Here is a 54,277-nt window from a genome sequence, read left to right on the forward strand (position 1 = left end):
GTTAGCTGCGCGCACTCACCCGAATCACTTACTAATGTAAGCTCATCGGGACTCGTTTGCTGGCTGCCTACCTACAACGCCAATGACTTTGGGGGCTTTCGGCCTTGACACTGTAGGGGTGTTAGCTGCGCGCACTCAGGGGTTTTAGCTATAAATAAAGGAATAAAAAATGACTATCGCACTCTCAGAACAACTGACAAACCGCTTTTTCCGTTATCTGGCGGTTAGCAGCCAAAGCGATGCTGCCTCTCCAACACTGCCCAGCACCGAAGGGCAGCACAAAATGGCGCAGATGTTAGCTGAAGAACTGCGTCAGTTGGGGTTGGAAGATATCCTGATTGATGAACATGCCACGGTGACCGCCCGTAAACCCGGAAATCAGCCTACCGCACCACGCATTGGTTTTATTACACATATTGATACTGTCGATGTTGGCCTATCACCTGATATTCATCCACAGCGCTTACGCTTTACCGGTAGCGATCTTTGCCTAAACCCAGAACAGGGTATCTATCTGCGTACCGCAGAACACCCGGAAATTCTGCGTTATCAGGGCGAGGAGATTATTTTCAGCGATGGCACCAGTGTACTAGGCGCAGATAATAAAGCGGCAGTGACCGTAGTCATGACGTTGTTGGAAAACCTGACGGCTGACGATTGCCATGGCGATATCGTGGTGGCGTTTGTCCCCGATGAAGAAATTGGGCTACGCGGTGCTAAAGCGCTGGATCTGGCGCGTTTTGATGTTGATTTCGCTTACACCATTGACTGCTGCGAACTGGGCGAAGTGGTATATGAAAACTTTAATGCCGCTTCGGCAGAGATCGACATCATCGGGGTGACGGCTCACCCGATGTCAGCTAAAAATGTGCTGATTAACCCTATTCGTGTCGCCTATGACATTATCAGTGAGTTCTCGCCACAAGAGACGCCAGAACACACTGAAGGGCGGGAAGGCTATGTCTGGTTTACCGATATGACCGCCAACCCTAATAGCGCGAAACTGAAAATAGCAATCCGTGATTTTGATAATGTGTCATTCGCCGCGCGTAAAGCCTATATCGGTGAAGTGGTTGCAAAAGTTTCAGCACAATATCCACGAGCGAAGATCAGCTATTCAGTGACCGATGTGTACAGCAATATCAGTAACTCAATTGGCGAAGATAAGCGGGCTATTGACTTGATCTTCTCTTCCATGGCGGAACTGAATATCGAACCTAAAGTGATCCCTATGCGTGGCGGCACCGATGGTGCGGCGTTATCAACCCAAGGATTGCTGACCCCAAATTATTTTACCGGGGCGCATAACTTTCACTCACCTTTCGAATTTTTACCGATCAGTTCCTTTGTAAAATCATATCAATTAACCCGGACTATCTGTTTGTCTGCGGCCAAAGCGTAAAGCTGGAAATGCATTGATATTTAATGCCTTATCTCGATGCAGGGTGCTGGCGTATTAACTTGCCAGTATCCTATTAATGCTGTGACTTCTCTATACGCCTGTCACTGGCGAGTGACTGGTTGAATCGGTACCAATATCCTTCTTACTGAATGCAGGTAAGGCAATAGGATTGTATAAAATGTGATCTAACCCACTTGAAAATGACAATCGTTTACAACTAGTATGATAAATGAAAAGTAACAGCATAAGATAAAGACAATATAGTTAGTGCCAAAATAATATTTTTGATAAAACCTTCTTATCAATTTATATAAATGTGAGTAAATATCATCTAATTAACAGGGTTGTTGAATCTTGTTATCACACTTCATTATGGAAAATTAATGATGGTATTTTATCGGAAATTTTTTAGTGTAACGGTTTTAATTTTACTGCCATGCATGGCATGGTCACAAAGTCATAATAACAGTAAGGATGAATTAGACACTATTACGGTAGTTGCACAAAAAATTAATCAACAGCAGCAAAAAACACCCATAAGTATAAGTGTATTAACAGGCTTTGATTTAGAAAGAGAAAATATAGAGAATATATACGAATCAATAATGCGCATCCCTAATGTCTATATGGTAAAAGCGGGCAATCCATCTGATGCAGGTTTTTTTACCATGCGAGGTACAACCCCTGGAATGGAAGGGATTCAATCAGTAGGTTTCTTTATTGATGGCGTTCATACTAATACTTTTGATACGGAATTATTGGATGTTGATAGAATAGAAGTATTAAGAGGCCCTCAAGCGACGCTATATGGTCGCAATACTGAATCTGGGGTAATCAATGTCATTACTAAAGATCCTGAATTTTCACCTGAGTATAAAATAGGTCTATCTTATGGAAATTATAATCGTACACAGGTAAACACGGTTTTAGGTGGAAGTATTAATGACAGTGAACAGTTTTCTTACCGTGCAGCATTGAAATATCTTTATGGGAATGGCTATTTTAAGCGTGATTATGACGGTAAAAATAATGTAGATAATCTTAATGATTTTAGTGGTCGGTTTAAACTACGTTGGCAACCTATGGATGATGGTTGGGATGTAATTACAACCTTTGATATCCAAAATAGGCGTAACGGAAACACTTCTTTTACCGCATTAGATAAAATAAAATCGGGTCAAAAATATGTTGACTCAAATTATATTGGCAAATCTGATGTTGATGCTTATAAAGGTCAAGTAAAAGCAGTTTATGCCTTTGATGATATCGATTTCACCTCGGTTAGTGCTTATGCCGACGAAAGAAAAGTTGATAATCAAGATCTCGATTTTACTCGTTTATCGATTAGTGAACTATTGATGAATCGAAAAACAAAGCAATTTTCACAAGAATTTCGGTTGAACTCTAAATACAGCGGGCCATTTAATTGGTTGATAGGAAGCTATTACTTTTATCAAGATGATGATAATAAAATTGATTTCCGCTATCTGCCCTATAACTTAGCACAAATCCGGAAATCCAATATCAAGACCAATAACTACGCAGTATTCGGCAATGTCAGTTATTACCTACTGAATGATGTCGAACTTGTGGCGGGTACAAGGTATGACTATGAGAAAAAGAAACTTAACTTTTTAATGGATAATGGGTTTAACCCAGCTCAGCCGTATTTTCATGATAATAACAGTAATTCATTTGGGGCTTTTTTGCCTAAAGTGGGTTTAAATTATTATATTACGGGTGACGCCATGCTATATACCAGCATAGCACGGGGGTATAAAAGTGGTGGGTTTAACACTTTAGGGCCTCAATCTAGTCGTGCTTATAATGCAGAATATACAACGACCTATGAAGCTGGTTTTAAAACCGAATGGTTTGATAGAACGGTTCGTTGGAATACGTCTCTATTCTGGAATGATATGAAAGATCAGCAAGTGGAAGTAGCGTATTATCCTATTTCTTATTCGGTTAACAGCGGTAAGTCATTAAGCCGTGGGTTGGAGTCTGAATTTGCGTGGCGTATTACGCGTGGCCTGACTGTATCTGCAAATGTAGGCTATACTGATGCGTATTTTAAAAACTTCCCAACAGAAATTAAAGTAGATAATAACTATATTCCTGTTAACTATAAAGGTAATCGACCGGCTAATTCACCAGGGTACACTTATAGTATCGGTGCCGATTATAACTTCCTTAATGGTTATTTTGTTAATACCACTTATAATGTTAAAGGAAGTACCTATCTTGATAATGCGAATAGTAAAAAACAACCAGCTTATGGGCTATTAGATCTTACTGCTGGTTATGAGAATAAAGATTATGGTGTCAATATTTGGATAAAAAACATCCTTGATAAAACTTATGTGACTCGTGCTTTCAAAATGGATGATGGGGTATGGTATGGGCGCGCGGGTGAACCTATTAACTTTGGGGTTAATTTTAATGTTAAATTTTAATAAATATTAACAATACATATGGCTGTGACTATTAGATACAGCCATATATTAATTTGGGTATAAAAGAGCTATGTCCTGTGGGTACTTTATGTTTACGCATAGAGTAATTTATTTATCAAAAGTGATATATATGCAACTGCAGGTAATGGTATGAATTTATTAAATAATGAAACTCGTTGGGTGAGGGAGGCGTTATTTGAACAGGCAACAAAGTCCAAACATGATGTCGCGTTACGTTATTGTGATAACGATGATGTAGAGCATTACTCTTATAGCCAACTGATATCATTGGGCTATTCGTTAGCTACACGGATTGAAATAGAAAACAATCCGCCTGGGCCTGCTATTCTGCTCATGCCAGGCGGTTCACTTTTTGTCATAAGCTTTATTGCTTGTATTATTAGGGGGGTGTCGGCTGTCCCTGTGCATCTAACTAATCATTTTAAATTGGGTCGCAGTATTGATACCTTGTCCCATATTTTGGCTGATAGCCAAGGTGAATATATCTTCACATTAAGTTCGTTATCCGACGAAGTTAAAAAACAAGGTTGGCATCATACACATCAGATTATTTTTGTTGATCAACCACTCACCAATAGCAGTAGCTATTTCCCCACGAAAAAAAATTATGATGCACTTTATTACCCCAGTCATTCACCTGTGTATCTGCAATATTCTTCTGGTTCCACAGCAAAGCCAAAAGCGGTATGTAATTACGATCATAATATGAGGGTGCAACATCATATCTTGCTTGAATTACATCTACATTGTCAGCCGAAAATCATCACGGCGAACTGGTTACCCTTTTATCATGATTTAGGCATGTTCAGCGGTTTGTTATTGCCAATATTATCAGGCGGTTGCTGTAATTTTATGCCTTCTGTGCACTTTATTGCAGAGCCATTTCGTTGGCTGAAAATGATTAATGATTATCAGGCTAACTCCGGGGCTGCACCAGATTTTGCGTGGGATTTGTGTACCACAATGGTGACGGATGAACAAATTCGCCAGTTGGATCTCTCCTCCATCAAGATGGCAATGAATGGGGCTGAACCCATTCGCTCAGAGACAATGGCAAATTTTGCTGCCCGTTTTGCATCCACAGGTTTTGATTCCCGCAGTTTCACGCCCGGTTATGGTATGGCCGAAGCAACTCTAACCGTAAGTCATAAGCCTATCGACACTGATTACTGCTGTTTGGCATTTAACCAAATGGCATTAGCGGAAGGTAAAGCCATTTTGGATCCGCAAGGGTGTCGGTTGATAAGCTCTGGGCATGTGGTTAGAGCATGGCAATTGCAGATTGTTGATCCCCAGACATGTCAGCCCTTGCCTGAGGCGAGCATTGGGGAGGTCTGGATTCGAGGCGATTCTGTTGCGGGGGGGTATTGGCAGCAGCCCGAACTCACAAAAGCAACGTTCCACAACACACTAGCAGGCAACTCTCACCATGATTATTTACGTACGGGGGACCTTGCCTTTGTGTATCAAGGGGAACTCTTTATTTGTGGGCGATTAAAAGATCTTATTATTGTGGCTGGGCAAAATTATATGCCCAAGGATATTGAAACAGCAATTGAGTACGCCTGCGATGATATCCACACAGGGGGAGTGTGTGTGTGCCAGCATTTTGACAGCGGCGAATTTATTGTGATGGCCGAGGTGTATCGTCATTTAACATCAACGGCACGTCAGCGTATTGCTCAGCAGATTGTGGCGACGGTAGCCCACCATTTTCAACTGAAATCTGACAAGATCATCTTATTAGCCCGTGGAAAGCTCTTAAAAACATCGAGTGGCAAGATCCGCCGCAGTCATATGCTTTCTCTCTATTTAACGCAACAATTGAGCGTGCTTTATGTACTGGCGTCGCAGGGAGAGACTCAAGATGAAATGTTATTTGATCAAGAAAGAGTGTTATTTGAGCAGGAGGCCATACTGTTTGATTGGCTCCATAAAACAGGGTGTGAATTACTCGGTTGTGAGGCGATCAATCCTGATAGTGGGCTACATCAGGCAGGGCTAACCAGTTTGCTGGCGATACAATTTTGTCAGCGTATTAATCATTTTCTGGGCTGCCATCTCAATGTTGCAGATCTCTTTGCCTATCCTACATTACGGCAACTGACCTTATTTTTATCTCAGTACCAAGAAGATATCGCCTCCTCAAATTCAACGGAAGCAGGAGATGATCGGGATGTCGCGATGGTGGCTATCAGTTGTCGCTTTCCGGGGCAGGTGGGGGTGAGCTGGGCGGACTATTGTACAGAATTATCCGCAGGTAACAGCGCAGTACGTCATGAAAACAATCGACTGCGACACTGTGTTTTACCGATAGGCGCATTAGAAGACATTGATCAGTTCGACGCTTCTTTCTTTAATATCAGCGAACGAGAAGCCATCTTACTCGATCCGCAACAGCGTCATATTTTAGAGCTGAGTTGGCACCTGTTTGAGCAGGCAGGCTGGCAACCTGAGCAGTTGCAACAAAGCGATATTGGTTTTTACATAGGTCAAAGTGGCAGCGAATATGGGCAAATGCTGTTACAGAAAAATGACCCCGATTATGCCAAAAGTTATCTGGCGACGGGGATTTGTAGCAGTGCGACATCAGGGCGGCTGGCGAAATTTTATGGCACTCGTGGCCCGGCATTAACCATTGACACGGCTTGTTCTTCTTCGCTGGTCGCACTGGATAGCGCGATGTTGTCACTGCAGCAAAAACAGTGCAGCGCGGCTGTCGTGGGGGGGGTGAATTTACTCCTATCGGCACAAATTGAACAAACTCTTATCAATGCGGGCATGTTATCACCCAAGGGGCGCTGTGCTACGTTCAGTGATGATGCTGATGGCTATGCCCGAGGGGAAGGGGCGGTATTATTCCTGTTAAAACCTTATCGTCAGGCCGTGATAGATGGCGATCCTATCTTAGCGGTTATTGAGGGCAGTGTCGTTGCGCAGGATGGTGAGAGCAGCAGCCTGACGGCACCGAATCCACACGCTCAAGCGGCTATGATGTCGCGGCTTTTACAGCGAGCATCATTGGCTTCCGATGATATCTCGTTACTGGAAACCCATGGAACAGGTACTTCGTTAGGGGATCCCGTTGAGCTAAGCGCCATTGATCGTGTATATGGTCAACGAAAAACGCCATTACGCTTAGGGGCGAGTAAAAGTCAGGTCGGGCACTTAGAGGCCGCTGCGGGGGGATTTGCATTAGCCAGGGCTGTCGCGCAGATACAACAACAGAAAGCCTTTGGCCACCCCACGCTAAACATCTATAACCCACTGATAAAAGAAATGTTATTGCGTTATCACTTCGATAAAGATACCTGCCCTTGGGGAATCGAACGTGTCGCTATCAATGCTTTTAGCTTTACCGGAACGATGGCTGCGGCAGTGTTGAGAAAGCCTACGGCAGTTGCTACATCAATAAAATCAAGTACATCAATAAAACCAAGTACATCAATAACATTGTTATCCGATGATAAGGTGGCTGGTTGGTTGCCCATTAGCGCTAAAACTGAAGCCGCGTTATTGGCGACGGCTCGCCAACTTGCTGAGGTATTGTCACAGCATACGGCGCTTGCTCGGGCGGTTGTTGCTGCGTGGCGTACTAAACGTAGCCATCATTTTCCCATCCGTGCCTTGATTCAATATCACTCATTAGATGATTTGATCGCACAGTTACATCAAGTAACCGGCGATAAAAGTAATCACCCCCCTCGCCTTGTAAAGGCGCAATCTCCCAAACAATGGTTGGAAGGCGATGCTTTTGACTGGGCGTCAGTCACCCCTTCTGAAGGGGCCGTCAGTGCTGAGGTATTGGCGCTTTTGCCTCTTTATCCTTTTACTCGCCAGCGCTATTGGGCTGAAGGCCTGCTGGCAGAGAGTCCCCCCTCATCCCCCCCTTCGGTTATTGCCGACACCATCGATTTTTCATTTGTGCGCACTTGGGTGGCAGAGACACTCGCTATGGTGTCTGGAGCGTTATCTGATGAGGATGATTTGTTGAATTTAGGCTTAGATTCTTTGCAGATGTTGGATCTGGTGGATGAGTGTAAAAAACGCCATGTCACTTTGACGTTGGCAAAGTTGTTTGAAAAAACAACCCTTGGAGCATGGGAACAGTATTGGAACAGTACTTGTAGAGACCGTGTCTGCGGGGAAAGTATCGGTGAGGTTACCCAACTCACAGAAGAACAAACCGCTGGTGAGTACTGGCAGGGAGAGCCTTTTGTGCTTACCCCTGTACAGCAAGCGTATTGGCAAGGGCGTCAGAAGGGGCAGACGTTGGGGCAGGTTGCCTGTCAGGTTTATCTGGAATTGGATTGCCCGTTGTTAACGGATGAACGCCTTCATCAGGCGGTGACGCAATTATTCCATCGCCATGAGCTTTTGCGTATGCGCATTAACGAGCAAGGGATGGGGGTGATCCAGGAAATCAAGCCCGTTACGGTAACGCAATATCACTGGGATCAGCTCTCCGCAAGTGCTGGTGCAAAGGAGCGCTACGCGCTACGGGCGCGCTTATCCCATCGTATGGCTGATTTGACTTACGAAAGTGGGTTCCAATTGATTGCCAGCCATGATGGGCAAAATACCCGTTTGCACATTAATGTGGACATGGTGATTGCTGACGCTATGAGTCTGCAAATTCTGTTGGAGGAGCTAGGGCTGCTCCTTTCGTCGCAGAATACGGCATTTGCACCGTTGGATTACCACTTCCCGCAATATCTGTTGGAGCAAAAACAAACACCATCAACGGGTGATAGCGAAGCTTACTGGCAACAACGGTTAATCGCAGGCTTACCGCTAGCACCCCAACTGCCGTTGGCAATAAAACCAGAGCAGATAGATAAACCTATTTTCCAACATCGTGAATGGCGTTTAGCCGCAGTTCAATGGGCTAAATTACAGCAAATAGCCCGCCGACATGGGTTAACGCCCTCCATGTTATTGGCGGGTTGCTTTGCCGAGACATTACGGGGTTGGGCGAAATTGCCTGATTTTTCGCTGAACTTGACGATTTTTAACCGCCGTGGCGCACATCCACAATTGGCAAAATTGGTCGCTGATTTTACGTCATTGCTAATACTGGCATGTGAAGTTAAAGAAAACGAAAGTTTACTTGATCATTTCCACAGGCTGAATCAGCAATTTATGGTTGATCTGGATCATGGGGATTACAGCGCAGTGCACGTGTTGCGTCAGTGGTCTCAACAGCGGGGCGAACAGGTTACTCTGCCGGTTGTCTTCACCAGTAATCTTGGGCGTGAATTGCTTGGGGAAAACGCACCAGGGGCACTGCACTATCTGGTTTCTCAGACACCCCAAGTGTGGCTAGACTGCCAGGTCATGGAGTATCAGAAAACACTCTTGATCAGTTGGGATACGGTGGACGCACTATTCCCTGAAGGGATGCTTGATCAGATGTTTGCTTTTATGCAGCAGCTTCTTCAATCCATTGTCGAAAATGAGCAAGTCTTACAGTCACCTGTTCAGGCGTATGTGGATGACAAAGTGCTGTCTCATCGCCAGCAGCCGTTATCGGGTGTCAATAGTGTGCCTTTTGAGGCAAAAACCCTACATCAGGGCTTTTGGCAGCAGGTCGCATCTGCCCCGGATAACATTGCTGTCATCAATGCCTCCGGCTCCTTGACGTATAGGGCAATAGCAATACAAGTCGGTGATTTGGCTGGGCATTTACAGCAGTGTATTGCCCGGCAGGGCCATGTGGGGATCTGTTTACCTAAAGGGGTTGATCAAGTGATTGCGGTGCTGGCGGTATTGTCCATCGGGGCGGTGTATGTGCCGTTGGATATCACCGCGCCCTCCGAACGCTTACAGCAACTGATCGTGCAGGCAGATATTGGCGTATTGATTAGCGACCGCGTGATCTCCGCTAACTGCGATACGTTGAATATCAACATAAAAGGCGGTTGTCCATCACCTTTTACTCTGCCTATTTTTACATCACCTGCTTTTACGCCACCTATTTTTGTACAACCTGATGAGCCAGCCTATCTGATTTTTACCTCAGGCTCGACGGGAGTGCCCAAAGGGGTGGTGGTGACACATCAGGCCGCAATGAACACCATTGATGAGATTAATCGCCGTTATGTTGATGATGGGAAGATCACTTTGTTCGCACTATCGGCATTAAATTTCGATCTCTCGGTTTATGATATTTTTGGTCCTTTGTCTGTTGGTGGCTCTCTTGTGTTGCCCAATGCGGGCGATGAAAAAGAAGCTAAACAGTGGCTGTCAGCACTGCATCAACATCAAGTGACACATTGGAACAGTGTTCCGGCCTTATTTGAAATGCTACTGATCGCCGCAGAGCAAGGTACACAAGCTTTGCCTCGTTCGTTACAGCAGGTGCTGTTATCGGGGGATTGGATTGGGCTAGATCTACTCCCCAGGCTGAGAGCACTTGGTAGTCAGGCGCGTTTCACGGCGCTGGGCGGCGCAACAGAAGCGGCTATTTGGTCTAATGCGCTAGATGTCTCTGTGATCCCTGAAGAGTGGGGGTCCATACCTTATGGTTACCCACTGGCCCATCAATATTATCGTGTCGTTGATCATGCTGACAGAGATTGCCCTGATTGGGTGACAGGGGAACTGTGGATTGGCGGTAGGGGGGTGGCATTAGGTTATTACCGGGAGCCAGAAAAAACGGCGGCGCAATTTGTCTCTGTTCATCGTGAGTGTTTTTATCGAACCGGCGATTATGGTCGCTTCTGGTCCAATGGATGTCTGGAGTTTTTAGGGCGACAGGATAGGCAAATAAAACTGCATGGCTATCGCATTGAATTAGCCGAAATTGAAGCCGTTACAGGGCACCTGGCAACGATTAAACGTGCTGTGGTTTTATATTTAGATCAGCCACAAAAGCATTTACATCTGTTTGTTGAGCCTCAGAACCAGGTATCCACACTTTTCCCCACAGTAGCTGATGATGTATTACCTGAAGCCATACCTGTAACGGATATTCGTGAGCAAGAAAACGCGATAGTTGCTTTTCTGTTATGTCATGTACTCAACGATATTCTCAAGCTTGATCTGGCGGAGTATCAGTCTACGCAGGTATTGCAGGAAAAGGGGGAGGTTAGCGAAGCCTACCAACCGCTATTTTTAGCATGGCTTCATTGGTTGGTTGAACAAGGGGTTTTACTTTCTCGCGATGACCAGTTTAAAACCACAGGAATTCAGCCAGTACGCCCTGAGGTGACTGAACCACACCTATTACCGCTCTTGATGACGTTAGAGCAAAAAGCCTCATGGATTGGCGAGGTGGTTACTGGGCGGGGAAATCCACTGTTATTGTTAGACGACACTCTCCTGTCGCCAGAAGTTTTAGTCGCCAATACACATGATACCCAAGTGGTTATTGACGTGCTATGTCAGCGCATTGCTCGTTTATCTCGGCAATTACAACGGCCTGTTAATGTAACCGAATTGAATGGGCGTACGGGGCTTTTTGCCAGTCAGGTATTGAGTCGGTTGGGAACTGATGTCCTGAGTTACTGTTTGTTGGAATCTGCGAATTCATTGCGTCAACACGCAGAATATCGTTTGTCTGGTTATTCCCATGAAACACGCGTGATTGCGACACCAGATGCACAGCAACAATTTGCCGATATTCTGATCGTCAATAATTCACTACACCGATTTGATGCCCTGCCTGAGGGGATTGCCATGCTGCAATCCCTTTGCCACGGAGGGACGGAAATTGTCTTATTTGAAAGCCTGGCACTAAGCCCACTTTCACTATTAACAGTGTTGTTGTTACGAAACCCCCGTGGTTTTAGGGATCAACGGCAAGGGGCGCTTTCACCGCTGTTGGATTTGCCAGCCTGGCAGTCGTTGTTAACCGATTCTGGTATTGCCATCCAGCAACTAAGCGTTATTGAACCGTATTCTGCACTCTTTGTATGTCAACCATATACAGTAAAAGCGCCCATTTCGCATGAACAGGTGAAGCAGCACTTACAGCAATATTTACCTGCGTATATGGTGCCATCGTCTATCACTGTATTGGATACGTTGCCACTGACACCGAATGGCAAAATTGACCGTACATCATTATACAAACAGGCCGTTAAGCATGGGCAGTTCAGCCATTATGGTGAAACATCTCGTTCTTTATCTGATGGGTTGGAACAGTTTGATGAGCGGGAACAGCTTGATGAACGGGAACAATGCGTCGCTCGTCTTTGGCAGCAAGTATTAGGGGTTACGCCGCAATCAGACAGCAACTTTTTCCTGTGTGGTGGTGATAGCCTTCATGCCACGCGCATCGTGGCATTGTTGGAAAAAGAGGGGGCGGTTGGCGTGCCACTGTCTCAGGTGTTTTTACTGCCGGTGTTAAGGGATTTTGCTCACACTCTGGAATTCCACCATGTGCCTGTACAGGATGCGCAATTAGTCCATTGTGCCGCCCAACGTTATTCGCCTTTTGAGCTAACAGATGTACAGCAGGCGTATTTAATGGGGCGGCAATCGGGCTTCCCACTTGGTGGCGTGGCAACTCACTATTATCAAGAGTATGACGGCTATCAAGAGTATGACGGCTATCAAGAATATGACGGCTATCAGGAGCATGAAGATTATCTGGAATATGGAGGCACACCGTTTGACCAGCAACGGTTAGAGCGAGCATTAAATCTGTTGGTGGCTCGTCATGATGCGTTACGTATTGTGTTTGATGAACAGGGCACACAGCGCGTGTTACCCAATCAACCGTTCTCAGTGCTTCAGGTCATGCATTGCGGTGCTGCGGCGTGGGAGACCGTGACGGCGACTCAACGGGATGTATTATCGCATCATGTCTCTGAACCGACTCAATGGCCGTTGTTCCACGCGACGTTAATTCAATCTGATGACGGTAGAAATCGTTTTTGTCTTGGGCTGGATAATTTAGTGTTAGACGGCTTGAGTATGCGGATTTTCTTTAAAGAGTTGGCCGTATTGTATGAGGACCCCACCGCCACGCTACCTTCAGTGGATATCGGTTTCCGCGATTATCTGCTCGCTGAGTCGTCGTCACCTCATCGCCAAGAGTCTGAGAGGTATTGGCGAGAAAGCCTCCCAATGCTACCGGATGCACCGCGCTTGCCATTGGTGTGTGATCCCGCCTTAGTTGGCACACCTAAATTTAAGCGTTGGCAATCCGTCTTGTCGGTCTCCCATTGGCAGATTTTATTGAATAAAGCCAAACAATATCAAATAACACCATCTTGTTTGCTCCTGACTTGCTATGCCCAAGTCTTGGCGAAATGGTCTGAATCAGCATCACTAACCATCAATGTTACCTTGTTTGATCGCAAACCTTGCCATCCAGATATTAACCATATTATGGGCGATTTTACTTCTCTGCTCTTATTAGGTTGTCGACAAGAGAAAGGTGAAGGGTGGTTGGCAACGGCTCAGCGTATTCAGCAACAGTTGTGGCGAGATCTGGAGCACCGTGAAGTTTCCGCAGTATGGGTACTCAGGGAGTTAAATCGTCAGCGAGGAACAACCCATATTCACATGCCGGTGGTATTTACCAGTGCCTTGGGCGCACAAATGGATGGTTACCCTGATAGCGCATTCCAAGCCCCTCTTTGGGGGATTTCTCAGACACCGCAATTGTGGATTGACCATCAGGTTTTCGAACATGATGGTGAGTTGTACTTTAACTGGGATGTCGTTGAGGCCTTATTTCCAGTTGGCGTGATTGACGCCATGTTTGCCGCTTACTGTCAGTTGCTGGAAAAACTTTGTGTCACAGAGCACTGGCATGACACCGTTGAGATTACGTTACCTGTACCGCAGCAGCAGAGTCGCCAGAGGGTGAACGCAACCCATCAAGCGATGATATTTTCGCCTATGCACTGTCGGGTCGCACACGCTATGGCGGCATATGCCCAGCAGACCGCGTTAATTTGGGGCAGCAGCAGCCTTAGCTATCAACAACTTGGACACGGTGTACAACGGCTTGCACGGTATTTACACGAGCAAGGGGTGAGGGGAAGTACCCATGTCGGAGTGGCATTACCACGGGGTTGTGATCAGATCATTGCGGTACTGGCTATTCAGTGGCTCGGCGCGGCTTATGTTCCTATCAGTGTGGACTGGCCTGCTTGTCGCCGATCACAGGTTATCACCTTAGCTGATATCCATTTCCTTGTTGGTGATAGTACGTTGGGCTGGCCGAAAGAGGTTCATGTGCTTTCGGTGGATAGCGAACCAGTTTCTGACGAGCGCCTCGCCCCACGGGTAGTGAGCGCAGATAGCCTGGCTTATCTTATTTTCACGTCCGGCAGTACGGGGGTTCCTAAAGGCGTGGCGGTTAGCCATGGCGCGGCGGTTAATACCATTGAGTCCATCAATCGTCAGCATCAAATCAATCCACAAGATACGGCATTGGCGTTATCAGCGCTGTATTTTGACCTCTCTGTTTGGGATGTTTTTGGTGTGTTGTCTGCGGGGGCGAGGTTAGTCCTTATTCCACAGCAGGCACAGCGAGAGGCGGGAATATGGTTATCTCTGGTCCAACAACACCAAGTGACGGTGTGGAACAGTGTGCCAGCATTATTAGAGATGATGCTGTTATTTAATGAACAGATATTTAATGAACAGATATTTAATGAACAGGATGAACAACCGCAAGCGTTGGCCTCGCTGCGAGTGGTGATGCTCTCAGGGGATTGGATAGTACCGGAATTGCCTCAACGCTTGCGACGATGTGCGCCAAATGCTCACTGTGTCGCCATGGGGGGGGCCACGGAAGCGGCTATCTGGTCCAATTATTGGGTAGCTGATACACCGCTGATCGGGTGGTGCTCGGTGCCTTACGGCGTGCCATTGCCTAATCAGCAATTCCGAATTGTGAATGAGCAAGAAGAGGATTGCCCTGACTGGGTGGCGGGTGAGTTGTGGATTGGAGGGCAAGGGGTCGCACAGGGCTATTATGGCGATAGCATCGGTACTGAACAGCAATTTATCCTACGCGATGGGCAACGGTGGTACCGCACAGGGGATACTGGCCGCTATCGCCCTGGCGCTATCATCGAGTTTCTGGGGCGCAAGGACCAGCAAGTTAAAATCTCGGGTTACCGCTTAGAACTAGACGAAATTACGTTAGCCCTGAAAAGCTATCCTTCGATCGAGGATGCGGTCGCTTTTGTTATTCAACACAATGACCGCCCTGTTTTAGCGGCTGTTGCTGTTACGCCAATCCCCCTGGATTGGCAGGCGGTGACCGCATTTCTTCGAGAGCGGTTACCGGAGTATGCCATTCCCTCCCGGTTAGGGCATTGTTGCACATGGCCACTGACGGATAACGGTAAACGTGACCAACATGCCCTCCGTACATTAGTTACACCTTATATCGAAACACCTCAGGTAACCCAGCCCATGACCGCTATGGAGCAATTACTGTGCGAGCAGCTCCAATTGTTGCTGAATGTGACGTCTATTCAATGCCATGACAACTTTTTTGCCCTTGGTGGCGACTCCTTTATTGCCATTCGCCTGACATCCGTATTGCGCCGGAACTATGGGGTTGAACTCTCTCTTTGGAAAATTTTCAGCGTACAAACAATCGCACAAATTGCTTTAGTTATGGTGCCTGCACACCAGAGTGAAGGGAATATTAAATTCGTGGAAGATTCAATTTGAGGAGGAATCATTATGGATGTGAATATAAATATGGATTCATCTTCAGCAACACGGGCCATCGATCTACTCGTGAACCTTGAACAACAGGAGGTTCGTTTCTGGTTAGAGGGCGAAAGCATCAAATTTCGTGCGCCAGAAGGGGTCATGACGGGGGCAGTGATTGCGTCTTTAAAAGCGCTAAAACCTCAATTGGTGGCAATTTTAGCCGTGAGGGAGCAGCAAGAAACCCTGCATATCGATATAGAAAACCGCTTTGTGGCTTTTCCGCTTAGCCATGTACAGGCTGCTTATTTTGTTGGGCGGCAGAGCGTGTTTGAATATGGCGGGGTTGGATGTCATGGCTATTTTGAGATCCTCGCACCCTGTTGGGATACAGCGAAGCTGGAATGTGTCTGGGAACAGATGATTATTCGCCATGATATGTTGCGAGCCATTATCACGCCAAATGGTGAGCAGCGTATCCTGCCTTCTGTCGCGCCTTTCGTGATTGATCAGGTTGATGCTTCATCAGAAACCGTGCGTCAGGCTATGTCTCATCGTGTTTACCAAACCGATAAATGGCCATTGTTTGATCTCAAAATCAGTCATCAGAACGGTAAAGATTGTTTGCATTTCAGTATTGATTTGCTGATTGCTGATTTCCTTAGCGTACAGATTTTATTGGCGGAATTATTCAAAGGGTATCTCGGGCAAACTTTCCCCGCAGCCCCACTGACCGCGAGTTTCCGAGATGTGATTTACTATGAACGCCAACAACAGAGTGGGCGTGCCTATGGTGATGCGCGCCAATATTGGTTTTCTCGACTCCCTACGTTACCGGCATGCCCACAATTACCGGTGATGCAAACAAACGCGTCAGAAATACCGCGATTTGTCCGTTATAGTCATCAACTCCCCCCTTCATATTGGCAGCGCTTACAGCAAGGTTGCCAGCAACAAGGTGTTTCACCGTCAGCATTTTTACTCACTGTTTTTAGTGAAGTGATTGGTCGATGGTCGGAGAACCGCCATTTTACCTTGAATCTCACGATAATGAATCGTCCCACTATTCATAAAGATATCGACAAATTGGTGGGTGATTTTACCTCAGTCAGCTTATTGGAAGTCGATTTACGCTCACCAAAGACGGTGTGTGAGCGAGTTAAACAGATCCAGCGACAGCTTTGGCAAGATCTGGAGCACCGAACATTTTCTGGCATTGAAGTTATGCGTGAATGGGGGCGGCAACAAGGCGTGGGGCACGCCAGAATGCCCATCGTTTTTACCAGTGCTTTAGTCGGAGAGGGCAAAAATCAGGTACAAGAAGCGATCAGCGAGACCCAACTGGATCTGGTTTTCGACTATGGTATTAGCCAAACGCCGCAGGTCTGGATTGATTGTCAAATCATGGTGTTACAAGGGAGGTTACAGCTAAATTGGGATGTGATGGTCGATATTTTCCCCAAAGGCGTCGTCGCCGCCATGTTTTCTACGTTTATTGACAGTGTTGAGCGTATTGACCGTGTTGAGTGTATTGATCGTGTTAAGTGCCTCTGTATGGAGGAGGTCGGCACGGGAGAGGCACTTTGTGACTCGCCCTTGTTTTGGCATTCAGCATTATCGTTGCCCTTGCCCGAGAGCCAACAGCAACGGCGCAAGCAGGTCAATGCTACGGAAAAAACACTGACACCCCGTTGCCTTCATGATGGGATATTAGCCCGCGCAGCACAGCAACCACAGGCCATTGCGCTGGTGGATCCACAACACTGCCTTACTTACGCGGCCTTAATCACCCGTGCGCAGGCGTTGGCCGCTAAGCTTAATAGTCACCAGCGCTATGCCGTATTGATGGAAAAACGCCATGAGCAAGTGGTGGCGGTGTTGGGGATTTTCATCGCGGGAAGTGCCTATGTGCCGGTGGATATCCACCAACCGCCCATGAGGATTTTAAAAATATTATCCGATGCGGCGGTCAGTGGGGTGGTGACGGCATCGCCACAAGCCTGTTTGGCTGATGCCCATTTTAGGGAGATCAATCTGTCGCTATTAGCACAGATACCTGATGCCACTGAGACAAAAACAATGGCCTTGCCTCATGATCTGGCTTATGTCATTTACACCTCCGGGAGTACAGGCCAACCGAAAGGTGTGATGATCAGCCATGATGCGGCCTATAACACCCTTGCCGATCTGCAACAGAGGATAGCCCTCACCCCTGATGATCGCGTGCTGGCATTGGCACGTTTAAGTTTTGACCTTTCCGTTTTTGATATTTTTGGTGTGTTGGGGGCCGGAGGGGCATTGATTTTCCCTGATGAGGGTGACCTACAGAATCCGGCCCGTTGGGCGCATGACATTGCCCATCACCAGATAACCCTGTGGAACTCGGTTCCTGCACAAATGAAGATGTTAACGGACTATCTGCTGGCCGAGCAGATAACGCTACCATCGCTGCGTTATATCTTGCTTTCCGGGGATTGGATCCCCGTTAACTTACCTAAAGAGATTGCACAGGTTGCGCCACATTGTACTCAATTGGCATTGGGCGGTGCGACCGAAGCGGCGATTTGGTCGAACTACTGGCGGATGGATCCTCAAGTAACCTACCCCGTCAGTATTCCTTATGGTGTTCCGTTAACCAACCAACAATTTAGAGTGGTAACCCCTTGGGGAGAGGATTGCCCGGATTGGGGGGCGGGGGAGTTGTTGATCGGGGGACGAGGGGTAGCTCAAGGCTATTGGCAGGATGAGGCTAAAACACAAGCGCATTTCTTCATTGATACACAAGGTCTGCGTTGGTATCGAACCGGAGATTTAGGGCGTTATACCTCAGAAGGTGTCATTGAATTTTTAGGGCGTCTTGACCACCAAATTAAAGTACGTGGCTATCGTGTTGAGACGGGCGAAATTGAATCACAGTTATTGAAATTACCTCAGGTGGCGCAGGCTGTCGTCATGCTGGCTACACAAACGACACATACAGAATTGCAGGCTTATATTGAGGCGGCACAGGTTTCTGCTACTTCAGCCTATACCCAGGCACTTCGTGAACAGGGGCGAATTGCACTGGCACATATTCAGTCTGTTGCCCAACAAGCGGGGGATGCACTGGATAGAGCGCGCATAGACACGTTATTCAGCTTACTGGATAAAGTGGCATTAATGCAGATGGTTAAAGCTCTATCAGATATGCAAACGGTGAATACACATCATGCTGTGACACTGGATGCCATTATGGAAAAAGGCCAAGTCGCATCGGTAAATCGTCAATTATTACGTCGTTGGTTACGGGCGCTGACACAGCACCAATACCTTCAACAAGTTAATGATACTTATCGCTTAATCAGTGTGGTCGCGGAGCAGGATATTGGGATTTGCTGGCAGCAATGTGAGCAACTCATTACACAGCTTGATGATAATAGGGGGTTGCTCACTTATCTGGAGCGTAGCAGCCAATGTTTACCTGAACTCTTACAGGGCAAAGAAGATCCCCTAAATCTTCTTTTCCCCGATGGCCGCCTTGACGTCGCGACACAGGCTTATCAAAACAACCTCATCAGCCAGTTTATGAACCGCCTGTTACTCAATGCCGCGGAGCAGAAGGTAAAGAATCAGGCTCAAGGGCGGGCCTTAAAGGTGCTAGAGATAGGGGCTGGCGTAGGTGGAACCAGTAATGTGTTGATCCCTCTATTAGCCGAGGGGGTCACGGAATATACCTTCACCGATATCTCGCCTTTTTTCTTAAATGAAGCCCAAAAGCGCTATCAACATTATGACTTTATCCATTATCAACTGTTTGACTTTAACCAGTCACCGATACAGCAAGGGTTAAATTGCGGACAGTATGATTTGGTAGTCGCAGCCAATGTTTTGCATAACGCGATTATTGCCCGCCATGGATTGAATAACTTACGTCAGTTGCTAGCTCCTGGTGGATGGTTACTAATCATTGAAGCCACGCGGGACAATTATCAGCTTATGACATCCATGGAATTTAAACAGGGATTAACGGCATTTGAAGATGAGCGCCTTGCGTTGGACTCTCCCTTTTTACCACAACAAAGCTGGATGCATGCACTACAGGATGTGGGGGCAGAAATGCTATGGGCCTATCCACCCACGGATGATGTTTTACATAAAATGGGGCAAAGTTTTATATTTGCACAATTTAATAGCCAGCGAATGTCTTGCGAACCTCATACATTATTGGCGTATTTACAGCAACAATTACCGGGCTATATGGTGCCAGCTAAACTGGCCATATTGGATAAACTGCCGGTTTCTGCCAATGGGAAAATAGATCGCAAACAGTTACCACGGTTACCTGAGTGTCAACAACGGCAAGCCCCTGCCAGGCAGGACACGGATGATCCACTGGAGAATACGTTGCTTTCTCTTTGTCGTACCCTCATAGGCAATAATGCCATGGGGGTCGATGATGATTTTTTCACCAGCGGCGGTGATTCACTGCTGATTACTCAGTGGATTAACCAAGTGCGAGAAGTCTTGGGTGAAGATAAGGTGCCATGGGAGGGGTGCCTACGGCAGGTTTTACAGCAACCTACCGCGCGGGCATTGGCGGCTTATCTACGCAATATCAGGGATGAAGAACCCGAGAGTCAGCGCCCCCAAATGGCGGTGACGTGCCTGAAAGAAAGATCGGGTTTGAAAGAAAGAGCAGAGGAACCGGTGGTCATCCTCCACGAAGGGAGCGGTACCTTATTACCGTATCTATCCTTAGTCGATAAATTATCTGGCCCTGTTTATGGGGTCAACGTTACCGACAGCGCCTCTTTCCTCTCGATTCCTTCAGAGAGATTAATCTGTCAGTTAGCCAGTACCTATCTACCTGAAATCCAGAAGGTGGGTGATCAGTGCCATTTAGTGGGGTATTGCATGGGGGGGCTACTGGCTTTTGAAATTGCCCGGCAGGCATTGGAAAAGGGAAGGCCGGTAAGTTCGTTGACCATTATCAGTAGCTATCAAATTCCATATCACATCAACGATCCTTTGATGATTGATTTGGTGATGAGCTGGACATTAGGTGTTGAACCCCCTTGGAATTTGCTGAAGGCTGATTTGGATGATGTTTATCAAGCCATTTTGGCCGATAAACCGGCTGTGATTACCGTGAATGCCGTCGTTGAACGCGCAAAGGCGAATGGGTTAACAGCACTGGCAAATGAGTACACCTGTATTCAACAACAATCTAATGAGGTGCGTTTATCACAATTGCTAACGGCGATTGAACAGCACTCAGTAGCATCGTCCCACGTTTCTCGCCAGCAGTTTGATGTGTTCCGCCACAGTATCCAAGGCGTGTGCCAATACCAGCCAAACTACTTTGCCGGGGATATGACTTTTGTTTGCCAACAGGGGGAGACCTACCTTCTGCCCGCTTTACAACAAGATATGACGGCATTTTGGCAAACTTACTGTATTGGGCAGATAAGCAGCCTCACCTTACCAGGGGATCACTTTACTTGCCTGTCAGCAGATAATGTCTCACCACTCATTCAGCATCTTGAACTGTGTAGAGGAGCGCGGGGATGAGCCAGCCAAAAACTATATTGGTGGTTGGTGGGCAGGGGGCCGTAGGGCAAGCGGCTGTCGCGCAATTATCTAAGCGAGGCTATCGGGTGCTCACCGCAGGGAGGCGGGAGCATCCTAATCATCCCCATCATATTGTATTAGACCTATTTGATCATAAAGCCCTTGCTGATAGCTGCCGTCAGGTGGATTTAGTGTTAAACGCAGCGGGCCCTGCCTCTGATATCGAAGCACATATTGCCCTGACTGCATTAGCCAAGGGGAAACATTATGTGGATGTGGCAGGAGATCCTGTTATCGAGCGAACATTATTAGTGCCTATGGCGGCGGCCTCCTCGGCCTGTGTCTTGGGGGCTGGGTTTATTCCTGGATTGGCCGCCATGTTACCGCGGTATGCCGTTGAATGTTTATCGCCTGTGACTCAGCTAACGGTCTACAGCGGAGGTATTGAGGCCTTTACGCCTACTTCTGCCCAAGATTTTCTGTCCAGCCAATACACGGACCGAGCACAGGGTAAAAGCGGTTATGTGTGGTATGACGGAGGGTTATATAAAGAGAGTCTGAAAAAAGCGGTATCGATACCAACAGCACAACGTCTATTTGATGCTCTGCCTTATTTCAGTTTTGAACATGAGCGGCTGGTAACCGTGCACTCGTTATCCCATCTTGCTGCTTATAACCTGATCGCAGATCAACGCCTACTCGTTGGGCTTGGCGGGGAAGGAGGGGCGGCTGCTCAAACACTGATAGAATTTAGCCAACAGTTGACGAGGCAAGAGGGGGAGCAGCAGCATCTCTTTATGGTAGCGAAGGGGTTATTAGCTGGGCAGCCTGCCGTATTGCAACTTCAAATCCGCTTTACTAACAGCTATCAATTGACGGGCACCATTGCCGCCTTAGTCACCCACCAAGTGTTATGTACCCACCGTGTGGGATTGTATTGGTTAGCGGGCATACTGCCCATCAAGGTGTTGTTGTCACAACTTAATGAATTGGCTTTATTCAGCCATTTCCATATCCACTGTCAACTCGATAATAACGCGGTGGATTTTCAGGAGGGGGAACTATGATCCAACCTCAGAAAATCGTGGTCTGCGGCACATTATTTGGGCAGGTTTATCTCTCAGCCTTTAAGACGGCCTTTGAGGGAGGAGAGTTAACGGGTATTCTCGCCCAAGGAAGTGAGCGTTCAAGGCAATCAGCAGATACCTATGGTGTCCCGCTATATCATCATGTTGATGAATTACCTGATGATATAAATATGGCTTGTGTGGTGATCCGCTCCACCATCGTGGGGGGGAAAGGCAGTGAAATCACGAAGGCGTTATTAAAACGGGGCATTTCAGTATTGCAAGAGCACCCCGTTTGTCTTGAGGATGTGGTGGAGTGCCTAAAGTTAGCTCGTCAACAGAGCTGCCATTATCAGGTGAATACGCATTATCCCCATGTGCCCGCAGTACGCCAATTTATCGCCTATTTGCACGAGGCCATGCAAACCCAAAAGCCGTGTTTTATTGAGGCAACTTGCGGGGTTCAAGTCATTTGTGGGTTGCTGGATATCATCGGGCGTGTATTGGGGGGGCGTTTTTCACCTTATGGTTTTAACGTGGCAGGCGGTGACGAGTTACTGTGTTCACTGCTGGAAAACCCAGCGCCATATACCCAGATACAGGGCGTGATTGCTGGTATCCCCCTTACCTTAAACTTGCAAAATCAGTTAGACCCAGCCGATCCTGATAACCATTTTCATATCATGCACCGCCTGTGTGTGGGGTTGCCTAGTGGCAATCTACTCTTGGTCAATACACATGGGCCGGTTATCTGGAACCCCTATTTTTATATTCCGAGGGTGAGAACCTCTTTTGGCTGTCGTGAGATTATCGACCCCGATGACGCTCCGCACTATTTTCTTCCCCCTCTGAGCCAACTTTTTTCACAGGAAAGTGACAATCTGTTAGGCGTATTGCACCACCAGTGGCCCTCGGCGATACGTCATGCTCTGCAAGAATTTATCGAGCAACAGCAGCATTCGTCACCTGCTTATGCGCAATCCCTGCTCTCGCTGACACAGGTATGGAAAACACTTATGGAAAAAGTCGGTAATCCAGAAAGTGTGCATTTTGACGATCCTGTGATGGCGTCACCCAAGGTGGCGACATTTTTATCTCAATGGCAGGGAGAGCATGATGATTGAACGCCTTTTTCGATTGATAAAACCGGGAACTCGTCAGCAAATGGTGTGTTTTCATCATGCAGGTGGTTCAGCGGAGTATTTCCTGCCGTGGAAAACGGATCTTCCACCGGACACCGCCTTGTATGCCATTCAACTTCCAGGGCATGGGGGGCGGATTAATGAGTCGCTATTGCACAATTTGCATCAAATGGCTGATGTCATTGCTCAGAACTACGTTTACCTGCCTATGCGCGACACGTTTTTCTTCGGCCACAGCATGGGGGCCGCTTTGGCTTTTGAGGTGGCATTGCGTTTACAAAAGGTGGGGAGAGGCATTACAACGCTGTACGTCTCCGGGCGATTATCTCCGCATAAAAATACTGATACAGATTTTTACCGCCAGAGTGATGTGAGTATCTTGAACAAAATCACCCAATTGGGTGGCAGCGCATTGGATTACCAACAGCCAGAACTGAAAGACCTGCTATTACCTATTTTTAGGGCTGATTTCGCAGCGATAGAAACCTACCAGCGCCAATGTACCGAACTGTTGAATTGTTCGGTTATTGCCTGCGTGGGAGAGCAGGATACCGAAGTGTCGGTAAAGCAAATGAGTGAGTGGTGTCAGGTGACGAAGGGGGCTTTCCGGCTACAGGTGTTCCCCGGTGGGCACTTTTATCTTAATCATGCCCCAAAAAAATTATTGGCATTCATCAACCAGTCTGTTGCCGCGCAGCAATCAAGCAAGGAAGGCAAGGAGTATCACGATGAAATATAACGCAAATATTACCAGTTTATTTGGGTTGTCCAGTTTATTTGGATTGTTCAGTCTATTTGGATTGTATTGTGCGCAAGGTGTCCCTCTCGGGTTGGCTATCTTTGCCCTGCCGGGCATTTTACGATCCTTGGGGGCCGATATGAGGCTGATTGGTTTGGTGGGGCTGAGTATGCTGCCTTGGGCGTTTAAAATTCTATGGGCGTCATTTATTGAAAACCATAAACCTTGGTTTTTTAGGTGCTTACCCACCGGTTTGGCATGGATTCAACTCTGTAAAGTGTGCTCTTTGATTGCCATGACGCTGCTATGGTTTTTTGCACCAGACACACAAGTATTGGCGCTGTTATTACTGGTTACGGTGATTAATTTTTTCTATGCCAGCCAGGATGTTGCTGTGGATGCACTGGCCGTGAGGGTGTTTGCTGGGAGTCGCCACGTTCGTGTGAATGTCAGCCAAATCGCTGGGTTTAGTTTGGGCATGTTATTAGGCGGTGTCGTTAGCTTGTATGTTTTCAGTGTTTGGGGGTGGTCCGTCACCGTGTGGTGGTTTTTGTTGTTACAGGTACTTTGTCATCTTCCTTTTATGTTTCATCTAGGGCGGTTTACAGCAGAAAATAAATTGCCGGTGATACCCGGCAGTGCATCGCTGTGGAAGATATTTCGCCGTAAAGGTTGGGGGCCAATCGTTGTTATGGCGGTCTCCTTCAAATTTGCCAGCACCATGGGTGCCGCTTTGGTTTCCCCATTATTAGTGGATATGGGCGTAAGTCTGGATCAAATAGCACTGCTGGCGGGAGGGGTCTTGATTATCAGCTATATCGTGGGCGCGATCTTATCAGGCGTACTACATCGCTGGTTTTCCAGCCCACAGCTTACGATCTTTGGCTTGTTGGGGAGCATGTTGTGTTGGTTGGGGATGACATTATCACTCTATTTTTCCGCTCACAATTCATTGCCTGTTTTTGTCTTTTTCATTCTGGAAGGTTTCTTTTTTAATCTTTGTTGTGTATCGATCTTTGCGTGGTTTATGTGCTGGAGCGAAGGTGACAAGGAGCAAGGTATCGTTCAGCCGGGTACTGATTTTACCTTGCTGCAATGTTGTGAAGTCCTCGGTGGCAGTGTTGCAATGGTTCTCAGTGGCACATTAGCCTATTACTTGGGGTTCACGTATGCCTTTGGGCTTGCCGCTGTCTGTGCTTTCTTCGTGGTTTTATTGACCCTCTATTGTTTCCGTCGTAGTCAATCGGCTTATGCGGGGTTCCAAAAGGATCGCCACACCGTGGAGATAGGGTAATGGACACGCAAGCAAGTGCGTTTCGGTGGTTGATACGGCTGCTGAGCACGCAACATAAACGGCTCGCGCTCTCTATGATACTGGCGGTCGGTTACTCTCTGCTATCATTGGTACCTTATGTTTTAGTCTATCAATTAATTGCGAATTTTCTCTACCCCCCCTTGGCTGCTACTTCTCAGCTCTGGTGGCTGGTGGGGATGGCGGTACTCGCGCTGGCTGGCAAGGTTACTTTGCAATTAGCTTCAGGGTTGTTATCCCATCAGGCTGCTTTTCAGTTGTTATTTGAATTGCGTAGACAGGTTGTTAAACGGGTAGGGCGTTTGCCGTTGAGCGCCAGCCACCAGCACACTACCGCGAAATTAAAAAAAATCATTTCTGATGATATTGGGCGTATTGAAACCTTTGTGGCTCACCATTTACCCGATATGGCGGCGGCAATTGTCACGCCTATTGCCGCCGCAATTTTACTGTTTTTCTTTGATTGGCGTTTGGCGCTGGTGGCGCTGATCCCACTACCTATTGCTTGCCTGCTGCAATGTTGGATGTTTCAAGGATTTAATCAGCGTATTAGCGCTTATTATCAGGTGATTGCTGACTTGCACACCAGCATCGTGGATTTCGTCAAAAGCATGCCATTGGTGAAAGCATTCAATATGACGGTCAATTCCCATCAACGTTATACCAAGGCCGTGAATGCACATAATCAACTGGTCAGGGAGTGGTTAACAGAGACCCGCACGGCAACCGCGCTGTTTAAGCTCTCTTTAGATCTTGGTTTATTGTGCATTATGCCTGTTGGCATCATGCTCTTTTCCCAAGGGGAAGTGACATTAGCCGTGATTTTTATGTTTATGTTGCTGGGTATTGGCCTGATGGAGCCACTGTATAACTTGTTACGTTTTGGTAACTTGTTCAGTGCATTACTCAAAGGGGTGGAGAATATTCGTGAGTTTGCTAACGCGAAGCCTCAACGGGAAGGGCAAACTCCACAGCTGATTAAACACTATGATGTCCGTTTCAATCAGGTCAGTTTTCACCACCCAGGCACTAAAGATAATACCCTTGAGCAGTTATCTTTTGTGGCAAAACAGGGGGAGATAACCGCACTGGTGGGGCCTTCTGGTGCAGGGAAAACCACAGCGGTACAGTTGATTCCTCGTCTCTATGAGTATCAATGCGGTGATATCTGTATTGGTGATATCCCTATCGAGATACTACCACTCGAACAGCTCATGTCTCTGACCGCTTTTGTATTTCAAGACACCTTTATTTTCAATGATACGGTCATAAATAACATCCGGATGGGGAATGATTCACTGACTGACGCGGAAATCATCAATGCCGCAAAAGCGGCCTGTGCGGATGACTTTATCGAACAACTCCCCGAATGCTACCAAACGGTCATTGGCCCCGAGACATTGAGTGGTGGGCAGGCACAACGTATCGCTATTGCCCGCGCTATTGCGAAAAATGCCCCTATCGTACTCTTGGATGAAGCAACCGCTTATGCGGATGCCCGTAACGAGGCTCGTATTCAACAAGCACTTTCTGATCTCATTAAAGACAAAACGGTCATTGTGATTGCGCATCGCCTCAATACGCTAATACACGTTAATCATATTGTCGTGATGGCCGAGGGGAGAAAAGTCGCCGAGGGAACTCATCAAACTTTACTGGCAACCAATTCCCTTTATCAAAACATGTGGGCTGCGCATCAGGCCGCAAAAATATGGCATTTCTCAACGGATGCCAAGAATGGATGCCAAGGTGGTCTCTTATGATTAAGTTATCAGGTTTAAGCACGTTAACCGGAGGCCGCTTAAAGGGACTGAAAGGCATGGTCGGTATTGCCATAATTGATGCTTTTCTGGCATCGCTACCCTATGCTTTTCTCTATTATATTGTTTTGGATATGTTGTCCTCTCATCCTGATGCCATCTATCAACTTAAGCTGACCGGATTTTGTGGGTTATTGATGTTGGTCCGGGTGGTATTAGCCAGGGTGCTGTATTTCCATGTCGCCCTTATTGGGTTCGATGCAGGGGCTAAAATTAGAATACGTCTTGGTGAGCACCTACGACGCTTGCCGATGGGTTTTTTCTATCGTTCGGATATGAGCAGTGTCAATAATACGCTGCTAAAAGACATTGATATGATCGAAAATATTTTCACTCATCTCTATGCGCCCATTATTGCGACCGCTTCGGTGCTCTGCTTCTTTTCCTTAGGACTATTGCTAAAAGATTGGCGCATGGCGTTAGCCATGCTTTCAACGTTACCCTTGGCGGTATGTGCATATGTTTTGACTCGCCGTTATGCCCGTCGCTGGCAGGAATATATGCAGCTATTAATGTTTAAACTTAATGATGCCCTGATGGAATACATTGATGGTTTAAAGGAGTTAAAAGCTTACCGTATGACAGGGAGCGCTTTTCAGCGGTTATCACAGGTATTAACGACCACCTATCAGCAATCGCTAACGGCAGAAAAAGCCGGTGTATGGCCGATCTACAGTTTTAATTTGCTGATTGAGTGCGGCTTTATTGTTTTGTTGGTTGCTCTCACCTGGGGCTGGGTAGGGGAGAGGCTCCCCTTGGCTGAAGTGTTAATTTTTTTAATTGCAGCAGTGCGGTTTTTTCGTCCTTTACTCAACATGTCGATGTTTTTGGCAGAGTTAAATTACTTTGGTTTAGCTGTAGAACGAGTCGAAAAGGTTTTTGCTATTCCTGAACTTGTTCATGGTAATTTACGCCCCAACATTACTGATATGCGGATTCGGTTGGATAATATTTCTTTTTCATATCCAGATAAACCATTGCTATTTAATCATCTCAATCTCACGATAGAGAAAAATAAGATTACCGCATTGGTCGGGCCTTCTGGTTCGGGGAAATCAACACTGGCATCATTAATTGCACGTTTTTGGGATATTGAACAAGGTCATATATTTGTTGGTGATAAGGCTAATGAAATGAGTCTTGCAGAGATAGATGTGGACTATTGGCAGTGCTATTTAAGCGTAGTATTCCAGAAAAGCTATGTGTTGAATGAGACAATCGCCAATAATTTAAGGGTTGCCTGCCCTGATGCTACGAATGAACAGTTGCTGTCGGTTTGCCGTGCAGCACAACTCTTGCCATTGCTTGATAAGCTCCCCGAAGGGTTAGACACCGAGGTCGGGGCGGGTGGTGTGCATCTATCTGGTGGGGAGTTACAACGGCTGGCTATTGCCAGAGCCTTATTAAAAGATGCGCCCTTGATTATTTTAGACGAGGCAACCGCATCACTCGATCCAGAAAATGAACAAGATATTCAGTTGGCAATGCAAGCCTTAATCCGAGGGAAAACTGTGCTGGTGATCGCGCATAAATTGTCTTCTATTCAGTATGTTGATCACATTATTGTTATGGATAGCGGGCAGATTGTTGAAGAAGGGGACCATTCGGCACTTATTCAGCATCAAGGGCTTTACGCTGAATTATGGTCACTACAACAGCAATCACAAGCCTGGCAACCGGGAAAAGCGGGCGAATAGAGGCCATGCGGTGGGTATCTACGGTATCAGAGTTGATTCATTCTGGCTGATAATGGTTGGCTGGAGAGTGATAACATTGTTGTTCGCTAGACTGAATGGTCACTGGCTCAGATTGCTGACCAAGTGTCAGCAGTGGAGAGAGTCGGCAGATGGTAAAGATGCCGTGAACCCTTCCCTGGGGGGTGAACCACGCTATTCCTGGCGTGGATGCTTTACTCTTCTGCCTACCCATTACTCAAGGTTGTCTCATGGGGGAGCAGTTTGAGGCGAGAAAACCTGCCTGTATTAGTAATAATCGAGTACGACAGGAGATTAGTTGTAATCCACCGTCAGCTGGAAGCCCTGCATACCATCGGCAGAACCGGTCAGTTGTGTACCGTCCGCTGCGGTATTCATCGGGACACTAAAGTCAGCATTAGCCACACTGGTCACAAAGCCCGTTGTTGGTGCCGCAACACTGTCGGTCGCACTGACTCCCAGTAAGCGCCAGTTGTAGTGGACCGTATTGGTTAGATCGATCACGCCAACGGCTTCGCTGTCCCACAGTTTGAATACATAAACGTTGCTTGCGGACAGACTTGTTTCTGCGCCAAGTAGGTTGTTGGTAAACAGGGTATCGGTGTCCAGGTAAATCCCTGGCGTCACGTTCGAGCCTGGTGCTATAGGGCCTGGTCGTGTGGTAGTACCTCCACCACCGATACTAGTCTCAGCAACGGAAATGGTCTGACCGCTTATCGGATCACCAGATGCTGAGAATTCTTGTATCACCACCTTGATCGCATCCGCACCAATTGCAGTAGCAGGAATGATCAGTACACTCCTTCCTTCGCCACCGTTAGTTTTAGCCACGCGGTTAGTGATACTGGTTGTGGCAATCTGGGTATCAACATCACCCTTGGTGTAATACCAGTTCACATAGTCTGTGGAATTATCCAGATCTTCGTCAGCGTCGTTGTAGGTATAGGTCAGAATGATGGTGTCACCACTGGCCAGTGTCGCTCCTGCTGCATTGCTGCTCAGGTCCACGGCATGCAGCGCACTATTTGATGGGGCACTCAAGGTTGGTGCGCTTCCCTGGATGGCACCAGCCACTGGAATGAGCACTGCATAGGCGTTGCTTATAGTGCAACTTGCTAGCATCAATGCCAGGGCCAATTTTTTTAATGTATATATGCTATTGCTGTGCATTATTATCTTTCCCTTAGTCAGAATATCTTTATAAAATAAAATACAGCTCCATTTTTAGGGGATGCTTTTAGTTTTTATATGATGTGAAAACGAGAATTATCCTACCGTAATTAGTGAAAAATAAAAGTATGTTTGATCACTGACTTTTATTTTTTTACTTTTTATTTTTATATAAAATAACTGTTTATATTGAGTTGTGTTTAATAATTAAGCAGATTTAACAATATTTATATATAATATAGGAAGGGGGGTAGGCGAGATATTTTATTTTAACTAATTGAAATTTATGATTTATACTGGGTGTTGTTTTTTTGTGTTTCTGTATTGTTATTCATGTGGTTAATATGTTAACTATTGAAGGGAAATCCTTGGGTCTAACATAATTAGTATATTATTAAAGCAATAATTTATTGGTTTTTCTAACGTGTCAGTATGTAGAGAAGGTTATTCACACGGTGGGGTCAATGGTGTTTTTTCGACCAAGAGCATTTTTTAAAACCACCCCAATCTTGCTTTTAATATCGGCTTGCTCATCACTTTTATAGAGGATATGGGCCGAGGTGTTGTAAGACATGTTCAGTGGTAAAAGTGCACCCTTTGACCTAAGAATAATGAAAATGCCAGGAGTGCCACTTTGTTCATTCTTGTAAGCCTGATAGGTTTGTTCCAGCGTACGATGGGAATGGGACGAATCGGCATCGATAAATACCATTTTGGTATGCCAATCAGCATCATCGGCGAGAGTTGCATCATCGGTGACATGACAATCCATCAGGGCTTCTTTGAGTAAAATAAACAAGCCGTGTCGAAAATAATTGTCTGTTGTCTTTATTATGCAACTGAACATAGTGCCTCACAGAAATAAAAACTAATATACTCGTCATACTTCAAGCTGTATGTGCGCTGGCTGCTCTCGTGACTCGGCCCGTCCAATTTGTCTCTCCCTGCTGCCTTCCTGCAACTCGAATTATTTAGAGTATAAGTAATATGAAATTAATTATTGCCATATAAGCGGTCGGTAAATCAAATTATTAACCGCTATAACCTTGGAGAGGTGAATGTGCCTTTTAATCTCTCCTGTTAAATATCGTACACGCGAAATCAATTTTAACAAAACATTAAATCCTGCAATGCCAGAACGTAAAATATAATGTCAATATGCGGCACTATTGATGTGTTTGTTGCGATAAAAAACTGTGCAATTTAATTTGTTCGATTTAAAAGATCTTTAAATAACGATATGGCAGTTTTTAACGCTAATTAATTGGTTTGTGTTGCTTTTTAAGAAATTTATGTTACTAAAATTAATTTATTAATGCTTTTTATAATTATTACGTTTGATGATCAAATGTATCCATTTGTTATTTAAGTAGTTATTTTTTGTTTGTTATGGGGTTTAAGGTGCGGTGGTTGCGGTTTGATAAGGTTATGTTATGTGGTTATGCATTATTCAATATAGTGTAAATCTGAATTGTCTTACAATTCTGTAGGCATGGGGATATATATTATGCTTTGTGTCACTTTGCAAAAATGATTCTTTACATCTTGCGTCAGACTCAATGTAGGATAAAAAAATCTCATTCAGTGTCTGGTTTGAATTTAATAAGAATAGATGAAAAGAGAAAAATTGACGAGGGTAGGTAATGGTGAAAAAGGGTGTTTTGTGAAAAAAAGATCTAACGCATGAAAACGCTTCTGTAGCGAATAAAATCGCCATATTGTGGTTCAGTAATATCAATAACTTTGTAGGCCCTCTTAACATGCGGTATCTATACCCGTCGCCCTTCAAGATGCAGGGGGTTAGCTGCCCTTGCTCACCCCAGTCACTTACTTGTTGTTGACCTTAAAATAAGTAAGCCCCTGGGGGAATTAATGAGCCTCATCCCTGAAGCTCACCCTGTGGGCAGCATAAATGCTGTTCAAATGGGCTCCCGACCATTTGTCTCTTTCTTATCGCCTTTCTACAACCCGAATTATTTAGGGTATAAATCTTAATTTTGCGATCTGTCCGACAACTTGGTTAACCAATACTTCATTTGGTTATCCACTTGGTGATATTTGTAATACCAAAGCGTAGGCCTCTATAGGCTGAGTAGCTTAGGTGACAATACATCTTAGACCGTGTTACCAGTCTGAAGGTGAATTTGAATCCATAAAAACAATCAAATTTGGTCCGACCAATATTGCGGCGGATACAAAAGTAAGAATACTGAGATTCAACTACTGGGGAAAACAAGAGATGGAATGGATTAATATCCTGTGGGTTATGTTGGGTATTGGCTTAATGCTCGTGCTCAATATCCGCTACCAGATTAACTCAATGGTCGCATTGCTGCTGGCAGCTCTGCTAGTGGGGACTCTCGCGGGCATGGACCTGCTTAAGCTGCTGCATACCATTAAGGCTGGGTTTGGTGGCACGCTAGGTGAACTGGCGATCATCGTCGTATTTGGTGCGGTGATCGGCAAACTGATGGTGGACTCTGGCGCTGCTCATCAGATAGCCCAGACGCTATTGCGCCGGTTCGGGCTTAAATATGTTGAAGCCGCGGTGATTATCATCGGTCTGATCTTTGGTCTGGCGATGTTTTATGAGGTTGCCTTTATTATTTTGGCACCACTGGTCATTGCTATTGCGGTCGAAGCCAAGATACCGTTCCTCAAACTGGCGATCCCGGCGGTTGCCGCAGCGACGACAGCTCACTCCCTGTTCCCACCACAGCCGGGGCCGGTTGCGCTGGTTGCCGCTTATGGCGCAGATATGGGGATGGTCTACATCTATGGGGTTCTGGTTGCTATTCCTTCAGTGATCTGTGCCGGGCTTATTTTGCCAAAGTTCTTGGGCAATCTGGAACGGCCAATTCCGACGTTCTTGAAGTCTGACAACCCTATTGATGAAAATAATCTGCCGTCGTTCAGTACCTCGATTTTGGTACCGTTAATTCCCGCTTTCATCATGATTTTTACCACCATAGCCAATATCTGGTTGGTTAAAGGGACTACGTCGTACACCATTCTCAATTTCATTGGCTCATCACCTATTGCCATGTTTATCGCCATGTTGGTTGCCTTCGTGCTTTTCGGCACCGGACGAGGTCATAAAATGGAATGGGTCATGCACTCATTTGAAGGGGCGGTAAAAGGTGTTGCTATGGTCATCCTGATCATCGGTGCGGGCGGTGCATTGAAGCAGGTGATCATTGATACCGGGATTGGCGATACAATTGGCATGCTGATGTCTGCTGGTGGTGTATCACCTTATATTATGGCTTGGCTGATTACGGTGTTGATTCGTCTGACAACGGGCCAAGGCGTGGTTTCGGCGATGACTGCTGCAGGGATTATCGGTGCGGCGGTAATGGACCCGGTCACAGGAACCATTACCTCGGTCGATCCGGCACTGTTAGTGCTGGCGACAGCGGCAGGTTCTAACACCTTTACTCATATCAACGACGCCTCATTCTGGCTGTTTAAGGGGTATTTTGAGCTGTCGATTAAAGATACGCTGAAGACCTGGGGCCTGCTCGAATTGACCAACTCGGTGGTTGGTTTGGCGGTAGTACTGCTGATCAGCATGTTTATCTAGTATCGGGTGAACTAACTGCCATTGTTGGCGTGTAAGCGAATTTGTAAGTTAATCGTATGCAACTTATAATTCACAACTTACAACCGGTTACGGCGTTGGTTGTTTTATCAGTGGCTTAGTGTTCCTACGGGGCGCTAAGCCATTAAACGTGTGGGATAACTCGCGCTATTTATCCACTAATTCATCTCCGCTCTCTTTTTCCTCCGTTTTTTCCATTCGATAGAAACATCAGATAGATAGAGATATCAGGCTCATAATGAGAGATTGATCAGATAACATACTGATTCAGTCTCTATCACATACATTTATTCGTGAGCCACCATACAAACAAAACCTAAAAATAACTTATAAGCAACAATTTTATAACACATCGCTTGACTGAATTTTCACCACCCTTATATTCACTGTATTAAATAATAAATAGAGTTTCATATATGAAACGACAATAACAAAAAGGAGGCACCAGATGAGCTGGATGAGGGTATGTGAGGTATCTCTGGTCAAAGAGGATTTTCCTTTTTCCGCCAAAGTAGAAGGTAAAGCGATTGGTATCTACCTGATTGAAGGGGAATACCACGCGATGGAGGATATCTGTCCTCACGCCTATGCACTATTGAGCCAAGGTTTTATTGAAGATGGCAAGGTTGAGTGCCCGCTACATGAGGCGGTATTCGATATCCGCACTGGCCAGTGCCTGCGAGGACCGGGAGGCAGAGATATTCATAAATACCCCGTACGCGCTATTGATAACCAAATTCAAATTAAATATATCGCGGAGGAATGATGAGCAAACCTATTGACGACATTAATCCTTGGTTACCAGATACCCAGCAACTAATCCCTGCATCTGGAGGGGGAAATGGGCAAATCCACCACCCCGGTCACTACCAAAATATCATCTGGCAAAACCGTGCACGTGTACCGGATGGTTTTGAAACCGCATTGGTTGCCACGCTAGAGGAGATTTTCGAACAAGGCCATCATCAGTTGGGACAGGTCATTGCGGTGCTTAATGAACGGCGTGTTTTCGATAGAAGCGGTACCCGCTGGACAGAGGTGAGCTTCCGTCATTTTCTACAGGTCCATGGCTATTGATCAGAGCAAGGAGCGACGAATGAATAATCACACAACAGACTCAGAACTCAACGTGCAGGCTTATCTGGACCAAGGGATCCGTGGCTTGTGGTATCCGGTTCTGGCCAGTTGGGAAGTGACGGGTAATCCTATTGGTATCACCCGCCTTGAACAGCAGATAGTGATATGGCGAGATAGTGACAATACGCTGCATGCCTTGGAAGATCGCTGCCCTCATCGTGGCGCTCGGTTATCGATGGGGTGGAATCTTGGTGACAGAGTGGCCTGTTGGTATCACGGAGTCGAGGTTGATGGCGCGGGAGAAGTGAAAGATGTTCCGGCCATTGATAACTGCCCGCTGGTAGGACAGAAATGCTTGCGTAGCTATGCAGTTCAAGAGAAATATGGGGCCATTTTTCTCTATTTTGGTGTCACGGCCGATGAAGCGCCGTCAGAACTGACCTTCCCACAAGAATTGGCCAATGAAGAAGACTATAGCCACTTCCTCTGTACCGCCAGTTGGAAAAGTAACTACCAGTATGCGGTCGAGAATGTGATGGATCCGATGCATGGCACCTATTTGCACTCTTCGTCACACTCAATGGCGGATGGTGATCGCAAGGCGGATATGGAGCTAGAGCCTACCGATACGGGGTTTATCTTCAAGAAAGTGGGCCAACTAGGGGTCAATTTTGATTGGGTCGAGTTCGCCTCAACGGGCAGTTGGTGGCTACGCCTTTCTATTCCTTATAAGCAGCGTTTCGGACCCGGCGGTGAATTTTGGATTATCGGCATGGTCGTCCCTGAGGATAAAGATCATTGCCGGGTGTTCTTCTGGCGTATCCGTAAAGTCAAAGATTGGCAGCGTGATATGTGGCGATTTATGTATCGCAATCGTCTTGAAGGCCTGCATTGGGATGTCTTGGAACAAGATCGCGTGGTGCTGGAGAATATGGCCCCCAATGCCCGTGGTCAGGAATATCTTTATCAGCACGACGTCGGGCTTTCCCGTCTACGGCGCATCATGCAAAAAGAGGCCAAAAAACAATTGGCGGTGCTGCGCGAACAGTCCGCAGTACAGGCAGGGCCACGATGAGTCGGCTATTGGCTGGGCAGCGTATCGTGGTGACCGGTGCCGCGCGGGGCTTGGGATACAGTTTTGCACAAGCTATCGCTGATCAGGGGGCCAGCGTGGTGATGTGTGATATTCAGGCCGAGAGGCTGGTGTCCAGCGCCGCGCAACTACGGGAACAAGGCGCTGAGGTGGAGGCTATTGTTATCGACCTGGCCGATCCCGAATCGATAAAACATGCATTTACACGTATTGCCAGTGGGGGGAGCATTAATGGCCTGGTGAATAATGCGGCGTTGGCTACGGGGGTAGGAGGCCAGACCATGATGGAGTACGACATTGAACTGTGGGATCGCGTGATGCAGGTCAATGTACGGGGAACCTGGCTGGTGTCACAGGCGGCGGTACCGCTACTGGCACAACACGCGCACAGCAAAATTGTGAATGTGGCTTCGGACACCGCATTGTGGGGCGCACCACGCTTATTAGCCTATGTGGCAAGTAAGGGGGCGGTGATCGCCATGACTCGCTCAATGGCGCGTGAGCTGGGTGAACAAGGTATTTGTGTTAATGCGATAGCCCCCGGTCTGACCTGCGTTGAAGCCACGGAATACGTCCCACGTGAACGACATCAATTGTACGAGAAAGGGCGTGCTTTACCGGGCGCGCAGCATCCCGCAGACGTGAACGGTTCAGTGCTATATTTGTTGTCGCCGCTGGCTAATTTTGTCACCGGTCAACTACTGCCAGTGAATGGTGGTTTTGTTTTCAATTGATACCACGCAGAGAGGGGAACGCGATGTCAGACGATCAAGAGTGCCGTTATCTGATCCCAGGTTTGGAACGGGGGTTAAAACTGTTGTTGGCCTTCAGTGAGCAGCGGCGGGAACTCACCTTCGCAGAGATGCATCGTCTGGTTGATATGCCGAAGGCCACCGCCTACCGAGTGGTGCAAACCCTTGAGCATATGGGATTCCTTGAACGTAATAAGCGCGGCAATACTTTCGCCCTTGGGCATAAGGTTTTACGGCTCGGCTTTGAATATGTTGCTTCACTTGATGTTACCCAGGTTGGGCAGCCGGTGATTGAGCAACTGCGTGACAGTAGCCGATGCAGCAGCCATTTGGCGATCCGTGAGGGGCAGGATGTTATCTACATTGCTCGTGTTAGCGCTGCCGGTTCGACGATCAATCAAGTCAGCGTTGGGACGCGTCTGCCCGTACACCGTACTTCGCTGGGGCGGGTATTGTTAACCAGTATTTCACGTGAAGAGTTTGAGCGCCTCTACCCCGATCCATTGCTCCCGGATTGTTCTCCCGGCTCACCTGGCGACCGCGAAGCCTTGTGGGACATGGTGCAACAGGACAAGGCCAGAGGATATGTTATTGGAGAGTCATTCTTCCGTATCGGCATCTCTTCAATCGTCTATCCGATCTATAACCGTGAAATGCAGGTTGAGGCTGTGGTCAGCATTATGGTGCCTGTAGTGGAGATCCCAAAAGAGGATCGCGAACGGCTACGGATTGAAGTCAGGGATGCGGCGGAGAAAATTTCATGCTTTTTAGGCGCACCACTTCGCGCTCGTGCCAGCTAGCGGTGTTAACCACGAACATTTAGCCGTGGGCATTTCACGATATAGCCCGTTAACTGTTGGTCATTAACTCATTGTCAGCGATTAACTCATCGTCGGCTATGAACTAATGGTCAGCGATTAACTCACTGCCAGCTATTAACTCACCGTAGGCCGTTAACGGCAGCGGATTTATCACAGGTAAAGCCAGTTCATAGACTCATCTTGCTATGGGTCGGGGTTGCTGCATGCCTAAAAAAGCAAAATTCACTTACCAGTGAGGCAAGACAATGAACATAACAGGGATCGAAAAGCTGGAATTTGGTGTTGAAGATCCGGCAATGTGCGAGAAATTTATGCTTGATTTCGGGCTGCAGCCGTTAACGACGCAAGACGAGAGAGGCATACCCACGTTTGCCACTCTCAGTGGGGCGCAAGTGGCGATTTATCCCCAGAACAGCAGCGCGTTACCCGGTGCTTTTGAACCGGGATCGACACTAAGGCGCATGACCTGGGGAGTGGGGACGAAACAGGATCTGGCTGCATTGGTGGACCCACTCTCTCGGCAGCCAGACTTCTCACAATGGGGAGGGAAGATTGAGTGCCGTGATCCCAATGGCATGATGCTGCGTTTTGTGGTGAGTCAACAGCGTGAGGTGATGCTGCCCATCTCACCAATCAATCAGTGGGGGGATATCCGCCGGATCGATAAAGCTAGCCCAGTGTATGAACATGCACAGCCGATCAATATTGGTCACGTGGTGTTCTTTGTTGAGGATTTGGCCGCCGCTGAACGTTTCTACTGCGATGTTCTCGGCTTTCAGGTCTCTGATCGTTATATCGATAGGGCGGTATTCCTGCGTATGCAGGTACGCGGTTTTCACCATAACTTGTTCCTGTTGAAGCTACCCAATCGGCCACGTGGTTTGAACCATGTGGCATTCACGGTACGCGATATTCATGAAGTTATTGGCGGGGGAATTGCCATGAATCGTGCGCACTGGAGCACATTTATCGGCCCTGGGCGCCACCCTATCTCTTCCGCCTACTTCTGGTATGTCAATAGCCCCACTGGCGGCGCTTTCGAGTATTACACCAATGATGATTTCCTGACCGAAAACTGGCAACCGCGTGAGCTTGAGCACTCATTGGTTTCCTTTACCGAATGGGCCGTTGAAGGGGGAATTGATCATCACACTCGCCGGCAGCAGGCAAAATTATGAATACGCCAATAACGGCAGATGATGCCGGTATCGTCATTATTGGTGGGGGGCAGGCGGGCGGTTGGGCGGCTAAAACGTTACGTGATGAGGGATATACCGGCCCGCTGGCGGTGGTCAGCGATGAAGATCATGATTTTTATGAGCGGCCACCGTTATCCAAAGCGGTGCTGTTGGATCAAAGCGATGAACCCGAGTTGAGCCGTCTGTTTTGTGCCGAGACGGTTGATGGGCTGAATATCAACTGGCACCGGCCACTACGGGTAGAGTCCATTCTGCCAAACGAAAGCAGGGTGTTGCTGAATAACGGCCAGTGTTTGCCTTATCGTCAATTATTAATCGCTACCGGCAGTAGACCCCGTTTTCCAGCGGGGGGGTGGGCATCACATCCGCAGGTGATGGCGCTACGTTCTTGGAATGATGCGCTCAAACTTCGAACACAACTGCGGCAATGCCGTTCATTGGCTATCGTCGGCGGCGGTTGGATCGGTCTGGAAATTGCCGCATCAGCACGCAAGCTGGGTATTGAGGTGACGGTATTCGAGCGGCAGGGCGCCCTCTGTATGCGCAGTGTGGGCGGTGATGTTTCAGCCGCATTGATGGCTTTACATCAGCAACAGGGGGTTGAGATCCACTGCGACTGTGGCGAGATTGCACTGCGTGACGACGGCAATAAGCCAAATCTGCAAAGCGCTATCACCGCCCCGAAGACCTTCGATCTGGTGGTGGTGGGTATTGGTGTTGAGCTGAATGTCGAACTGGCACGGGCCGCCGGGCTGGTTGTTGAAACCGGTATTGTGGTGGATCTACAGGGCCGTACCAGCGATCCGGCAATTTTTGCTGCGGGCGATGTGGCTGCTCATCCTACCCTTGGGGTTTGTTTGCAATCCTGGGCTTATGCACAGAATCAGGCCATTGTTACGGCCCGTGCCATGTTGAATGCAGAGGCCGCAGGTTACAGCGATGCTGCCTGGCTCTGGTCAGATCAGTACGATTGTCATATCCAGATCCTCGGTATCCCCGCCTTGAATTCACAGCAAGTGATACGCCGTAGCGAGACCTCAAGCGTATTTTTTTTCCTCAATGATGCATTCCAATTGGTTCAGATGGTGGCCTTTAACGAGCCTCGTGCGATCAAGCTGGGCAAGCGCTGGTTGGCGAGCGGCAGGGTCTTGGATCCTGCACAACTTAGCGATCCGGATTTTTCCCTGATGAACCTGAAATGACCGTGACGTCAGTGACTGCAAATACAACTTCTTCACCTGTGGGGTATATACCATGTCAATACAAGAAGTGGATAAAACCAACGATCTATCGCCTGACCCGGCCAGCAGCGAACAAGAGGCCCCGATACACTGGTCGATCCCTCTGGCGCTGCTGGCCTGCGTTCTACTCGCTTTCTTCGATAAAGTCAGTATCGCCGCCCTGTTTTCAGATCCTGCATTTCAAAATGCGCTAGGGATCGACTTCGACACCACCCGGCTTGGCATGTTGATGACCGCATTCCTGCTCTCCTACGGTTTTTCCTCCACCTTCCTGAGTGGCATCGGCGATAGGTTCAGCCCGACCAAAGTACTGATTGGCATGATGGTGATATGGGGGGTACTGATGGTACTGATGGGGCTAACCCGTTCGTATAACACCATGATCGTACTGCGTATTCTGTTGGGAATAGCCGAAGGGCCACTGTTTCCGCTGGCGTTTGCCATTGTGCGTCACTCTTTTCCACAGCGGTTGCAGGCACGGGCCACCATGCTGTGGTTACTGGGGACGCCTATTGGTGCCGCTATCGGTTTCCCGCTAACCCTATTTATTCTGCACCGTTGGGGCTGGGAGGCCACATTTTTCATCATGGGCGCGCTGACGTTACCGGTGATGCTGATGGTGTACTACGGGCTGCGTCACGTGAAGATTGAACGTAATATCCAAAGCGCGGACGGTGTGCGAACACCACAGGAGGTGACGACCCGCAAACGGGATCGTCGTGAGCTGTTCACCAGCCCCCACTTCTGGCTGGTCTGTATTTTCAATATTGCTTTCCTGACCTATCTGTGGGGGATCAACGGCTGGTTACCGAGCTATTTGATCAAAGGTAAAGGGATTGATCTGGCCTATGCCGGCTATCTCGCGTCTGTTCCTTTCGTCGCCATGTTAGTAGGGGAGGTACTGGGCGCATGGTTCTCAGACCGCCTTAACAGACGCGCGCTGTCCTGTTTCCTTTCACTCAGTGGTGCTGGCGTTGGGCTGATTGCGGTGCTCTATGTGCAAAACACCTACGCGGTTATTGCGGCGATGGCATTCAGTACCTTTATGTGGGGAGTGGGCGCACCGAATGTTTTTGCATTACTGGCCAAGGTGATCAGCAAACAGGTCAGTGCGACGGCGGGCGGTGTCTTCAACGGATTAGGCAACTTTGCGGGGGCGCTGGCACCGGTGGTGATGGGGGCGTTAATCGCCACGTTTAACAGTATGGACAGCGGATTGATTTTTCTGGTGGTGATGGCATTGACCGGCAGCATGGTGTTATTGCCGCTGCTGCGCCGTTACTGATAACTGATTAAAAGGAGCATAACCATGTCTGATACCAATACGACTGATTCCAACCGATCTGATACTCACATCATATCGGCTAACGGTGCGATTAAACCGGAAACACTCTCTATGGAACAGTGGGTTGAGTCGCGTATCGCCCGCTTTGAGGGGCGTAAATATGATTGGGATGCCCTGAAATTCCAGGCTGATTTTGATCCTAAATATCGCCGCGCCCAGATGCGTTATATCGGTACGGGGGCAACCGGTATCGACAGTGATACCAACACCGTACCTGCCGGTAATTTCACCTTCTCAACCATGGTATTACCCGCCAAATGTGAGGGGCCACTGCATCTACATGCGGATGTGGAGGAGGTGTTCTTTATGTTACGTGGCAGCATCACCTTGTTTGTGCGCGATGGAGATAATGAATACCAGACAGTGCTGCATGAGCGTGATCTGATCTCTGTGCCTCCCGGTATCTATCGCGGCCTGTTCAACCACGGCGAAGAAGAGGCATTGATGTGCGTGATGTTGGGGACCAATAAGCCGGAGATCCCGACCTACCCGTCGGATCATCCGTTATCAAAAGTGAAACGCAGTTGATAACCAGCGGGAGACGGGGATGAACGCAGAGATGGCGATGCCCCTTTACCAAGGGATTTTTGCAGGCAGGGAGCAGACCTGGCTGGAGGCGGGGCAAGGGCGGGTGATTGTGCTGTTACATGGGATCAGCTCGGGTGCGGCTTCTTGGCACAAGCAACTTGAGGATCATCGGCTGACCCAAGTCTGCCGAGTGATGGCCTGGGATGCACCAGGCTATGGTTGCAGCGCGGATCTGGTGAATACCCAGCCCAGTGCCGATGATTATGCGCAGCGACTTGCGGCATGGCTGACGGGGATCGAGGTTGAACAGATACTGTTGGTTGGGCATTCGCTCGGTGCGCTGATCGCCAGTGCTTATGCTGCACGTTACCCCGAGCGGATCGCCAGTTTGGTGCTGGTGGATCCGGCGCAAGGCTACGGAACCGCCGATGAGGCACAGCGCAATCAGGTGTTTGAACAGCGGCGTCATGCCATCAATGTACTGGGTGCTGGGGAATATGCCCGTCAGCGGGCGGGGCATCTGCTGAAAGAGGGGGCGGCTGAGGTTGATATTGAGCGGATACGTGTAGGTATGCGACGTATCCGCCCTGGCGGTTTTCTCGCGGCGGCATGGATGCTGGCTAACGATGATATTGGCCGTTATCTGTCAGCTTATTGTGGACGGCTGCAAATATGGTGCGGTGATCAAGATAAGGTAACGCCCCCCGCAGGCGCTGAACGGCTGGCTGAGTGCTACGCGGCCCCTTTTTCTTTATTACCTAAGGCCGGACATGCCAGCTATTTGGATGCCCCTGCGGTCTTCAATCGCTATCTGCTGCAATTGATGGACGAATGGGATACCCCGGCAACAGGAGTGCTTGAGTGATGAATCTACAAATAGCAGGACGGGTCGCGGTGGTTACCGGTGGTTCTTCGGGGATTGGTTTTACCACGTTGCGGCTACTACTGGCCGAAGGCGTAAAAGTGGCCTTCTGTGGACGTAATATTGAACGGCTTCATCGTGCGGAGGCGCGTCTGCGTGAGGAGTTTCCCGCAGGTGAATTATTGGCCTACCGCTGTGATGTGCTGGAAAGCGAGCAAGTAGAGTGTTTCGCCATGGCGGTGGCTGAACATTTAGGCGGCGTCGATATGCTCATCAATAACGCGGGTCAGGGGTTTGTGGCGCATTTTGATCAAACGCCAACCGAGGCTTGGCTACATGAGGCTCAACTCAAACTGTTTGGCGTGATCAATCCAGTTAAGGCCTTTCTATCGCAATTAGAAAACTCGGATATCGCGTCGATCACTTGTGTCAACTCGTTGTTAGCACTACAGCCGGAGGAGCACATGATCGCCACCTCTGCGGCGCGGGCGGCATTACTGAATATGACACTGACACTGTCGAAAGAGCTGGTAGGGAAAGGCATTCGGGTGAACTCAATCCTGCTTGGCATGGTGGAGTCTGGGCAATGGCAGCGGCGTTTTGCTGAACGCAGCGATAAAAGCCAGAGCTGGGCGTCATGGACAACCGCACTGGCAGAAAAACGCGGCATCCCAATGAAGCGTTTGGGCAGACCAGAGGAACCGGCACAGGCTTTGCTGTTTTTGGCTTCACCACTGGCCTCGTTTACTACCGGTGCGGCACTTGATGTATCCGGCGGCTTTAACCGTCATCTGTAATTCAGGAGCTGGAATGAAAAAAATCATGCTGATTGGTTTTGGTGCGATGGCGAAGGAAGTTATCGCCCGCTTACCTGAGGGCGTTGCTGTTGGCTGGATAGTGGCTCGCGAAGGGCATCATCCACAGATCCGTAAGCTGTTTACAGGGCAAACGGCGGTATTGAACCATCCTGACGAGTGCCAGGCGTCTCCTGATCTGGTGTTGGAGTGTGCTAGCCAAGAGGCAGTGGCAGAATTTGGCCCGGCCGTTCTGCGGCGAGGCTGGACGTTGGCGATCATTTCTACTGGCGCACTGGCAGAAGCCAGTCTGTACGAGCATTTACAGCACTGCTGCCAGCAATATTGTGGTCATTTGCTGTTGTTGTCTGGTGCTGTCGCAGGCATGGATGGTCTGGCTGCGGCCCGTGAGGGCGGGCTACAGCAGGTGACCTATCAGTCTTGTAAAAGCCCCGCCAGTTGGCGCGGTAGCGCAGCAGAACAGATGATCGATCTAAATCAGGTGACCGAACCCCAAGTATTTTTTTCTGGCTCGGCGCGAGAAGCCGCTCGGTTGTTTCCGGCTAACGCCAACGTTGCCGCCACGATTGCCCTAAGCGGTATCGGCATGGATGTGACGGCGGTCGAATTAAAGGTCGATCCTGCTACGCAACGCAATACGCATACTGTTTACGCCCGTGGCACCTTTGGTGAGTTTCACGTCGTGCTCAGCGGTAATCCACTGGCGAGTAATCCTAAAACCTCGACGCTGGCCGCTCTGAGCGCCGTTCAGGTTTGTCGCCGTTTGGTTGAGGATGGTTTGTTGTCGTTTGGTTGAGGATAGTTTGTTGTCGTTTAGTTGAGGATAGTTTGACGGCCTGAAATAAGGAGTTAATGATGAAAATGCAGAAGATTTATCTCGCAGGTGAGTGGCGTGAAGGGCGGGGAACTGAAATGGCGTCCTATTTTCCGGCTGATGGTAGCCTGAATTCGCGCTTGTATGCGGCTAGCCTGTCAGACGTTGAACTGGCGGTAGAAGCGGCGGATCTCGCCTGGCGTGCGCCGGAATGGCGTGGCCTGATGGCTCATCAACGTGCGGCAATCTTATACCGTGTTAGCGAACTGATTCTGGCGCAGCAGGATGCGCTGGCCCAATTACAGACGCGGGATAACGGTAAACCGCTGGCGGAAAGCCGTGGGTTAGTGCTCAGTGCGGCGGCAACCGCACGCTATTTTGCCGCCGCCTGTGAAGTACTGGAAGGAGAACTGCCCACCCAGCGTATTGCTGAGGTCATCACCTTGAGCACCTACGAACCTTTGGGAGTTATCGCGGCCATCACACCATGGAACTCACCTATTGCCAGTGAGATGCAGAAGATAGCGCCCGCGCTGGCCGCAGGTAATGCCGTGGTACTCAAACCCGCGGAAGCCACCCCGCTGATGGCGTTAAAACTGGCTGAACTGTTCGAATCCGCAGGGTTGCCTCCTGGTCTGCTCAGCGTCCTGCCGGGCAAAGGCTCAGTGATTGGTGAAGCCCTGGTCAAACACCCCAAAGTGCGGAAAATCTTCTTTACTGGCGGGACCCGCACTGGCCGCCATTTGGCACATCTTGCCGCTGAAAAGCTGATTGCGACGTCTCTCGAATTGGGGGGGAAATCACCGACCATCGTACTGGAGGATGCTGACCTCGAACAGGCGGCCCGCGGTATTTGCTACGGTATTTTCAGCTCTTCAGGTCAGGCATGTATTGCTGGATCACGTCTGTTTATTCATCGCTCACTGTATCAACCGCTGTTACAGCGGCTGCTGGCGTTGACGGCCGGTCTACGTATCGGCGATCCGTATGAACCCGGTATTCACCTTGGTCCTTTGATCTCCATGGCGCACCGCGAGCAAGTGATCCGCTATGTGGATCTGGCACGTCAGGAAGGGGGGCGGGTGTTGATGGGGGGTGAGATCCCCGCAGATCCACGACTTGCGGCAGGCAGCTATTATCTGCCGACCATTATTGATGGGTTGAATAATCAGGCGCGGGTTTGTCAGGAGGAGATCTTCGGGCCGGTATTAGTGGTAATGCCTTTCGATGATGAATCACAACTGGTGGCGGAGGCCAACGACTCGGTTTATGGCTTGGCTGCGGGTATCTGGAGCCGTGATTTTTGTCGAGCGATGCAACTGGCGGCAAAGCTCGAAGCCGGTACGGTCTGGATCAATACCTATAAAAATTTCTCTATTTCCACGCCGTTCGGCGGTTTTAAGGAGAGTGGCTTGGGTCGAGAGAAGGGGCTTAACAGCATTAAGTCGTATATGCAGCAAAAGAGCCTCTATTTGGCGCTTGATCACCGCAGTAATTCATGGAGTGACTGAACCTCTTCACAGAGATCCCCTTTTTCCAGCATCGATTTAATAAGAAGGCAGATAATGAGCGAAAAAATTACGGTAGGCGAGGCGATTGCCCGCACGTTAGAACAATATGGAGTGACGGCGATTTACGGCATCATCTCCATCCATAATCTGCCCGTTGCGGACGCTATTGGGCAAAGGGAACGTATCCGCTTTATCCCCGCCCGCGGGGAAGCTGGAGCGGTGACCATGGCCGATGCCCATGGACGTTTTTCTGGACTAGGGGTGGCGTTGACCAGTACCGGGGCCGGAGCGGGTAATGCGGTCGGCTCAATGATTGAAGCGCTTAATGCGGGAACGCCTTTATTGCATATCACCGGTCAGGTGGAAAAAGCCTATTTGGATGCAGAGGTCGGTTTTATTCATGAAACCAAAGATCAGATGGGATTCCTGCGCGCTTGCTCTAAACGAGCCTACCGAGTCAGTTCGGCGCAGCAAGCGTTGGCATTGCTGCATCGAGCTATTCAGGACGCTCAAACGCCTCCTTGTGGCCCTGTCGCGTTGGAGATCCCCATTGATATTCAGAATACGCTGATCCCGGCGACGCTAGTGAGTGAACCAGTAGCACCACTGCGTGTGGCTGAACTGGATCCACAACACGTCGAGCGGCTGTATCAGCAGCTACAACAGGCGCAACGGCCCATTATGTGGGTAGGCGGTGGGGCGATTGGTTGCCAACAAGCGGTACGCCAACTGGCGGATGCGGGTATTGCGGTGATATCCAGTACGCATGGGCGCGGTATTCTGCCAGACAGCCACCCACGCAGCCTGCGCGCATTTCATAACTCGCCCTCGATTGAGGCGATCCTACAACAGGCCGATTTAACGTTAGTGGTGGGTTCCCGGCTACGCAGTAATGAAACCCGGACCTGGACGTTGCCGCTGCCACTCCCGATAATCCAGGTGGATATTGATCCCGCCGCATCCAATCGCAACTATCTGGCGACAGACAGTATCGTTGCTGATTGCCGGGCTTTGCTGCCTGCGTTGGCTGCTCGTTTCATTAGCGGAGAGAAAGAAGAAATAGACATAAAAGAGAAGAAAGAAAATATTCACTGGGATGCACAGATAGTCAGCGCTGTAGCAGAGGCCGAGGCCGAATTACGCCAGCAGTCAGGGGTTTACGCGGCCTTAAACGATGCCATTGAACGTGTCTTGCCGCAAGACGGTCTGCTGGTCCGTGATATTACCGTCTCAGGTAGCGTCTGGGGGAGCCGGTTGTTTCGTGCCCATGCGCCGTTGTGCAATATCCACTCTTTGGCTGGTGCCATTGGCATGGGGCTTCCAATGGCTATCGGTAGCGCCATTGCTAATCCACTGCGTAAGGTGGTGGGGTTAGTGGGCGACGGCGGCTTAGCGCTAGGATTGGGAGAACTGGCCACCATGGCGCAAGAGCAGGTTAATCTGACACTCGTGGTGATGAATGACGGTGGGTATGGTGTGATGCGTGGCATTCAGGATAAATATTTCTCTGGGCGGCAATACTACAATGAGCTACTGGCACCGTCATTTACCGGTGTTGCCGATGCCCTTGGGCTAAAATCCTGGCGTATTAATGATACCAGTCAGTTTGCCAGTGTGTTAGCTGAGGCAGTGGAATACTCTGGGCCGTCAGTAGTTGAAGTGGATATGAAGCTGATAGGCCCCTTGGTGTTTGCTGGCCCGCCACAGAAGACGCTGTATTGAGGCCGCTTGGTGGGCGGCCCGATGCTGCTGGCTCTGGAGTGAATGACCCTGTGTTCAAAATAGTGGGTGGTTTAAAGGTCTGGTTACCATAATTTTCTTGCTGTTCTGGCACCGCGTTAAACAGTGGTTGATTAAGTGCATTAGCTATGAAGGGGAATTCAAGGGCTGAAAATGGTGGGCTGAGTCAAATAACAAAGCCCACACTTTTCAGATTAATTTGATACGGCTTCCCGGCTACCGGTGTTTTCTACAATCATTAAGTGTTTTCTACAATCATTAAGTGTTTTCGATAATCATTAATTGATCGCGACGTAACGTGCCATTTAGCACCAGCTCGTCAATGACATCACTAATTACTTTTCTTAACGTACTGCTCGTTGATTTAAATCCCAACATGCGTGAAACCGTGATCACTAATTCGTCATCTGTGGCCCCTAAATTATTTTTAATAATTTGGCGAATACCAGAAGCAATTTCTTGTGGTGCTATCATTTCTGGTTTTCGAACGCCAGCAGACTGCACGCCTTGGCGATTACGTATTACTGGTGACGTATTTGGATGAGAGAGGAAGGACTCTGTTCTTACGATATTTCCTTTAGTACACGCGAGAGCAACAGCCTGCTCGACGGCGGCTTCAATACGAACGCCTGACCGCTGTAATCCCCATGATGTCCTCAATCGAGTCACTACCTCGTTGAAATGAACGGGGGACTCTATCATCACAACGTGTTCGACCCGCTCAGCCAAAAGGCTGACAGGGGTATCATGTAACTCATAGGTAGGATGCCGTTGGGGGCTTGCTTCAACATAGTCATTTGAACTGAGAGTGGATGAATCGACACCGACAAGACTGATTTCCGTCACAGGGCCACGATCAATAGTCATAATTTCTACCTGCACCGCCCGACGCGCTTGAGCACCGAGTTCAAGTCTTGTCGCACATTCTGCTTTCGCTGATTCAATGGCCGCCAGGGTTCTCTGCAACTGCTCATCAGGCCTTTGGAACCAGTCAGTGCTCCATATCCGATGGATAATCCATCCGTGATCCTCAAGCACCGCTTGACGTAAACGATCGCGTTCACGGGCAGAACGTGAGGCGTGGTAGGATTTGCCATCACACTCAATACCTATAAGGTATCGCCCCGGTGTTTCGGGGTCAGCAATACCCAGGCCAATGTAAAATCCGGCAATCCCAACTTGTGGATGCACTTGGTATCCAGCAGCTTGCAATGCATCAGCAACTTGCTCTTCAAAAACACTGTCAATTTCCCGCAACGGTGGTTGAGCCACTGAGAGTTGCCCGGTGCGTGCATATTGTAAAAATAATTTAAAGGCGTAAACCCCTTTACCTTTTGCTCGCTCAAGATCGATATCTTCATCGGTTATTGAGGCGAAAACCTCGCACCGGCGTTTAGCCCGGCTGATTAAGACATTCAAACGGCGCTCCCCTCCCTCAGCACCTAGTGGACCGAAACGCATGGCCATATTGCCTTGAGCATTTTTGGCATATCCCACGGAAATCATAATGACATCACGCTCATCGCCCTGAACGTTTTCCAGGTTCTTAACAAAAAAAGGTTCGCTCGGATGAGAACAGAAAAAATTCTCCGTACCGGGATTTAAGCGGCGTAGGACTTCAAGTTCATCTTGAATGGCTTTGCGCTGGGAAACGGAAAAAGTGGCTACGCCTAAGGATAGTTCTGGGCTATTTTGGGCATGTTGCAAGATGGCCTTCGCCACATGTTTCGCTTCAATCGTATTGGTTCCCGCGCCACCCGATGCAAAGACCCCCTCAGGAACATGATAAAACTGCAATCCCGTACCCGCTTCTTGGGTATAAGGACTAGGGACTATAAATAATTTGTTCTCATAAAATTGGTTATTGGATACCGCAATTAAGGATTGGTGACGGCTACGATAATGCCAACGCAACATACGCTGAGGTAATCCCCTCGCCACGAAAAGACCCAATATACTTTCAATATCTGAAACTTGAGTCGTATCATCGTCTTCATCAGTACTCGATTCGGTCATTTTGGCGAAGAATGTGGTTGGGGGCAGTTGCCGCTCATCGCCCACGATAACGACCTGTTTGCAACGGGCAATGGCACCAATGGCATCAACTGGTTGAATTTGACTCGCCTCATCCATGACTAATAGATCGAAGGTTTGCCGCCCCGGAACGAGAAATTGAGCCACGGACAGTGGGCTCATCATCATCACGGGTTTCAGCGCTTGTATGGCCGAACCTGCTTTTTGCATCAATTGCCGGATCGGCATATGCCCACGTTTACGCGCCATTTCGCCGCGTAAAATCCCAACTGGCCCAGCGCCACCTTCTTTTGATGGAATACGCCGATGATGAGCACGAACCACTTCGATACTGGCCGCCTTAATTCGTTCTAAGTCGAGCCTGGAGAAATTAGCCGTTAATCGGGAATGCAACTCGCCATCAAAGCGGGCCAGCTCGGGATCCTGTTCAACCATATGAGCCAAAATCGTTTCATAATAGGCCCGTTCCATGGTGGGGAGTGCTTCTGCTAAAGAAATCTGACCGCTGGATAACCTATCGACTAAAGCGCTTAATCCTGAATTCTGGGCGGTAGCAGCACGATGTTGATATGCGACCCATTTGGATAACTGTTCTGAATTAATAAGCCATAAATTAAGTGTGTTATATACGTCTTGTATGTTCAAGTGCGCAAACGAAGTCGCTCTGAAAAGTATTTCTGGTTTCGCCTGTAGTTCGTGAGATATTTGTTCAATACCCAACAGAATAGACTCACGTTCACTTAGCAGATGTTCTACCGATTCCATCAGCTTATGCCGCTCATGGAAAAGTTTTGCCACTGTAAAACGATATTGTGAATATTGCTGCATCCATATCGCGACGCGTTCAAACTCATGCCAATTGGAGTGAGTTCCTTGCCAAGTATCATCGAACGCTTGCTGACCTAATTGGCTTTCGGTAGAAATTTTCAGGTTTAATGATTGTAATTCAATAATTCGCGTGATGAGTTGGCTGTGCTGATCAATATTTTGAGGCGAATGTTGTAAGACCTGATGAGACAGCTTATCAATCCAGAGGAGATGGTCCACTTGAGCTTCGACCGCGTGCAAGGGAACGCGGTCGACCGAGACTTCATTACTGAAGTAATCACTCACTCTTAAAGAGTAAGCCTGCCAGAGTGTGAGCAGTTCTGGCTCTATTTCTCGCATTAAATTATTGACTTGCGTGGCTCTGACTTTAACGATACTACGGTCTGCTAATTGACTCACTAATACGCGAGGTTCTGAGCCAAATCCTCTTAACGTCCGCATCCATTCGACCAAGGCCCGCAGCGGCTCACTGTTACTGCGATCGCTTCTCCAGTCTGCCCCAAAAGCGGATTGACCAAAGCTATGTCCTTCCCTGATTTTGCTGAGTGCGGCCTGCCCTTTTAGCAGTTCATCAAGTAGCTTTAGCAAGTCTGGCACAGGGAGCTTAGGATTTTGTATAATTGAACGCCCCAGCGCCCGCGCCCCACGCCATTTCCCACTCAAGAAGCGTAATGGCCCGGTTTGTGTCGCCAGTATTTGTCTGGCTATTTTTACATCGGTATCCCAAGCGATTTCATGTAACTCAGTACCCCATGTCGTTCTTATCAATTCCAGCGTTGTAACGGCATCAACCAGGTCAGATGCTTGTTCAACCCCGTGATCCCAGACCGATGCAATAAATGCATCTGAGCTGGCTTCAGGCGCATCAGCCACGCGTTCTGCAAGTGCGGTTAACCGTGCGATATCACTAAATGTTTCGTAAATACCTTGCTGTGCGCCTAACTCCTTATGTAAACGGCTAACTTCCAAGCTTAATCTTGGGAGTAAATCTTTCAAGGTACTGGCCGCTTTAAATCCAGAGTATAAAAAATCCTTTGGCAGCTTGGATAAAGCCCCATTTAAAGCATCTAATGGTATTTCTATTGCCTCAGGTGTTATCGCATCGGCAAGTTTTGCCGTATCTTGCTGGAACTGTAAACCGTGAGAAATAAGCGTTTGTACCGCTTGAAGATCGGCATTCCATTCTGAGGCGGTTAATGCTTCTTGAGATAACGACGGTGCCCCTGCCACTATTTCGGCCACCTTTTTAAGGCTCTCTAATTCACTGAACATGGACGGTTCTGGCGTGACTGCCAATGTTTTTGCCAACACATGCACTTCAGATTGTAAGATTTCGACTTGTTGTTTTTGCTGGCTTAGTCTTGGTAGCAGGCGTTCAACCTCAATGGGCAGGATCTCTTCACGGCCTACACCAAACCAAGGGTGGTCATCGGGTAAACCAATGTCATTGATACGCTGAGTTAACTCACTAACTAATTCAAGGCGTTTGAGATAGTCGTTATTTGACCACGTCAAGGCCCCATCAAGGGCGATATCTACCGGCTGTTGGCCCGCTCTACGCAATCGAACGAGTTGCCCCATCACCTGATAAGGCGTGAGTTCGGAAGGGGAATAATATTCGTGTAGGCGGCGAGCATGTTCATTTAACACATCTCGCGACGTCGTCAGGTTTTCCAGCAAAACCTCTGGCAGCTCACCGCGAGGAGTTCCCAATTCCCAGACGCGTTTTAATTCATGCAGCAGCGCACGTTTATTGGCTTTATTGCTGTGTAATTCTAAGCAGGCATCACCAACACCCGCGTGGTCTAAGCGTCGTTTGACCACATCTAACGCCGCCATTTTTTCAGCGACAAAAAGAACGGTTTTTCCATCTGCAATAGCAGAAGCGATAACATTCGCGATAGTCTGCGATTTACCGGTCCCCGGCGGGCCTTGAATAACAATATTTCGGCCCTTGCGCACATCGTGAATGGCGAGTGTCTGGGAGCTATCACTATCGACAATATGCAGCATTTCCTTTGGTTGAATATGCTGATCAATGGAGTCATCGTCAGAAATCAAGGCATCAGGGGCGTCGAAACCATCGGTCAGTAGCGCCCGGATAATTGGCTGTTCCGTGATTTTACTGCCATCGGGCCAATTTTCAGGATCGAGGTCACGGTACATCAAAAATTTAGCAAACGAGAAAAACCCCAAGGTAATATCGTCCACCTGCACCGCCCAATCTGTTTTGGTGGCAACCGCTTCAGCAATGGCACGCATATAACCGACAATATCGAAATCATCTCCCATATCAAAAGTGGGTAATTTGAGCTGATGTACTTTATCCAAATAAGATTCAAGTGATAGATTTGGCAGGAGTTCCTCAGGCCTGGCTTTTAGTTTAAATTGTTCTCCAGCCGTTCCACGATCCAATATCACCGGTAATAAAACTAATGGCGCAAAACGGATATTTTCTTTATTTTTGGGATCCACCCATTTTAATGACCCTAAGGCTAAAAACAGTATATTGACCCCTTGCTCCTCTTCTAATGTCCGCGAGTCGTGGTAGAGGTCGAGTAACCGTGCCTGTAGGCCTTTTGGGGTCATCCGTGTTTGTAGTTTTGTATCGATATGCCTTGCATGGGGTTCTTCTGAGTCATCCTCTTCCGGTTGTTGTAAACTGGAATAAGTATATTCATCTTCAATAAGTTCCTCAGTATCTTCATTTATCTTCCAACCTCTCCCAGATAGAAAAGTAAATGTCTTTCCTTCTTGTTGGAGTAGACGATAAATATGCTCCGAACGTTCATCAATAATTTCTATGCTTTTTGCTGTTTTAGAGCGAGGAATGTTTAGTAGTTTATTTCGCGCAGAAAGATCAAGCAACTCAGTACGCGCCCGCTCCAATTTTCCTTCTAAGGATAAGCGGCCTTGAAAAAGTGAATTTTCTACGTCCATAATTTTTATATATTCCAATTGGTTAAATTATAAAAATACAATCTTTGGGATAGGCATCGGCGCATCATCCAGTGAGAGTATTAGTAAGGAAATACCAAGGGGAGATGGGGTTGCACAAAAGATTCTATACTGCTGGTAACAGGGTACTACTGATTAGATATTAGCGGTATTTAACTTTTAGCTATTTCTTTAATGGAAGAATTCTCATAAGAAAAAAGTGATGAAAATCACATTTTTGACACTGCTAATTTAGGCGAAAAAAAACAAGCCTGTCGGTACTAAATAGATAAAAATATTAAATATAAATGATATTGATCTTTAATATCCTATTTAACAGCATTAAATAAAATGGCATTATCAGTTAAATCACGAAAATAAAATGCTCGGAACGGCGTAGGGTAAGGGAAATCTGTACTTTTTAATAACAAGCATCAGTATTCAGTTTCATATGCCAGCATCCCTATCATTTAACTGACAGATAAAGTATTAACATGATCTGAGTGTAGAATGTTTAAAATACAATCATTTTAAATGTTGATCGTGAGATTTTTATCTTTAAAGAAATACGTATCATATTGATTTAGTTGTTAATTTTATTAAATAGGAATTTTCCTACAAATAACGGGACGAGTCTTAATTATTGTTTTTTATCTTTCTATTACTATTACTGTCTATCCTTATAAATGGTCACTTCATTCTAGTGACTCAACAATCGATAGAGCGTGTTCCACCCTCATGTTTGCTGATGATACTGAGATAATGTCAGAGGGAATATTTCTCCTTCTGGACTCTATTTATGTCTGAATTATGCAATTTCAGCAATCCCCAGTGATATGCCATGTCTGCGATAAATTCAGGCAATTAATAGAGTACATTTATGCATATACAATTCAGAGAGCTTGTTTCTACCTCACCCGCGCAACCGGACGCTGGGCATCAACACCTCTTCAGCCGTGTTCCTGCAGCCGCGATTAATCCCATTACATTGGCGATTATTGTTGCATTCTCCACCCTCGTCTTGCCACAAACCGCACGGGCGACGTGCAGTAGC

At 47.9% G+C, this 54,277-nt stretch carries 28 protein-coding genes; 25 read left to right on the top strand and 3 right to left on the bottom strand.

What is annotated here, in order from left to right:
- Positions 1–169 precede the first annotated feature (169 nt).
- The 10 genes from pepT (at position 170) to AC971_RS18770 (ending at position 28,837) form a co-directional block, all read left to right on the top strand.
- The gene (pepT, locus tag AC971_RS18715; RefSeq protein WP_025381338.1) at positions 170–1,402 is read left to right on the top strand and encodes a peptidase T; all 1,233 of its coding nucleotides are present in this window, start codon (positions 170–172) and stop codon (positions 1,400–1,402) included.
- Between the two features lie 383 nt (positions 1,403–1,785).
- Positions 1,786–3,858, top strand: coding sequence for a TonB-dependent receptor (locus AC971_RS18720; RefSeq protein WP_025381337.1), 2,073 nt, complete (start codon positions 1,786–1,788; stop codon positions 3,856–3,858).
- Between the two features lie 150 nt (positions 3,859–4,008).
- Positions 4,009–15,528, top strand: a complete 11,520-nt coding sequence (locus AC971_RS18730) for a non-ribosomal peptide synthetase (protein ID WP_082160205.1) — start codon at positions 4,009–4,011, stop codon at positions 15,526–15,528.
- Positions 15,529–15,546: 18 nt separating this feature from the next.
- A complete protein-coding gene (locus tag AC971_RS18740) occupies positions 15,547–21,060 on the top strand; it encodes a non-ribosomal peptide synthetase (protein ID WP_025381335.1) in 5,514 nt (1,837 codons plus the stop codon).
- Positions 21,057–22,127, top strand: coding sequence for an NAD-dependent epimerase/dehydratase family protein (locus AC971_RS18745; RefSeq protein ID WP_025381334.1), 1,071 nt, complete (start codon positions 21,057–21,059; stop codon positions 22,125–22,127). Before AC971_RS18740 ends, AC971_RS18745 begins: the two co-directional genes overlap by 4 nt.
- Complete coding sequence (locus AC971_RS18750) at positions 22,124–23,251, top strand: Gfo/Idh/MocA family oxidoreductase (RefSeq protein WP_025381333.1); 1,128 nt, start codon at positions 22,124–22,126, stop codon at positions 23,249–23,251. Before AC971_RS18745 ends, AC971_RS18750 begins: the two co-directional genes overlap by 4 nt.
- Positions 23,244–24,008 carry a thioesterase II family protein gene (locus AC971_RS18755; RefSeq protein WP_025381332.1) on the top strand — a complete coding sequence of 255 codons (765 nt, stop codon included), beginning with the start codon at positions 23,244–23,246 and terminating at the stop codon, positions 24,006–24,008. Before AC971_RS18750 ends, AC971_RS18755 begins: the two co-directional genes overlap by 8 nt.
- Entirely contained in the window at positions 23,998–25,302 is a 1,305-nt protein-coding gene (locus AC971_RS18760; RefSeq protein WP_025381331.1) for an MFS transporter, read from the top strand. Before AC971_RS18755 ends, AC971_RS18760 begins: the two co-directional genes overlap by 11 nt.
- Complete coding sequence (locus AC971_RS18765) at positions 25,302–27,083, top strand: ABC transporter ATP-binding protein (RefSeq protein ID WP_025381330.1); 1,782 nt, start codon at positions 25,302–25,304, stop codon at positions 27,081–27,083. Before AC971_RS18760 ends, AC971_RS18765 begins: the two co-directional genes overlap by 1 nt.
- On the top strand, positions 27,080–28,837 hold the full coding sequence (locus tag AC971_RS18770) for an ABC transporter ATP-binding protein (protein WP_025381329.1): 1,758 nt from the start codon (positions 27,080–27,082) through the stop codon (positions 28,835–28,837). The genes AC971_RS18765 and AC971_RS18770 overlap by 4 nt, the downstream gene beginning before the upstream one ends.
- Before the next feature lie 312 nt (positions 28,838–29,149).
- Here the strand turns inward: AC971_RS18770 and AC971_RS18775 are convergent, their stop codons facing one another.
- Both AC971_RS18775 and AC971_RS18780 read right to left on the bottom strand, forming a co-directional pair.
- A complete protein-coding gene (locus AC971_RS18775; RefSeq protein ID WP_025381328.1) occupies positions 29,150–30,025 on the bottom strand; it encodes a SinI family autotransporter-associated protein in 876 nt (291 codons plus the stop codon).
- 448 nt (positions 30,026–30,473) lie between these two features.
- Entirely contained in the window at positions 30,474–30,872 is a 399-nt protein-coding gene (locus AC971_RS18780) for a hypothetical protein (RefSeq protein WP_025381327.1), read from the bottom strand.
- A 1,392-nt stretch (positions 30,873–32,264) separates the two neighbouring features.
- Between AC971_RS18780 and gntP the strand changes: the two genes are divergently transcribed.
- The 15 genes from gntP (at position 32,265) to AC971_RS18855 (ending at position 47,406) form a co-directional block, all read left to right on the top strand.
- Positions 32,265–33,608, top strand: coding sequence for a gluconate permease GntP (gene gntP / locus AC971_RS18785; protein WP_025381326.1), 1,344 nt, complete (start codon positions 32,265–32,267; stop codon positions 33,606–33,608).
- A 466-nt stretch (positions 33,609–34,074) separates the two neighbouring features.
- Complete coding sequence (locus AC971_RS18790; protein ID WP_025381325.1) at positions 34,075–34,392, top strand: non-heme iron oxygenase ferredoxin subunit; 318 nt, start codon at positions 34,075–34,077, stop codon at positions 34,390–34,392.
- Positions 34,392–34,703: a recombinase-like helix-turn-helix domain-containing protein gene (locus AC971_RS18795; RefSeq protein WP_025381324.1), complete on the top strand. Its 312-nt coding sequence runs from the start codon at positions 34,392–34,394 to the stop codon at positions 34,701–34,703. Before AC971_RS18790 ends, AC971_RS18795 begins: the two co-directional genes overlap by 1 nt.
- Before the next feature lie 19 nt (positions 34,704–34,722).
- Positions 34,723–35,778: an aromatic ring-hydroxylating oxygenase subunit alpha gene (locus AC971_RS18800; protein WP_025381323.1), complete on the top strand. Its 1,056-nt coding sequence runs from the start codon at positions 34,723–34,725 to the stop codon at positions 35,776–35,778.
- On the top strand, positions 35,775–36,530 hold the full coding sequence (locus tag AC971_RS18805; RefSeq protein WP_025381322.1) for an SDR family oxidoreductase: 756 nt from the start codon (positions 35,775–35,777) through the stop codon (positions 36,528–36,530). Before AC971_RS18800 ends, AC971_RS18805 begins: the two co-directional genes overlap by 4 nt.
- A 23-nt stretch (positions 36,531–36,553) precedes the next feature.
- Entirely contained in the window at positions 36,554–37,348 is a 795-nt protein-coding gene (locus AC971_RS18810; protein WP_025381321.1) for an IclR family transcriptional regulator, read from the top strand.
- 266 nt (positions 37,349–37,614) lie between these two features.
- Entirely contained in the window at positions 37,615–38,547 is a 933-nt protein-coding gene (locus tag AC971_RS18815) for a VOC family protein (RefSeq protein ID WP_025381320.1), read from the top strand.
- Entirely contained in the window at positions 38,544–39,770 is a 1,227-nt protein-coding gene (locus AC971_RS18820; protein ID WP_025381319.1) for an NAD(P)/FAD-dependent oxidoreductase, read from the top strand. The genes AC971_RS18815 and AC971_RS18820 overlap by 4 nt, the downstream gene beginning before the upstream one ends.
- A gap of 52 nt (positions 39,771–39,822) precedes the next feature.
- Positions 39,823–41,094, top strand: coding sequence for an MFS transporter (locus AC971_RS18825; RefSeq protein WP_025381318.1), 1,272 nt, complete (start codon positions 39,823–39,825; stop codon positions 41,092–41,094).
- Positions 41,095–41,205: 111 nt separating this feature from the next.
- Entirely contained in the window at positions 41,206–41,682 is a 477-nt protein-coding gene (locus AC971_RS18830; RefSeq protein WP_048677795.1) for a cupin domain-containing protein, read from the top strand.
- Between the two features lie 19 nt (positions 41,683–41,701).
- Positions 41,702–42,547 carry an alpha/beta fold hydrolase gene (locus tag AC971_RS18835; RefSeq protein WP_025381316.1) on the top strand — a complete coding sequence of 282 codons (846 nt, stop codon included), beginning with the start codon at positions 41,702–41,704 and terminating at the stop codon, positions 42,545–42,547.
- Entirely contained in the window at positions 42,547–43,341 is a 795-nt protein-coding gene (locus AC971_RS18840; RefSeq protein ID WP_025381315.1) for an SDR family oxidoreductase, read from the top strand. Before AC971_RS18835 ends, AC971_RS18840 begins: the two co-directional genes overlap by 1 nt.
- A 13-nt stretch (positions 43,342–43,354) precedes the next feature.
- The gene (locus tag AC971_RS18845) at positions 43,355–44,155 is read left to right on the top strand and encodes an aspartate dehydrogenase (protein ID WP_025381314.1); all 801 of its coding nucleotides are present in this window, start codon (positions 43,355–43,357) and stop codon (positions 44,153–44,155) included.
- A 59-nt stretch (positions 44,156–44,214) separates the two neighbouring features.
- On the top strand, positions 44,215–45,684 hold the full coding sequence (locus AC971_RS18850) for an aldehyde dehydrogenase (RefSeq protein WP_025381313.1): 1,470 nt from the start codon (positions 44,215–44,217) through the stop codon (positions 45,682–45,684).
- A 54-nt stretch (positions 45,685–45,738) separates the two neighbouring features.
- Positions 45,739–47,406, top strand: coding sequence for a thiamine pyrophosphate-binding protein (locus AC971_RS18855; protein ID WP_025381312.1), 1,668 nt, complete (start codon positions 45,739–45,741; stop codon positions 47,404–47,406).
- 276 nt (positions 47,407–47,682) lie between these two features.
- On the opposite strand, the gene AC971_RS18860 is transcribed toward AC971_RS18855, so the two are convergent.
- Positions 47,683–53,226 (bottom strand): DUF3320 domain-containing protein, encoded by a 5,544-nt coding sequence (locus AC971_RS18860; RefSeq protein WP_080985307.1) that lies wholly within the window; start codon positions 53,224–53,226, stop codon positions 47,683–47,685.
- Between the last annotated feature and the right edge of the window lie 1,051 nt (positions 53,227–54,277).

The sequence above is a fragment of the Yersinia similis genome (assembly GCF_001053095.1).
GTDB lineage: Bacteria > Pseudomonadota > Gammaproteobacteria > Enterobacterales > Enterobacteriaceae > Yersinia > Yersinia similis.

Excerpts from the sequence above, each read along its gene's own strand:
- pepT (WP_025381338.1), top strand. The coding sequence starts at position 170 with ATGACTATCGCACTCTCAGAACAACTGACAAACCGCTTTTTCCGTTAT.
- AC971_RS18720 (WP_025381337.1), top strand. The coding sequence starts at position 1,786 with ATGATGGTATTTTATCGGAAATTTTTTAGTGTAACGGTTTTAATTTTA.
- AC971_RS18730 (WP_082160205.1), top strand. The coding sequence starts at position 4,009 with ATGAATTTATTAAATAATGAAACTCGTTGGGTGAGGGAGGCGTTATTT.
- AC971_RS18745 (WP_025381334.1), top strand. The coding sequence starts at position 21,057 with ATGAGCCAGCCAAAAACTATATTGGTGGTTGGTGGGCAGGGGGCCGTA.
- AC971_RS18750 (WP_025381333.1), top strand. The coding sequence starts at position 22,124 with ATGATCCAACCTCAGAAAATCGTGGTCTGCGGCACATTATTTGGGCAG.
- AC971_RS18755 (WP_025381332.1), top strand. The coding sequence starts at position 23,244 with ATGATTGAACGCCTTTTTCGATTGATAAAACCGGGAACTCGTCAGCAA.
- AC971_RS18760 (WP_025381331.1), top strand. The coding sequence starts at position 23,998 with ATGAAATATAACGCAAATATTACCAGTTTATTTGGGTTGTCCAGTTTA.
- AC971_RS18765 (WP_025381330.1), top strand. The coding sequence starts at position 25,302 with ATGGACACGCAAGCAAGTGCGTTTCGGTGGTTGATACGGCTGCTGAGC.
- AC971_RS18770 (WP_025381329.1), top strand. The coding sequence starts at position 27,080 with ATGATTAAGTTATCAGGTTTAAGCACGTTAACCGGAGGCCGCTTAAAG.
- AC971_RS18775 (WP_025381328.1), bottom strand. The coding sequence starts at position 30,025 with ATGCACAGCAATAGCATATATACATTAAAAAAATTGGCCCTGGCATTG.
- AC971_RS18780 (WP_025381327.1), bottom strand. The coding sequence starts at position 30,872 with ATGTTCAGTTGCATAATAAAGACAACAGACAATTATTTTCGACACGGC.
- gntP (WP_025381326.1), top strand. The coding sequence starts at position 32,265 with ATGGAATGGATTAATATCCTGTGGGTTATGTTGGGTATTGGCTTAATG.
- AC971_RS18790 (WP_025381325.1), top strand. The coding sequence starts at position 34,075 with ATGAGCTGGATGAGGGTATGTGAGGTATCTCTGGTCAAAGAGGATTTT.
- AC971_RS18795 (WP_025381324.1), top strand. The coding sequence starts at position 34,392 with ATGAGCAAACCTATTGACGACATTAATCCTTGGTTACCAGATACCCAG.
- AC971_RS18800 (WP_025381323.1), top strand. The coding sequence starts at position 34,723 with ATGAATAATCACACAACAGACTCAGAACTCAACGTGCAGGCTTATCTG.
- AC971_RS18805 (WP_025381322.1), top strand. The coding sequence starts at position 35,775 with ATGAGTCGGCTATTGGCTGGGCAGCGTATCGTGGTGACCGGTGCCGCG.
- AC971_RS18810 (WP_025381321.1), top strand. The coding sequence starts at position 36,554 with ATGTCAGACGATCAAGAGTGCCGTTATCTGATCCCAGGTTTGGAACGG.
- AC971_RS18815 (WP_025381320.1), top strand. The coding sequence starts at position 37,615 with ATGAACATAACAGGGATCGAAAAGCTGGAATTTGGTGTTGAAGATCCG.
- AC971_RS18820 (WP_025381319.1), top strand. The coding sequence starts at position 38,544 with ATGAATACGCCAATAACGGCAGATGATGCCGGTATCGTCATTATTGGT.
- AC971_RS18825 (WP_025381318.1), top strand. The coding sequence starts at position 39,823 with ATGTCAATACAAGAAGTGGATAAAACCAACGATCTATCGCCTGACCCG.
- AC971_RS18830 (WP_048677795.1), top strand. The coding sequence starts at position 41,206 with ATGGAACAGTGGGTTGAGTCGCGTATCGCCCGCTTTGAGGGGCGTAAA.
- AC971_RS18835 (WP_025381316.1), top strand. The coding sequence starts at position 41,702 with ATGAACGCAGAGATGGCGATGCCCCTTTACCAAGGGATTTTTGCAGGC.
- AC971_RS18840 (WP_025381315.1), top strand. The coding sequence starts at position 42,547 with ATGAATCTACAAATAGCAGGACGGGTCGCGGTGGTTACCGGTGGTTCT.
- AC971_RS18845 (WP_025381314.1), top strand. The coding sequence starts at position 43,355 with ATGAAAAAAATCATGCTGATTGGTTTTGGTGCGATGGCGAAGGAAGTT.
- AC971_RS18850 (WP_025381313.1), top strand. The coding sequence starts at position 44,215 with ATGAAAATGCAGAAGATTTATCTCGCAGGTGAGTGGCGTGAAGGGCGG.
- AC971_RS18855 (WP_025381312.1), top strand. The coding sequence starts at position 45,739 with ATGAGCGAAAAAATTACGGTAGGCGAGGCGATTGCCCGCACGTTAGAA.
- AC971_RS18860 (WP_080985307.1), bottom strand. The coding sequence starts at position 53,226 with ATGGACGTAGAAAATTCACTTTTTCAAGGCCGCTTATCCTTAGAAGGA.